The 55777-nt window shown below is 63.0% G+C and carries 56 protein-coding genes, 1 tRNA gene and 4 pseudogenes (2 of these 61 running past the window's edge); 23 read left to right on the top strand and 38 right to left on the bottom strand.

Going from position 1 to position 55777, the window contains the following annotated elements; translation table 11 throughout:
• The 10 genes in view from PVE73_RS11615 to PVE73_RS11570 are tightly spaced (at most 11 nt apart) and all read left to right on the top strand, a layout consistent with a single transcriptional unit that may run on beyond the window.
• Window positions 1–3, top strand: the 3' portion of a protein-coding gene (locus PVE73_RS11615; RefSeq protein WP_277367066.1) for a TrbC/VirB2 family protein. It extends 330 nt beyond the left edge of the window; only the last 3 of its 333 coding nucleotides appear in the window; the start codon falls outside the window, past its left edge; its stop codon occupies window positions 1–3.
• The gene (locus PVE73_RS11610) at window positions 3–281 is read left to right on the top strand and encodes a VirB3 family type IV secretion system protein (RefSeq protein WP_277367065.1); all 279 of its coding nucleotides are present in this window, start codon (window positions 3–5) and stop codon (window positions 279–281) included. The genes PVE73_RS11615 and PVE73_RS11610 overlap by 1 nt, the downstream gene beginning before the upstream one ends.
• Window positions 282–289: 8 nt before the next feature.
• Complete coding sequence (gene trbE / locus PVE73_RS11605; RefSeq protein WP_277367064.1) at window positions 290–2533, top strand: conjugal transfer protein TrbE; 2244 nt, start codon at window positions 290–292, stop codon at window positions 2531–2533.
• On the top strand, window positions 2530–3291 hold the full coding sequence (trbJ, locus tag PVE73_RS11600) for a P-type conjugative transfer protein TrbJ (RefSeq protein ID WP_277367063.1): 762 nt from the start codon (window positions 2530–2532) through the stop codon (window positions 3289–3291). The genes trbE and trbJ overlap by 4 nt, the downstream gene beginning before the upstream one ends.
• Before the next feature lie 11 nt (window positions 3292–3302).
• Window positions 3303–3677, top strand: coding sequence for a putative entry exclusion protein TrbK-alt (gene trbK-alt, locus PVE73_RS11595; RefSeq protein ID WP_277367062.1), 375 nt, complete (start codon window positions 3303–3305; stop codon window positions 3675–3677).
• 4 nt (window positions 3678–3681) lie between these two features.
• Window positions 3682–5034 carry a P-type conjugative transfer protein TrbL gene (trbL, locus tag PVE73_RS11590; protein WP_277367061.1) on the top strand — a complete coding sequence of 451 codons (1353 nt, stop codon included), beginning with the start codon at window positions 3682–3684 and terminating at the stop codon, window positions 5032–5034.
• Window positions 5034–5717: a conjugal transfer protein TrbF gene (gene trbF, locus PVE73_RS11585; protein ID WP_277367060.1), complete on the top strand. Its 684-nt coding sequence runs from the start codon at window positions 5034–5036 to the stop codon at window positions 5715–5717. Before trbL ends, trbF begins: the two co-directional genes overlap by 1 nt.
• The gene (gene trbG / locus PVE73_RS11580; RefSeq protein WP_277367059.1) at window positions 5714–6691 is read left to right on the top strand and encodes a P-type conjugative transfer protein TrbG; all 978 of its coding nucleotides are present in this window, start codon (window positions 5714–5716) and stop codon (window positions 6689–6691) included. The genes trbF and trbG overlap by 4 nt, the downstream gene beginning before the upstream one ends.
• Window positions 6688–7875 (top strand): TrbI/VirB10 family protein, encoded by a 1188-nt coding sequence (locus PVE73_RS11575; RefSeq protein ID WP_277367058.1) that lies wholly within the window; start codon window positions 6688–6690, stop codon window positions 7873–7875. Before trbG ends, PVE73_RS11575 begins: the two co-directional genes overlap by 4 nt.
• A 3-nt stretch (window positions 7876–7878) precedes the next feature.
• Window positions 7879–8118 (top strand): DUF2274 domain-containing protein, encoded by a 240-nt coding sequence (locus tag PVE73_RS11570; protein WP_277367057.1) that lies wholly within the window; start codon window positions 7879–7881, stop codon window positions 8116–8118.
• Here PVE73_RS11570 and PVE73_RS11565 read toward each other — a convergent pair.
• The 7 genes and pseudogenes from PVE73_RS11565 to PVE73_RS11535 all read right to left on the bottom strand — a co-directional run bounded on the left by PVE73_RS11565 (window position 8051) and on the right by PVE73_RS11535 (window position 14462).
• The gene (locus PVE73_RS11565) at window positions 8051–8752 is read right to left on the bottom strand and encodes a LysR family substrate-binding domain-containing protein (protein ID WP_277367427.1); all 702 of its coding nucleotides are present in this window, start codon (window positions 8750–8752) and stop codon (window positions 8051–8053) included. The two genes, PVE73_RS11570 and PVE73_RS11565, sit on opposite strands and share 68 nt — an antisense overlap.
• A gap of 168 nt (window positions 8753–8920) precedes the next feature.
• A pseudogene (locus PVE73_RS11560) lies at window positions 8921–9100 on the bottom strand (LysR family transcriptional regulator); the annotation flags it as partial.
• A gap of 106 nt (window positions 9101–9206) precedes the next feature.
• Window positions 9207–9860 carry a BON domain-containing protein gene (locus PVE73_RS11555; RefSeq protein WP_277367056.1) on the bottom strand — a complete coding sequence of 218 codons (654 nt, stop codon included), beginning with the start codon at window positions 9858–9860 and terminating at the stop codon, window positions 9207–9209.
• Window positions 9861–10142: 282 nt separating this feature from the next.
• The gene (locus PVE73_RS11550) at window positions 10143–10643 is read right to left on the bottom strand and encodes a nucleotide exchange factor GrpE (protein WP_277367055.1); all 501 of its coding nucleotides are present in this window, start codon (window positions 10641–10643) and stop codon (window positions 10143–10145) included.
• Between the two features lie 55 nt (window positions 10644–10698).
• Window positions 10699–12600: a molecular chaperone DnaK gene (dnaK, locus tag PVE73_RS11545; protein ID WP_277367054.1), complete on the bottom strand. Its 1902-nt coding sequence runs from the start codon at window positions 12598–12600 to the stop codon at window positions 10699–10701.
• Between the two features lie 296 nt (window positions 12601–12896).
• Window positions 12897–13409 carry a hypothetical protein gene (locus tag PVE73_RS11540; protein ID WP_277367053.1) on the bottom strand — a complete coding sequence of 171 codons (513 nt, stop codon included), beginning with the start codon at window positions 13407–13409 and terminating at the stop codon, window positions 12897–12899.
• Window positions 13410–13625: 216 nt separating this feature from the next.
• A complete protein-coding gene (locus tag PVE73_RS11535; protein WP_277367052.1) occupies window positions 13626–14462 on the bottom strand; it encodes a universal stress protein in 837 nt (278 codons plus the stop codon).
• A 515-nt stretch (window positions 14463–14977) separates the two neighbouring features.
• On the opposite strand from PVE73_RS11535, the gene PVE73_RS11530 reads away from it, so the two are divergent.
• Window positions 14978–16018: a zinc-dependent alcohol dehydrogenase family protein gene (locus PVE73_RS11530; protein ID WP_277367051.1), complete on the top strand. Its 1041-nt coding sequence runs from the start codon at window positions 14978–14980 to the stop codon at window positions 16016–16018.
• Between the two features lie 293 nt (window positions 16019–16311).
• Window positions 16312–17142 (top strand): aldo/keto reductase, encoded by an 831-nt coding sequence (locus tag PVE73_RS11525; RefSeq protein WP_161138489.1) that lies wholly within the window; start codon window positions 16312–16314, stop codon window positions 17140–17142.
• A 230-nt stretch (window positions 17143–17372) separates the two neighbouring features.
• Here PVE73_RS11525 and PVE73_RS11520 read toward each other — a convergent pair whose 3' ends face one another.
• The 4 genes from PVE73_RS11520 to PVE73_RS11505 all read right to left on the bottom strand — a co-directional run bounded on the left by PVE73_RS11520 (window position 17373) and on the right by PVE73_RS11505 (window position 19287).
• On the bottom strand, window positions 17373–17876 hold the full coding sequence (locus PVE73_RS11520; RefSeq protein ID WP_129608313.1) for an Hsp20/alpha crystallin family protein: 504 nt from the start codon (window positions 17874–17876) through the stop codon (window positions 17373–17375).
• Window positions 17877–17885: 9 nt separating this feature from the next.
• Entirely contained in the window at window positions 17886–18269 is a 384-nt protein-coding gene (locus tag PVE73_RS11515; protein ID WP_161138488.1) for an Hsp20/alpha crystallin family protein, read from the bottom strand.
• Between the two features lie 11 nt (window positions 18270–18280).
• The gene (locus PVE73_RS11510) at window positions 18281–18721 is read right to left on the bottom strand and encodes an Hsp20/alpha crystallin family protein (RefSeq protein WP_277367050.1); all 441 of its coding nucleotides are present in this window, start codon (window positions 18719–18721) and stop codon (window positions 18281–18283) included.
• 242 nt (window positions 18722–18963) lie between these two features.
• The gene (locus tag PVE73_RS11505; protein WP_205520530.1) at window positions 18964–19287 is read right to left on the bottom strand and encodes a hypothetical protein; all 324 of its coding nucleotides are present in this window, start codon (window positions 19285–19287) and stop codon (window positions 18964–18966) included.
• A gap of 221 nt (window positions 19288–19508) precedes the next feature.
• Here PVE73_RS11505 and PVE73_RS11500 point away from each other — a divergent pair, with 221 nt between their 5' ends.
• Window positions 19509–20600 carry a LuxR C-terminal-related transcriptional regulator gene (locus PVE73_RS11500; RefSeq protein ID WP_277367049.1) on the top strand — a complete coding sequence of 364 codons (1092 nt, stop codon included), beginning with the start codon at window positions 19509–19511 and terminating at the stop codon, window positions 20598–20600.
• Between the two features lie 321 nt (window positions 20601–20921).
• Complete coding sequence (locus tag PVE73_RS11495) at window positions 20922–21581, top strand: helix-turn-helix domain-containing protein (protein WP_277367048.1); 660 nt, start codon at window positions 20922–20924, stop codon at window positions 21579–21581.
• 37 nt (window positions 21582–21618) lie between these two features.
• Here PVE73_RS11495 and PVE73_RS11490 read toward each other — a convergent pair whose 3' ends face one another.
• The 10 genes from PVE73_RS11490 to trxC form a co-directional block, all read right to left on the bottom strand.
• Window positions 21619–23439: a cation:proton antiporter gene (locus tag PVE73_RS11490; RefSeq protein ID WP_277367047.1), complete on the bottom strand. Its 1821-nt coding sequence runs from the start codon at window positions 23437–23439 to the stop codon at window positions 21619–21621.
• 228 nt (window positions 23440–23667) lie between these two features.
• The gene (locus PVE73_RS11485) at window positions 23668–24474 is read right to left on the bottom strand and encodes an ATP-binding protein (RefSeq protein ID WP_277367046.1); all 807 of its coding nucleotides are present in this window, start codon (window positions 24472–24474) and stop codon (window positions 23668–23670) included.
• Window positions 24471–26306, bottom strand: a complete 1836-nt coding sequence (gene ftsH / locus PVE73_RS11480; RefSeq protein WP_277367045.1) for an ATP-dependent zinc metalloprotease FtsH — start codon at window positions 26304–26306, stop codon at window positions 24471–24473. The genes PVE73_RS11485 and ftsH overlap by 4 nt, the downstream gene beginning before the upstream one ends.
• A 15-nt stretch (window positions 26307–26321) precedes the next feature.
• A complete protein-coding gene (locus tag PVE73_RS11475) occupies window positions 26322–27707 on the bottom strand; it encodes a DegQ family serine endoprotease (protein ID WP_277367044.1) in 1386 nt (461 codons plus the stop codon).
• Between the two features lie 113 nt (window positions 27708–27820).
• On the bottom strand, window positions 27821–28186 hold the full coding sequence (locus PVE73_RS11470) for an SPW repeat protein (RefSeq protein ID WP_277367043.1): 366 nt from the start codon (window positions 28184–28186) through the stop codon (window positions 27821–27823).
• A complete protein-coding gene (locus PVE73_RS11465) occupies window positions 28161–28571 on the bottom strand; it encodes a DNA-directed RNA polymerase subunit omega (protein WP_161138480.1) in 411 nt (136 codons plus the stop codon). The genes PVE73_RS11470 and PVE73_RS11465 overlap by 26 nt, the downstream gene beginning before the upstream one ends.
• A 9-nt stretch (window positions 28572–28580) precedes the next feature.
• Entirely contained in the window at window positions 28581–29315 is a 735-nt protein-coding gene (locus PVE73_RS11460) for an ETC complex I subunit (protein ID WP_161138479.1), read from the bottom strand.
• A gap of 74 nt (window positions 29316–29389) precedes the next feature.
• The gene (locus PVE73_RS11455; RefSeq protein WP_161138478.1) at window positions 29390–29896 is read right to left on the bottom strand and encodes an Hsp20/alpha crystallin family protein; all 507 of its coding nucleotides are present in this window, start codon (window positions 29894–29896) and stop codon (window positions 29390–29392) included.
• A 95-nt stretch (window positions 29897–29991) separates the two neighbouring features.
• Complete coding sequence (locus PVE73_RS11450; protein WP_277367042.1) at window positions 29992–30474, bottom strand: Hsp20 family protein; 483 nt, start codon at window positions 30472–30474, stop codon at window positions 29992–29994.
• 154 nt (window positions 30475–30628) lie between these two features.
• A complete protein-coding gene (gene trxC / locus PVE73_RS11445; RefSeq protein WP_277367041.1) occupies window positions 30629–31078 on the bottom strand; it encodes a thioredoxin TrxC in 450 nt (149 codons plus the stop codon).
• Between the two features lie 289 nt (window positions 31079–31367).
• Between trxC and PVE73_RS11440 the strand changes: the two genes are divergently transcribed.
• The 4 genes and pseudogenes from PVE73_RS11440 to PVE73_RS11425 all read left to right on the top strand — a co-directional run.
• On the top strand, window positions 31368–31988 hold the full coding sequence (locus PVE73_RS11440) for a peroxiredoxin (protein WP_277367040.1): 621 nt from the start codon (window positions 31368–31370) through the stop codon (window positions 31986–31988).
• Window positions 31989–32000: 12 nt separating this feature from the next.
• Window positions 32001–32291: a glutaredoxin family protein gene (locus PVE73_RS11435; RefSeq protein ID WP_161138474.1), complete on the top strand. Its 291-nt coding sequence runs from the start codon at window positions 32001–32003 to the stop codon at window positions 32289–32291.
• Window positions 32292–32389: 98 nt separating this feature from the next.
• Window positions 32390–32608 carry a hypothetical protein gene (locus PVE73_RS11430; RefSeq protein ID WP_277367039.1) on the top strand — a complete coding sequence of 73 codons (219 nt, stop codon included), beginning with the start codon at window positions 32390–32392 and terminating at the stop codon, window positions 32606–32608.
• A 633-nt stretch (window positions 32609–33241) separates the two neighbouring features.
• Window positions 33242–33400: pseudogene (locus tag PVE73_RS11425) on the top strand (co-chaperone GroES); the annotation flags it as partial.
• A 511-nt stretch (window positions 33401–33911) separates the two neighbouring features.
• Here the strand turns inward: PVE73_RS11425 and PVE73_RS11420 are convergent.
• The 4 genes and pseudogenes from PVE73_RS11420 to PVE73_RS11405 all read right to left on the bottom strand — a co-directional run bounded on the left by PVE73_RS11420 (window position 33912) and on the right by PVE73_RS11405 (window position 36494).
• A complete protein-coding gene (locus PVE73_RS11420) occupies window positions 33912–34430 on the bottom strand; it encodes a nucleotide exchange factor GrpE (RefSeq protein ID WP_161138470.1) in 519 nt (172 codons plus the stop codon).
• 288 nt (window positions 34431–34718) lie between these two features.
• A pseudogene (locus PVE73_RS11415) lies at window positions 34719–35181 on the bottom strand (phosphate-starvation-inducible PsiE family protein).
• A gap of 50 nt (window positions 35182–35231) precedes the next feature.
• On the bottom strand, window positions 35232–35582 hold the full coding sequence (locus tag PVE73_RS11410; RefSeq protein ID WP_129608294.1) for a chaperone modulator CbpM: 351 nt from the start codon (window positions 35580–35582) through the stop codon (window positions 35232–35234).
• Window positions 35583–36494 carry a DnaJ C-terminal domain-containing protein gene (locus PVE73_RS11405; RefSeq protein WP_277367038.1) on the bottom strand — a complete coding sequence of 304 codons (912 nt, stop codon included), beginning with the start codon at window positions 36492–36494 and terminating at the stop codon, window positions 35583–35585.
• A gap of 296 nt (window positions 36495–36790) precedes the next feature.
• Here PVE73_RS11405 and PVE73_RS11400 point away from each other — a divergent pair, with 296 nt between their 5' ends.
• On the top strand, window positions 36791–37132 hold the full coding sequence (locus tag PVE73_RS11400; RefSeq protein WP_161138468.1) for a DUF5335 domain-containing protein: 342 nt from the start codon (window positions 36791–36793) through the stop codon (window positions 37130–37132).
• A 56-nt stretch (window positions 37133–37188) separates the two neighbouring features.
• On the opposite strand, the gene PVE73_RS11395 is transcribed toward PVE73_RS11400, so the two are convergent.
• The 4 genes from PVE73_RS11395 to PVE73_RS11380 all read right to left on the bottom strand — a co-directional run bounded on the left by PVE73_RS11395 (window position 37189) and on the right by PVE73_RS11380 (window position 42878).
• Window positions 37189–39399, bottom strand: a complete 2211-nt coding sequence (locus PVE73_RS11395) for an amylo-alpha-1,6-glucosidase (RefSeq protein ID WP_277367037.1) — start codon at window positions 39397–39399, stop codon at window positions 37189–37191.
• A 13-nt stretch (window positions 39400–39412) separates the two neighbouring features.
• Window positions 39413–40525 (bottom strand): glycosyltransferase family 4 protein, encoded by a 1113-nt coding sequence (locus PVE73_RS11390; protein WP_277367036.1) that lies wholly within the window; start codon window positions 40523–40525, stop codon window positions 39413–39415.
• 428 nt (window positions 40526–40953) lie between these two features.
• Window positions 40954–42177: a hypothetical protein gene (locus PVE73_RS11385; RefSeq protein ID WP_277367035.1), complete on the bottom strand. Its 1224-nt coding sequence runs from the start codon at window positions 42175–42177 to the stop codon at window positions 40954–40956.
• Window positions 42174–42878: a hypothetical protein gene (locus PVE73_RS11380; RefSeq protein WP_207211413.1), complete on the bottom strand. Its 705-nt coding sequence runs from the start codon at window positions 42876–42878 to the stop codon at window positions 42174–42176. The genes PVE73_RS11385 and PVE73_RS11380 overlap by 4 nt, the downstream gene beginning before the upstream one ends.
• Window positions 42879–43365: 487 nt before the next feature.
• On the opposite strand from PVE73_RS11380, the gene PVE73_RS11375 reads away from it, so the two are divergent.
• A complete protein-coding gene (locus tag PVE73_RS11375; RefSeq protein ID WP_277367034.1) occupies window positions 43366–44010 on the top strand; it encodes an exopolysaccharide biosynthesis protein in 645 nt (214 codons plus the stop codon).
• Between the two features lie 22 nt (window positions 44011–44032).
• Here the strand turns inward: PVE73_RS11375 and PVE73_RS11370 are convergent.
• Window positions 44033–44108: transfer RNA gene (locus PVE73_RS11370), tRNA-Arg, on the bottom strand.
• 240 nt (window positions 44109–44348) lie between these two features.
• Between PVE73_RS11370 and PVE73_RS11365 the strand changes: the two genes are divergently transcribed.
• Both PVE73_RS11365 and PVE73_RS28245 read left to right on the top strand, forming a co-directional pair.
• Complete coding sequence (locus PVE73_RS11365; protein WP_129608287.1) at window positions 44349–44573, top strand: helix-turn-helix domain-containing protein; 225 nt, start codon at window positions 44349–44351, stop codon at window positions 44571–44573.
• Entirely contained in the window at window positions 44536–44847 is a 312-nt protein-coding gene (locus PVE73_RS28245) for a JAB domain-containing protein (RefSeq protein WP_346772412.1), read from the top strand. The genes PVE73_RS11365 and PVE73_RS28245 overlap by 38 nt, the downstream gene beginning before the upstream one ends.
• A 71-nt stretch (window positions 44848–44918) precedes the next feature.
• On the opposite strand, the gene PVE73_RS11355 is transcribed toward PVE73_RS28245, so the two are convergent.
• The 7 genes from PVE73_RS11355 to PVE73_RS11325 form a co-directional block, all read right to left on the bottom strand.
• Window positions 44919–47618, bottom strand: coding sequence for a nitrate reductase (locus PVE73_RS11355; RefSeq protein WP_277367033.1), 2700 nt, complete (start codon window positions 47616–47618; stop codon window positions 44919–44921).
• Window positions 47619–47721: 103 nt separating this feature from the next.
• Window positions 47722–48051, bottom strand: a complete 330-nt coding sequence (gene nirD / locus PVE73_RS11350) for a nitrite reductase small subunit NirD (RefSeq protein ID WP_277367426.1) — start codon at window positions 48049–48051, stop codon at window positions 47722–47724.
• 5 nt (window positions 48052–48056) lie between these two features.
• Entirely contained in the window at window positions 48057–50504 is a 2448-nt protein-coding gene (nirB, locus tag PVE73_RS11345) for a nitrite reductase large subunit NirB (protein ID WP_277367032.1), read from the bottom strand.
• 35 nt (window positions 50505–50539) lie between these two features.
• Window positions 50540–51820, bottom strand: a complete 1281-nt coding sequence (locus PVE73_RS11340) for a nitrate/nitrite transporter (RefSeq protein WP_277367031.1) — start codon at window positions 51818–51820, stop codon at window positions 50540–50542.
• 433 nt (window positions 51821–52253) lie between these two features.
• Complete coding sequence (locus tag PVE73_RS11335; RefSeq protein WP_277367030.1) at window positions 52254–53474, bottom strand: CmpA/NrtA family ABC transporter substrate-binding protein; 1221 nt, start codon at window positions 53472–53474, stop codon at window positions 52254–52256.
• Window positions 53475–53479: 5 nt separating this feature from the next.
• Window positions 53480–54070 (bottom strand): ANTAR domain-containing protein, encoded by a 591-nt coding sequence (locus PVE73_RS11330; protein WP_277367029.1) that lies wholly within the window; start codon window positions 54068–54070, stop codon window positions 53480–53482.
• A 63-nt stretch (window positions 54071–54133) separates the two neighbouring features.
• Complete coding sequence (locus tag PVE73_RS11325; RefSeq protein WP_277367028.1) at window positions 54134–54712, bottom strand: sigma-70 family RNA polymerase sigma factor; 579 nt, start codon at window positions 54710–54712, stop codon at window positions 54134–54136.
• Window positions 54713–54881: 169 nt separating this feature from the next.
• Here PVE73_RS11325 and PVE73_RS11320 point away from each other — a divergent pair.
• Window positions 54882–55577: pseudogene (locus tag PVE73_RS11320) on the top strand (fumarylacetoacetate hydrolase family protein).
• A gap of 34 nt (window positions 55578–55611) precedes the next feature.
• Here the strand turns inward: PVE73_RS11320 and PVE73_RS11315 are convergent.
• Window positions 55612–55777, bottom strand: the final stretch of a protein-coding gene (locus PVE73_RS11315; RefSeq protein WP_277367027.1) for a GNAT family N-acetyltransferase. The gene runs 392 nt beyond the window's last position; the window shows 166 of its 558 coding nt (coding positions 393–558); its start codon lies off the right edge, out of view — the gene reads right to left on this strand; it ends in the stop codon at window positions 55612–55614.

The raw sequence follows: 55777 nt of genomic DNA, 5'->3' as shown, positions 1-55777 counted from the left end.
TGATGGTGGGCATCGCCGACAGCACCGAGGTCCCGGGCTTCTCAGTGCCCGTCCACCGCGCGCTGACGGAGCACATCCTGCTCGGCGGCGCGCCAAGGTCGATCGCGATCCTCAACGGGACGCTGGCGGCCGCTCTCGGCCTCGGCCTACGGCTTTGGATCGTCGGCCTCGGGCTCTGGGCGCTCGGCCATTTCGCGGCGGTATGGGCTGCGAAGCGCGACCCGATGTTCGTCGAGGTCACGCGTCGGCATCTCCGCGTCCCCTCCTTTCTAGCGGTCTGAGCCGGACCATGATGAACCTCGCCGAATATCGCCGAACCGCCGCTCGCCTCGCGGATTTCCTGCCCTGGGCTGCTCTCGTCGGAGAAGGCGTCGTTCTCAACAAGGACGGCAGTTTCCAGCGGACGGCACGTTTCCGCGGGCCAGATCTCGACTCTGCCGTTCCAGCCGAGCTGGTCGCGGTCGCCGGCCGTTTGAACAACGCATTCCGCCGCCTTGGATCGGGCTGGGCGATCTTCGTCGAGGCGCAGCGCTACGGCGTCGGCGCCTATCCGGCGAGCCGGTTTCCCGATCCCGCGTCCGCTCTGGTCGATGCGGAGCGCAAGGCCGATTTCGAAGAAGAGACGGCGCATTTCGAGTCGAGCTATTTCCTGACCTTCGCCTATCTCCCACCAGCCGAAGAGGCCGCGCGCGCGGAGAACTGGCTCTACGAAGGCAAGGCCGACCGAAGCGTCGATCCGCGCGAAATCCTGCGCGCGTTCGTCGATCGCACCGACCGCGTGCTTCAGCTCATCGAGAACTTCATGCCAGAGTGCTTCTGGCTCGATGACGCCGCGACGCTGACTTACCTGCACTCATGCATCTCGGCGAAGCGGCACCGCGTCCGCGTCCCCGAGACCCCGATGTATCTGGACGCGTTGCTGGCGGACCAGCCCCTCACCGGAGGCCTCGAGCCGAAGCTCGGCGATGCGCACCTTCGCGTCCTGACGATCGTCGGCTTTCCAAGCGCCACGACGCCCGGACTCCTCGACGAACTCAACAGGCTTGCCTTTCCCTACCGCTGGTCGACCCGCGCGATCCTGCTCGACAAGACCGACGCGACCAAGCTCCTTACGCGCATCAGACGGCAGTGGTTCGCAAAGAGGAAAAGCATAGCCGCCATCCTCAAAGAGGTCATGACCAACGAGGCTTCGGCACTCGTCGACACGGATGCCGCGAACAAGGCGGCCGATGCCGATCTCGCGCTTCAAGAACTTGGCGCCGACTATGCGGGCCAGGCCTACGTCACAGCGACGGTGACCGTGTGGGATGCCGACCCACGCATCGCTGCTGAAAAGCTCCGTCTCGTCGAAAAGGTCGTTCAGGGCCGCGACTTCACGGCAATGGCCGAGACGATCAACGCGGTGGACGCATGGCTCGGCTCATTGCCGGGCCATGTCTATGCCAACGTCCGTCAGCCGCCGATCTCGACCCTTAACCTCGCACACATGATCCCGCTGTCGGCTGTCTGGGCCGGCCCGGAACGGGATGAGCACCTTGGCGCGCCCCCCTTGCTGTTCGGCAAGACCGAGGGCTCGACGCCGTTCCGACTTTCTCTTCACGTCGGCGACGTCGGTCACACGCTCGTGGTCGGCCCGACGGGGGCCGGAAAATCGGTACTGCTCGCGCTGATGGCGCTCCAGTTCCGCCGCTATCGGAACTCGCAGGTCTTCGCCTTCGATTTCGGAGGATCGATCCGCGCCGCGGCGCTCGCCATGGGCGGCGACTGGCACGATCTCGGCGGCGGGCTGACGGAAGGATCGACGGAGAGCGTTGCCCTGCAGCCGCTCGCCGGCATCCAACATGTGCCAGAGCGCGCGTGGGCGGCCGACTGGATCGTCGCGATCCTCGCGCGCGAGGGAGTCGCGATCACGCCGGAGGTCAAGGAGCTTCTCTGGGCTGCGCTGACCTCGCTCGCCAGCGCGCCGGTCGCGGAGCGGACGATCACGGGCCTCGCGGTCCTGCTCCAGTCCAACGACCTCAAGCAGGCGCTCCGGCCATTCTGCGTCGGCGGCCCCTACGGTCGCCTCCTTGATGCCGAGCACGAACATCTCGGCGAAGCATCGGTGCAGGCCTTCGAGACGGAGGGCTTGATTGGCACCGGTGCGGCTCCGGCCGTGCTCGCCTATCTCTTCCACCGCATCGGGGATCGGCTCGATGGCCGGCCGACACTCCTTATCATCGACGAGGGCTGGCTTGCCCTCGACGATGAGGGCTTTGCGACGCAATTGCGGGAATGGCTGAAGACGCTGCGCAAGAAGAATGCGTCCGTCGTCTTCGCCACGCAGTCGCTCTCCGATATCGACAATTCCCCCATCTCGCCGGCCATCATCGCGCTGACGGCCGCGTCATCGAAGTCCGACCAACAGGACATCGCGCGCATTTACGCGGAGGCAGGCCGCGAAGGCTTTCTCACGGCCTGGCTGCGCCACCGCGGCGTCGACTGGGCCGCCGATCTTGTTCCCGATCTCACCAATCTGGAGACCACCCCATGATCATTCGTCGCTCGCGCGCGGCACTTGTCGCCGCGTCTCTCCTGTCGCTCCCGATCGCGATTGCTCCCCTCGTGACCCCGCCTGCATCGGCACAGTGGATTGTCTACGACCCCACAAACTACGTGCAGAACGTGCTGCAGGCGGCGCGCGCCTTGGAGCAGATCAATAATCAGATCACGTCGCTTCAGAACGAAGCCGAGATGCTGATCAACCAGGCAAGAAATCTCGCCAGCCTGCCATATTCCTCGCTGCAGCGCCTAGAACAGTCGATCCAGCGCACGCAGCAGCTTCTCGCCCAGGCGCAGGGCGTCGCCTTCGACGTTCAACAGATCGACCAGGCATTTCAGACGACTTACGGCAATGCCTCGCTGTCTGCGTCCGACCAGCGGCTCATCGCCGACGCGCGAACACGGTGGCAGCATACCGTGGGCGGCTTGCAGGACGCCATGCGCGTGCAGGCAACGGTCGTCGGCAATCTCGATACCAACCGCGCTGAGATGTCGGCGCTCCTCGGCCAGAGCCAAGGTGCGACCGGCGCCCTGCAAGCCGCGCAGGCCGGTAACCAGATCCTCGCCCTTCAGGCGCAACAGCTCGCAGACCTGACCGCGGTCGTCGCCGCCGATGGCCGCGCGCGTGCGCTCGCCGAAGCGGAACGCGCGGCGGCAGCCGAGCAAGGCCGCGAGCAGCGCCGACGCTTCCTTACACCCGGCGCCGGTTACCAACCTGGCAACGCGAGCATGTTCCCGGACGGCAACTGAGAGGCCTCGTCATGGACGGAAAAATGCTCGCCCGGCTCGGCGCCGTCGCCTTCGTCGCGATCGCGATCACCGCGACGGTCATCGAACTGAGCCGGAAGGAGGAGCGGTCGGAGATGGCCCCCGCGCACCCAGTGCAGGCGAATGCGGAGGACACGCTGCAGGCAGAGCTCTTCCGCTGTCAGAGCCTCGGTGAGGCGGGTCCGCGCGATCCCGCTTGCCTGCGCGCCTGGGCGGAGAGCCGCCGGCGTTTCCTGACCGCTGGGAGCCCGAACAGGGCAGCGGATCGGGAGCAGTCGCGAACGCGCGGCGGGGCGCCCGCCCAAGGCTCGTCAGCGCACGAAGCGCATCGTCGTGAGGCGACGCCGCACACCGAAGACGCCGAGTAGCGCCATGGGGGACACCGGCGTCATCGACCACTTCCTGGAGGTCTTCACCCGCTACATCGACAGCGGGTTCGGACTGCTGGGCGGCGAAGTCGCGTTCATCGCGACGACGCTGATCGTGATCGACGTCACGCTCGCCGCGCTGTTCTGGAGCTGGGGCACGGATGACGACATCATCGCCAGGCTGGTCAAGAAGACTCTGTTCGTCGGCGTCTTCGCCTACATCATCGGCAACTGGAACAATCTCGCCCGCATTGTCTTCGAGTCCTTCGCCGGGCTGGGCCTCAAGGCGTCCGGCACCGGCTTCACCACAGCCGATCTCCTGCGTCCCGGCCGTGTCGCGCAGACCGGTCTCGACGCCGGCCGGCCGCTTCTCGAGTCGATCTCCGGTCTCATGGGCTACTGGTCGTTTTTCGAGAACTTCATCCAGATCGCCTGCCTCTTTCTCGCCTGGGCGCTGGTGCTGCTCGCCTTCTTCATCCTGGCGGTGCAGCTCTTCGTGACGCTCATCGAGTTCAAGCTGACTACGCTCGCGGGCTTTGTGCTCATTCCCTTCGGCCTGTTCGGCCAGTCCGCGTTCATGGCGGAGCGCGTGCTTGGCAACGTGATCAGCTCCGGCATCAAGGTTCTGGTGCTGGCCGTCATCATCGGCATCGGCTCGACCCTCTTTGGCGAGTTCACCACGGGCTTCGGCGGCGCCAGCCCGACCATCGACCAGGCCATGGCGATCGTTCTGGCGGCGCTGTCGCTGCTTGGCCTCGGCATTTTCGGTCCCGGGATCGCCAGCGGCATCGTCTCCGGAGGCCCACAGCTCAGCGCCGGCGCCGCGGTCGGCACAGGGATCGCCGCGGGTGGCGCCGCCGTCGCCGCGGGCGCGGCAGGCGGGCTTGCAGTGCGTGGCGGCGCTGCGGCGCTTTCAGGCACGGCCGCTGCCGCGCGCGGCGGAGCCGCCGTCGCAGGAGGCGCGACAACAGCCTACAGCCTTGGTGCGGCCGGGCAATCCGGCGCTGCCGGCGTGGCTTCGGGCCTCGGCGGTGTTGCGCGCGCCGCAGGCAGCGCCGCCGTCTCGCCGCTGCGCCGGGTTGCCACCGGTGCTGCCGGCAGCGTGCGAGCCAGCTACGCACAGGGCGCTCAGTCGGCTTTCGAAGCGACGGGTGGTGCATCGACCATGAGGAGCGTCGGCGGCAGTGCTGCCGAGGCGCCGGCCGCGCCGGCGTCTGACGGTCCGCCGGCCTGGGCCCGCCGCATGAAGCGCTCTCAACACATGACCCACGGCGTCATGGCCGCCGCTCACGCGATCCGCGGCGGCGACAGTCACGGCGGCGGCGCCTCCGTCCACCTCTCCCAGCGAGACCAATAATGTTCAAACGGCCATCGACACACTACGGGAAGACGCCCGAACCAGAAACACCCTACCAGCGCGCCGCTCAGGTCTGGGACGAGCGGATAGGCTCGGCGCGCGTGCAGGCGAAGAACTGGCGCCTCATGGCGTTCGGCTGCCTGTTCCTGTCCGCTGGATTCGCCGCGGCGCTCGTCTGGCAGTCGGCCCGTGGCACCGTTGTGCCTTGGGTGGTTCAGGTTGACAACCTCGGCCAGGCGCAGGCCGTGGCGCCCGCGATCGCGGACTATCGCCCCACCGATCCGCAGATCTCCTACCACCTCGCCCGCTTCATCGAGCAGGTCCGTGGACTACCCGCCGACCCGATCGTCGTACGCCAGAATTGGCTGCGCGCGTATGAATTCACCACTGATCGCGGTGCGGCGGCGTTGAACGACTACGCCAGGGCGAACGATCCGTTCACACGCGTTGGCCGCCAGCAGGTCGCCGTTGAGGTGTCCAGCGTGATCAGGGCGTCCCCCGACAGCTTCCGCGTGGCGTGGACCGAACGCCGATACGAAAACGGCCAGCTCGCAGCGACGGAGCGCTGGACCGCCATCATCACCGTCGTTCTGCAGCCTCCGCGCGATGCCGAAAGGCTCCGCGCCAATCCGCTCGGCATCTACGTCAATGCGATCAACTGGTCGCGGGAGATGGGGCAATGAGTCCGATAGGCGCACCGGCCAGGCCGGCTTTCCTTAAACCCGCCTTTCTGTGCCTCGTGCTCGCAGCACTGGCGCTTGGCGGATGCGCGACCAACAAGCCGCCGCAAATCAGCTACGACTCCGACGTGCCGCCGCTCCCTCCCGTGCCTGCCGCGCTCATCGATGAGCGACCGCGGCCATTGCACATACCACCGGCCTGGACTCCTACCCGCGGAGGAGCCGCGTCGAATTCGCCGACCGGCCGGGTCGAGAACGCCAACGCCGCTGCCCGCGTTGAACCCCGTCGCGAGGGCTATTTCAACGCGATCCAGATCTATCCCTGGAGCGAAGGCGCGTTGTATCAAGTCTATGCCGCACCCGGTCAGATCACCAACATCGCGCTCGAGCCGGGCGAGAGCCTGACCGGCGCCGGACCGATCGCCGCTGGCGATACCGCGCGCTGGATCATCGGCGACACCGAGAGCGGGTCGGGCGCCACCCGGCGCGTCCATGTGCTCGTGAAGCCGACGCGCGCGGACATCTCCACCAATCTCGTCATCACCACCGACCGACGCATCTACATGATCGAGCTCCGCTCCGGCACGAGCCCGTACATGCCGGCGGTGGCGTGGGCTTACCCGCAGCCGCCCGCTTCGCAGCGTCAGGCCATGCCGGCAGCACCGATCATTCCGGCCCGCGCGGCCCGCAACTACCGCTATGCCTTGACAGGCGACAATCCGCCCTGGCGGCCGGTCGCCGTTTATGACGACGGGCGACGTGTCTATGTCGAATTCCCGCGCGGTATCGTCCAGGGGGAAATGCCGCCGCTCTTCGTCATCGGCTCGGAAGGCGAGCTGCAGATCGTCAACAGCCGTATCCACCACAACATCCTGATCGTCGATCGTCTTTTCGGCGCCGCAGAGCTTCGCCTTGGCAGTGGCGATCGCCAGCAGACGGTCAGAATCGTGCGATCCGATGGAAGGCCATCGTCATGAGCGACATTGACAATCCCGGCCGCGATTCGGGGACGGAGGGAGAACTGAATTCCGCAGCTCCCATGAGGCTGCGCGGAGAGCCGCCACGTGTCACCCGGCTGTCGCGGAAGGCGTTGACAGCGCTCGGCCTGATCGCGTCCCTTTGCCTGGGAGGCGCGCTGATCTACGCGCTTCAGACCCGTAGCGCCGGTACCAGCAGCGAGGAACTCTACTCGACGACAAACCGCCCCACGGCGGACGGCCTCGCCGGCCTTCCGCGCGACTATACTGGCCCGCGGCTTGGACCACCGCTGCCCGGCGATCTCGGCCGCCCGATACTCGACGCCCAGAATCGTGGCCAACCGGTCGTGCCTCCGCCAATCCGCCCGACGATCGACCCCAATGAGCAGCGCCGCCTTGCCGAGGAGGAAGCGGCACGCACCAGCCGCGTGTTCTTCCAAACCGAGGCACGCGCACTTGCGGTGCCGACCCGGCCGGGCGACGCGGCAACTACCGTGAATCCGACCGGCCTCGGCCTTCCGGGTCAAATCAGCCTACCCACCGCCCAGGACCGACAAGTCGCCTTCCTGAACGCCGCAATCGATCGCCGCACCATGGCGCCCGATCGTGTGCTGGCGCCGGCATCGCCTTACGTACTTCAGGCCGGCGCCGTGATCTCGGCTGCTCTGATTACCGGCATCCGCTCAGATCTGCCGGGGCAGATCACCGCGCAGGTGACAGAGCACGTCTACGACAGCCCGACCGGCCGCATCCTTCTCGTCCCACAGGGCACTCGCATCATCGGCCAGTACGACAACGCGGTGCAGTTCGGCCAGCGCCGTGTGCTCCTCGTGTGGAATCGTCTCATCTTCCCAAATGGCCGCTCAATCGTGCTCGAGCGCCAGCCGGGAGCCGATACGCAGGGCTATGCCGGCCTCGAGGATGGCGTGGATTATCACTGGTGGGATCTCGCGAAGGCGGCCGGTCTCTCCACACTTCTCAGTGTGGGAGCGGAGTTGGCGATCGATGACGAGGACCGATTGCTCCGCGCAATCCGCAACGGCGGACAGGACACGATCAACGACGCCGGCCAGCAGATCATCCGGCGTCAGCTTAATGTGCCGCCGACGTTGACGGTCCGACCTGGTTTTCCGGTCCGCGTGATCGTCACACGCGATCTCGTCCTCGAGCCGTACGGAGGATGATCAGTGACAAAGCTGAAGCTGGGGGCCCTGGAAGACGACAAGCCGGTTAAAGTGACGGTAGAACTACCTGCCGCCGTCCATCGGCAGTTGGTAGCTTATGCCGATGTCCTCGCACGGGAGACCGGTAAGCCCGTCCCCGATCCTGCCAAGCTCATCGCGCCAATGATTGAGCGATTCATGGCGACTGATCGGGCATTTGGGAAGGCTCGCCGCGGCCCGGGATCGCGGCCCCCCCAGCCTTGACCTGCCGCCTCTCACCATCCGCTTTACCGGTCCTGCCGTTGGCGTCGGGCCGCTGGCGCGACATTGCTTTGGCAAGACTGAGCAGCCGCCTCAGGGCCGGATTGTCATTCTGGCGCGACCAGATTGCGCAGAATGGTAGCAAATGCCCGCTGAGCGGCCTATACGCGATGCCAGGAAAGCGGTCCGCTGTCGTGGCCTCGCTTGTCAGGGTTAGCCCCTGACTCATCGCCACCAGATGCATGAGATTGTCCCGTCCGACCGCGTGGCGCTCTACACTCGGGTGGTGGCCAAGGTCGGCCAAGTGCTTGACAAGGTAATCTTCGATCTCAGGTCCGGGATCACACTCGCTTACAATAAAGCGATACGCGCGGAGGTCATTCCATGTGAGCTTTCGCCGTCCCGCGAGTTCATGCGCCACGGGCAGAACGACGAATATCCGTTCTGTCCAAAGGTGCTCCCGATCGCAGTCGTCTGCGGTCGGTGTGCCTGTCAGAAAGGCGATATCGATCTGAAGACGTCGAACCGCTGACAAATGCGCGGCAGGCGCCCCTTCCACCAGGTCGAGCCGGACAGCCGAATGTCGTTGACCGTAGGTGCGCAGCAAGTCCGCCAGAAAGCCACCGGCCAATGACATAAATATTCCCACGCGAATACTGCCGACTTCCCCACGACCACCTAAGGCTGCGTCCGATGCAGCATGTCTTATGTGGTTCAGTGCGCGGCGGGCCCGGCCTACGAAGGACTGTCCGGCGTTTGTAAGGCAAACGCCGCTGTGGCCGCGTACAAACAGCGAGACGCCGAGTCGATCCTCCAGGTCGCGAATTCTTCGGCTGATTGCCGATTGCTCGACATTGAGTGTGCTTGCAGCACCGCGAAAGCTGCCCGCTTGTGCGGCAGCTATCACATAGCATAGCTGTCGCACTTCAATGCGGAGGCTCGCATGCCCGGCGAGCGGCAGCCGCGATCTAGGTCCATATGGCATGCTCTTCACCGATACAGAACCGCGTTAAATCTGAGCCGGCTTTTTCTCAAAGCCCGCGTGAAAGGGCGGACGTCGGTCCGCCCCTCCGCTTTTGGGTGACGAGCGCCTACACGGCAATCGTGATGCGATTGTCGACCTTGGTGACCCCCGGCGCTCGCCACGCGGCCCGCTCGGCCTCCTGACGTTCTGCCCAGGAGCGCACCGAACCGGTGAGCGTCACTTCGCCGCCATTTGTCGTCACGATGATGCGGTTAGCATCGATCTCGGCGCTGCGCTTGAACGCGTCTTCGATCTTCGCCTTGATCTCGGATGGAGCAACGCGAGGCTTCAAAGTGATCAGGTTGGAGATTCCCTTCAGGCCTTTCAGGCCGCGCACCGCCCGTTCCGCACGTGAGCGCTGGTAATCCCACTCCACGTTGCCTTCCAGCGTCGCCCAGCCGCTCTTCACCACCACCTTGATGTTCTCGTGCGCATACGGAAGCTCGGTCTTGATCGCGGCCACGGCCTCGCGCGCCAGTTCCGGGTCAGGGCGCTGGTTTTCCGAGGGCAGCCGCACCTCGATATCGTTCGCCACGCCGAGCACGCCCGACACGCGCTTTGCCGCCCGCTCGGCCTCATATTTCTGCGCATAGCTGCGCACGAAGCCGGTGAGCGTCACGACGCCCGACTTGACGGCCACGCCGATGTCGGTGGCGTCGATGTCAGGGTCCCACTTCAGTTCGGTTTCCACATCGCGCTTGATGTCGCTGTCGGATCTCATTGTCGTGCTTCCTTTCGCTGTTAGGGCATGGCCGCACTGCGAGGGCCGGCGCCCGGTCCTCCACAACTTGCAGCCAGACGAGGCTACTGCCGGCCAGGTGGAGCGCGCTGACGTGTGTCAGTTTCGGGCGAGGAGCAGCAGATTCACCTAAAGCGACAGTCGTTCGAACAATGCGAATGGCACTGTCAATCAGCGGCTGAGCGACGCTGAGGTTTCGAAGTTAGTGAAGCGACCGGCGATGACCGTCAGGCTGGCACCCGCAGATCGAGAAAGCCGGAGCAACTACGTCTTGGGGTGATCGGAAGACCGATTATCAGCAGCCGCGACAGCAACAATAGCTGGACGTACCAATCTGCCGTGGAGCAGATAGCCTGGCTGCAAAACCTCGACGACCGTGCCTTCCGAGACAGTCGTTTCGATTCGTAGATACACCGCCTGCTGCTCGCGCGGGTCAAACCGTTGTCCTATCGGATCAATCCTGCGCACGCCATGACGGGCGAGAGCCGACAGTAATGAATATTCACTCGCCCGAACACCGGCGATGAGTGATGCCGCCGAGGCCTTACCCGCATCCATGCACGCGTCCTCGATCGAGGTGTTCAATCTCTCAAACGTGTCGAGCAGTTCCCCCGCGAAGCATCCGACTGCCCGCTTCACGGCCTCATCCCGCTCGCGTCGCATCCTCTTGCGAATGTTCTCCTGTTCGGCGAGAGCGCTCATGAGTTCGCGCTCGAGTTCAGCGAGCCTCGCCTTGTGCTCGACGGCAGGCGCTGTCGGCGCCATCGATCGAAGATCCGGCCCAGTCCCCCGATCGATCCGCGTCCTGGTAGCGCGAGGATCAGACATCGCGTTTGTCGTCCTTGTCGTCCAACTCCTCGAAGTCCGCATCGACGACATCCTCGCCGGTCGATCTCTGTCCGCTCGCACCACCGGCGGAGCTGTCGTTCAGCTTCGCTTTGAAGTTCAACAGGGCGATCTGCAGCATTTGCGCCTTGGCTTCGATCTCTGCGGTCGAGTCGGTACCAACCACCGACTTCAAATCCTCGATTGCCTTCTCGACCGCTTCCTTCTCTGCGGCCGGCGCGTTGTCCTTTGACTCGTCGAGCGCTTTCTGGCTTGCCGCAATCTCGGAGTCTGCCCTGTTCCTCGCCTCGACCAGCGCCCGCCGCTTCTTGTCGGCTTGGGCGTTTGCCTCAGCCTCCTTGATCATTCGCTCGATATCTGCCTGCGACAGGCCCCCCGAGGCCTGAATGCGAATCTGTTGCTCTTTCCCTGTTGCCTTGTCCTTCGCCGAGACATTCACGATGCCGTTCGCGTCGATGTCGAAGGTCACCTCGATCTGGGGAACGCCACGAGGCGCGGGGGGAATACCAACGAGATCGAACTGGCCGAGCAGCTTGTTGTCGGCCGCCATCTCGCGCTCGCCTTGAAAGACGCGGATCGTGACCCCGGCCTGGTTGTCTTCCGCTGTCGAGAAGACCTGACTCTTCTTGGCCGGAATGGTCGTATTGCGCTCGATGAGGCGGGTAAACACCCCACCAAGAGTCTCAATGCCGAGCGACAGTGGTGTCACATCGAGCAGCAGCACATCCTTGACGTCGCCTTGGAGCACGCCGGCTTGGATCGCCGCGCCAATCGCCACCACCTCATCGGGATTGACGCCCTTGTGCGGCTCTCGGCCGAAGAGGTCGGTGACAGTTTGGTGGACCTTCGGCATTCGCGTCATGCCGCCAACGAGAACAACCTCGTCGATTTTCTCCGGCTTGATCTTCGCATCCTTCATTGCGTCCCGGCAGGGCTTTTCCGTGCGATGGACTAGGTCGTCGACCAGTTCCTCGAGCTTGGCGCGCCTGAGCTTGATCTCAAGATGCTTCGGGCCATTCTGATCGGCCGTGATGAAGGGCAGGCTGATGGTGGTTTCCAGCGCCGAGGAGAGCTCGATTTTGGCCTTCTCCGCCGCTTCCCGGAGCCGCTGTAACGCAAGCCGGTCATTGCGCAGGTCGATGCCCTGGTCTTTCTTGAACTCGCTTGCGAGCCAGTCGATGATCCGCTTGTCGAAATCTTCGCCGCCCAGGAATGTATCGCCATTGGTGGCCTTCACCTCGAACACGCCGTCACCGATCTCGAGCAGCGAAATGTCGAAGGTTCCGCCACCGAGGTCGTACACCGCGATCATCCCGGCCTTCTTTTTGTCGAGGCCATAGGCAAGAGCGGCGGACGTCGGCTCGTTGATAATCCGCAGCACCTCGAGGCCGGCAATCTTGCCGGCATCCTTCGTCGCCTGCCTTTGGCTGTCATTGAAGTATGCAGGAACGGTGATCACCGCCTTCTCGACCTTCTCGCCGAGATAGGCTTCAGCGGTCTCCTTCATCTTCACTAGTATGTACGAGCTGATCTGGCTCGGACTGTACTTTTTGCCCTGCACCTCAACCCATGCATCGCCATTGTCGGCCCTGACAATCTTGTAGGGCACAAGAGCCTTGTCTTTTTCCACCATGGGGTCGTCATAACGCCGGCCGATCAGACGTTTGATGGCGAAGATGGTGTTCTCGGGATTTGTTACCGCCTGTCGCTTCGCAGGCTGGCCAACGAGAATTTCACCGTCGCTCGCGAAGGCCACAATGGATGGTGTCGTGCGTCCACCCTCCGCGTTTTCGATGACTTTGGTCTGGGAGCCTTCCATGATCGCGACGCAGGAATTCGTCGTACCCAGGTCGATGCCGATCACCTTGCCTGTCATGCTGTGTCTCCGTCAGTCGGGAATTTCGATGCAACACCTGCCCCGCAGTATGGCCGAGGGGCAGGTCATCGACGTTGACGGACGTCAGTCCGACGGCAATGCAATCGGCTGGACAGGACAGTCAAGCTTGCCAATCGCCGGCCGCCAAGCGACGAGGTCGGCGGACTCGCGCCAACCGTGCAGCGGTGTACGCGCCGCGCTCCAGCACGGGCGGTTTTCAGTCGGCTGGTTGTGCGGACCCGAAACTAAAGCCACCTTGCCGCAAGCCCCGTAGAGAGGCCCGATCTCTTGCGGCCTTAACTTCCGGTGTGCGCGTCTCTTTCCAGCCACGGGTCCGGCTGAACGTTCGCAAGAGGCACGTCTTCCAACCGCTTCACGATATCAATCTCATGTACCCGGATCGCTTCGGCGCCGAATTTTGCCAGAATCTCCTGTGCTTCCGCTTCCTTCTCCGCGGTACGGGCACGCACCCAGAGCACAATGCCGCCAGACATGAGCTGAAGCTCGAGCTCCTCCGCCTGCTTGTTGCCAAGCAGTCGAACTGCAGCAGTGCCGATGCCCGCTCCGACCGTCCCGGCTGCCATTGCGGCTGCGGCGATCACTGCGAGACTTCCGCCGGAAGCGACGACGGACATCACGGCCGCCGTGGCGCCAACATAGAAGAGGATTCCCGCCACGCCGGCGGTCGCCGTTGCGAGATCGTCTCGGGCGACAAACGCCCGACGCGGGGTCCCCGGCACATCGGCGATCTCCTCCGGCGGAATGTAGAGCATGCCCAGACAGCGCCTGACCGCTTCGAGCTCACCCATGATGTCAATATCCGCTCGGTCGAAACCTGCATGCAAGAGGGCTTCGATTGCATCCTCGAGAGTGTCTTTCCTATGAAATACGCCGGCCACTTCACGGACCTTCCGCGTCTCAAGAATCCCCTCGTCGTCTGGATTCGTCATAATCATCGATCCTTCGCAGCGGCCGGCAGAGACCGCTACGCGCCGGCTCATCCCCAGAAACCAATGGACAGCATTTCAATGCGCCATGACGAGCGACACTGGCGACTTGCGAAGGAGCTGGTACGTCGCTCCCCCGAGCAACCATTCCCGCAACCGGGAATGGCCGTAGCCGCCCATGATAAGCAGGTCACCCTTGCGCGCAACCACTTCGTCCGCCAGCGCCGTCGCGACGTTGCCAAGCCCCTGCCTCGCAACCCGCTCCAGCGCGGCGCTGATGCCGTGTCGTCGAAGATAAGCAACGAGTCTATCATCCTGCGTCGCGGTCAGAATTGACTCGCCTTCCCCGCCGATGCGGAGCACAGTGACTGCTTTCGATTTCTCAAGATACGGCAATGCCTCGGCTACCGCCCGTGTTGCTTCGCGGCTGCCGTTCCAGGCAATCACCGCATGCTGAAAACCCTCGTCGAAGCTCCTCTGATCTGCCACGAGGAAGATGTGCCTTCCCGCCTCGAACAGGGTTTCCTCCACCACGTCGTGCAGTTCAATCGCATCATCCTCATCGCTGAGGCGAAGACCGACGAGGGCGTCTGCCGTCCGGCATTCCCGTGCCGTGAGACGCGCCTGCTCATGGGCGTACGCATCGATTCGACGCACTTCGGATGACGACGCTAGGCCTTTCAGGCGGTTCTTGATCTTGTCCTCGAACTCTCTTCCTGCCGTCTGTGCCTGATCGAGAAGTCGGGACCACTCGTTCACGTTGACCACGCTGTCGACGATGGTTGGGTCTGGCAAAACGTTAATTATCAATCCAATCACATGGGCATTGAACAATTTCGCCAGACTTTCCGTGGCCGCGAGCCTGAAATCGTCTCCGCCCGTTCCGTCGAGTCTGACCACCAACACCTTAATCATGCTCTCCTCCTAAGGCGCGACCACGACCGACCTCTTGAATTCAAGGTCCGGATCATCCTGGTAGGATGAGGGCCCGCGGCTGGCCGTTCACTGACGTTCGTCAGCGTTGCTCAACATTTGTGATTGCCAGGGTGCGACGCAGTCGTCAGGAAGCGAACGGCACCGGCTTCGAACAACCGGCTCACCGGTTAAGCATCTTGTCCTTAGGCCACCGTCGAAAAGCGGCTCTCAATCCGACACAAAAAGTCACCGGAAGTGGCGCGGTACCGGAGCTCTCGAACGAGCCGTATCTGCGTCAGAGCCAGCTTTGAGGCGTGGCCCAGCGTGACGATCGTGAATTGCACCCTGATCACAGAGGCTGACGCGCCCCGGCAGTGCCGGGCGCAATTATCACGCTCATTTGGCGCGTACGCAGGCGCGTCCTCGCGACACTGACAAACGTCAGTGCAGGGCCAATCGTGGTGCTGATCTAGTGATTACTGCACGCCCCACCGATCGTCAGCGACGGAGAAACAATGAAAGCTCTCATCTTTGAAGGGCCCGGCAAGAAATCGCTCCAGGAGCGTGATATTCCGGCCGTCCAGAATCCGACCGACGCCATCGTCAGGGTGGCGAAAACCACCATCTGCGGCACTGACCTCCATATCCTCAAAGGTGACGTTCCCCCCTGCGCGCCTGGGCGCGTCCTCGGGCATGAGGGCGTAGGCGTCGTCGAGCAAGCGGGCGCAGGAGTGACGCAATTCAAGAAGGGCGACCATGTCCTGATTTCCTGCATCTCCTCCTGCGGCAAGTGCGAATATTGCCGGCGCGGCATGTATTCCCACTGCACAACCGGTGGCTGGATTCTCGGCAACACCATTGATGGCACGCAGGCCGAGTACGTCCGCATTCCTCACGCTGACACCAGCCTCTATCCTATCCCGGACGGCACCGATGAAGATGCACTGGTAATGCTAAGCGATATCTTGCCGACCGGCTTTGAATGCGGCGTGCTCAATGGCAAAGTCCAGCCGGGTGCTTCCGTGGCGATCGTCGGCGCGGGGCCTGTCGGCCTGGCAGCTCTGCTGACGGCGCAGTTCTACTCACCTGCAGAACTGATCGTGATCGATCTCGACGAGAACCGGCTCGAGGCCGCGAAGCGTTTCGGTGCGACAAAGACGGTCAAGGCCACCGGAGAGGAGGCAAAGCGGCAGCTTCTCCAACTGACAGAGAACAAGGGGGTGGATACAGCCATCGAGGCCGTCGGCATCCCCGCAACATTCGAGCTGTGCCAGGAGATCGTCGCCGCGGGCGGCGTCATCGCCAACATCGGCGTTCATGGTGTTAAGGCTGACCTTCATCTTGAAAAGCTTTGGTCGCACAATATCGCCATCACTACGCGCCTGGTCGACACGGTCACCACACCGATGCTGCTGAAGACCGTGCGATCCGGGAAAATCGATCCGAAAAAGCTGATCACTCACCGCTTCAAGCTCGATGCCATTCTCGACGCTTACGAGACCTTCTCGAAAGCATCAGATACGCGAGCGCTCAAGGTCATCATCGAGGCGGACTAGCGGGCGCCATCATTCAGGGCGGCCCCATCGCGGATCCTCGGCTGCCGGTGGGCGCTGGCAAAGCGGCGAGCTTTCGGCGGTTGGTGCCGGATAGGGCTGCCTACCTGCTTGGTCTCGCCGGGGTCGACAGGACGATCGGTCGGCCGGGCTTTCAGGCGGGACCACCCCAACGGCCCATACGGGATTTTACGATAAGGGATTCCCACAAACTCGCGTGGTCCGCACGATCAATCAGCCCGCCTCCGAGAACCTGTTCCGAAGGTTCAGCGCGGCCAAGCCCAATAGGAACCCTCATGCCTGCCACGATGAGGACGATACTTTTACCCGCCGGAGAGACGATACCACTGCTCGGACAGGGCACATGCGGGATGGGTGAGCACCGCGAATCGCACAAAGCAGAGGTGGCCGCACTGCGAACCGGCATCGACCTCGATATGACGCTCATCGACACGGCAGAAACCTATGGAGACGGAGGCGCTGAGGAGGTTGTGGGAGAGGCTGCTGCGGGTCAGCGCGATAAAGTCTTCATCGTTAGCAAGGTGCATCCGCATCGCTCCTCCCGTCTCGGCGTCCTGACGTCTTGTGACCGGAGCCTAAAGCGTCTCCGCACGGACTGGATTGATCTTTATCTGCTTCATTGGCGGGGTAACGTCGCGCTGAGCGAAACCATCGAGGCCTTCGAAACCCTAAAAGCCGCGGGAAAAATACGGTACTGGGGGGTCAGTAACTTCGGTATTGACGACTTGCGAGACTTAGCGGCCGTTCCGATGGGAAAATCCGTTCAGACCAACCAGGTCGCCTACAATCTCATGAGACGCGGCATTGAGCGCAATCTCCTGCCTTGGTGCCGGGAGAGGGGAATTCCACTCATAGCCCATTCACCCATCGAGCGAGGTCAACTCGCTCGCGAGGGAAGGCTGGCGCGCATAGCCGACCGATACGGGGTGAGCCGCGCCCGCCTGGCGCTCGCTTGGATCTTGAGCCAAGAGGGTGTCGTTGCCATTCCGAAGGCTGCAACCGCAGAGCATGTCAAAGATAATCGGGAAGCACTCGAGTTGCGGCTTGCTCCAGCCGATCTGGCTGAACTCAACCGGCTCTTTAGTCTGCAGATTGGGAATCGATAATCCCGAAGACGGTGGGCCGACGTCGTAGGCCGACCCGGCGGGCACGGGTGGGGATCGAGCAGCTGCACCCTCGATCACGAACCACTGCACGGATAGCGGACACTTCCGGCGATCTGGACACGCGGATGATCATCATACCGAGATGTTGGCTTGCTGCCCAAAGGAATGCCCGCCATCCGGGGGGCAGGATGGCGGGCAGGCAAGGCGGGTGGGGCTAAGAAGCGGCGATGTCAACCCGCCTGCACAGGGATACGCTTGACGTTGGCAAGGGCCTCGGCTGTCTTTGGAAGCACCACCGTCAGTAGACCGTTCTTGAATGTCGCGCTGGCCGCGTCGGGATCCACTCCCTCGGGTAGCGGCAAGGTGCGTTCGAAGGCGCCATAGGCTCGCTCGTGGACTATGAGCCCGTTGTCCTCTGATTGCCGGTCGGTCCTCTTTTCACCGCGGATCGTCAATTCTCCATCAACGATGGAGATGTTGACATCGTCTTCGGTGAGACCCGGCAATTCGGCCGTGACGGTTACTTCTTTGCCGCTATCGCTGACATCAACGCGAACGACATCGGCAAACTCAGACTGACCGAGCGCCGGAAATGAAGACGGTATTATCCGCCAGAAATTCTCAAATGCGCGATCGATGTCCTGCCGAAATGCGCGGATCGGGTCCGCCGGCTCCGTTCGCACGGCCACGTCCCGACGGGAGGTACGCCAAGGAATAAGATCGGTGATCCTCATTGTCTTTCCTCACGCGGCCTTGACAGGGATCTTGGCGGCGGGCGCAGGCGTCGCCTTCGGTAGCGTCAACCGCAGAACGCCGTCTTTGAACACAGCTTCGATTTTTGCCGCGTCGACAGGTTCGGAGATGACGAAGCTCCGCTCGTAGTTCCCATCCCGGTACTCCGCGTGCTGCAACGTACAGCCCTCGGGATGGCTTGACGCCGAGCGGGCTGCGATCCGCAGTACCCGCTTGTCGAGCGTCACATCGAGGCTGTCCGGATCGGCGCCGGGGACGTCGAGGACCATAAGCAGACTGGACTCGGTCTCGATGATATCTGTGGGGGGTACGAAGACCGGAACATCTCGTGTGGTCTCTGCAGCCACGCTTCCGTTGGTTTCCTGATCGGCCATGACTATTCTCCCTAAGAGCGGCTGACGGTGATCTTGCGGGGGCGATCGGCCTCCGGGCGAGGCAAGTCGAGGCGAAGAAGCCCGTTCCGAAACATTGCCGCTGCCTTGTCCCCGTCCACCCGAAACGGCAGCACCAGGCTGCGCGCGAAGGCACCGGCAACGCGCTCGCGACGATGCAGAATGTCGCCTTCGCCGACCGGCTCGGCCACGCGCTGACCACGAAGCGTCACTGTGTTCTGGTGGACGGTGATTTCGAGGTCGTCCGGCGAGACGCCGGGAATCTCCGCGGTGATGACGGCTCCGTCGGGACCCGTCCAGATGTTTATCAGCGGGAACTCGGGCGGCGCCGGCGCCCGGAGGCTGTCCATCAGGCGATTCATATCCTGTTGCATGAGCCGGATTTGGCGGAGCGGATCGAACCAGCGCCCCGCATTTCCCTGATAAGCGAGCATCACCGAACTCCCTTGCTGATGTTGCAGGTATGATGGCAGCTCAGCTCCGGGGTCAGCACTGATGACCGTCAGTTTCAGAGAAAAAGACGGACTCTTCGGTCCAGCAGTCCAGCGTGCTGCCCGAGACCTACGTGGGCGGGATTCCCATGCTCGCCAACGGCGCCGAGCCGTCGGGCGCAGCAACCCACATGCTGGTCTAGCGCATCCAGCTCTGGCGACCGTCCTGGATCGTCGATACGGCCTCAGCGACGCACGAGTTCGCCCCAAGCCGGATCCCAAAGGTCTTCATGCTCGAGCACGATCACGATCCTCCGGAACCCATAGCGCCGCTGAAGGTGTCGGGCCCGAGCCAGTGCGAGACCGACTTCGACCTCGTCACTCTCGTCCGGCCCAACTTCGGCCTCCTTCCGGGCATGCGCTATCCATCCGAGGGTGGCCCGCACAGGGGCCTTTCCCTGCCAGTCGAAGATGGTCACGATAATCTCGTTCCCGGCAGCTAGCCCGGGGTCATCGAGAACGGTGTAGATCGGTCGCTCCTTCGTAGTCACGTTCGTGTCCAACCTCATGACCTCAATTTCCGGTTCGTACTATCGCCGCTCCGTCTGGACAGAACATAGCCACCGCTGCAAATTTAGATTGTCCATCGATCCTGACAACTGCCCATGGCGGCTGATTGGGCTGGCCGCCACGAACACAAATCGAATTGTAGCCGAAATCCGATCCTGGTTGTAGCAGGCAAGACCCGATCCGCAGGATCTGTCGAACAACCCGATCGGCGGAGACGCGAATGCCTGAAGCGGAAAAACAGAACCTGGTCCGTGCGCTTGACGATCTCTTCCGCCTCTCCGCCCTTCAGGCGGACTGGAAGGATCTCGACGAGGATGCCGTCGCCGAAAGCCTCGCCTCGGTGCTCGTGAAGACCCTCCGTGCCGACTTTGCGTATGTGTCGATAGCAACACTGCACGTCGTGGTGGAACTCGCTTACGGGTCCAGCGGGCGCCTTCCGCCGGCATTCGTTCCCACAGTCCGCAATTCGCTCCTTAGTGCCGTCACCGATGGCGGGAAGATCCTTAGTCCCGTCAGCGGCAATCAGGTCACGGTCTACGCCACACCCATCGGCAATCACGGAGAGGCAACCCTTATCGTCGCATCGGAACGACCGGACTTCCCGACGGACGTCGAGGCGCTACTCCAGCGGATGGCCGCAAGCCAGGCCATGCTGGAGTTGCGCCGGCGCGAGAAGACCGCTCCCAATGCATATCTCGCTAGGCTCATCGAGGCTTCCTCCGACTTCATTGGAATCATGAACCTCCAGGGCCGGCCGCTGTTCGTGAATCCCGCCGGCTTACAGCACGTCGGCTTGGCCGACATGCGCGAGGCCTCGGAACTTCATATCGCCGATTTTCTGGCGATCGGCGACCGTGATCAGCTTCGCTACGGCGTGTGGCATCGACTTCTCTCCGAGGGGCACTGGACCGGCATGCTCCGGCTTCTCAATACCAAGTCCAAGGAAGCAAGGCCTTTCCTCTTCGATTGCTATCGCCTCGATCTGCCACCAACCGGCCCGGTCGCGATCGGCATCATTGGCAAGGAGGTCTCCAGCACCTCGAAGACATCGATCGAACTGAAGGACGGAACGTCTCCAGCGATCTCCGATGAACGGGAGGAAGCGGCTGCGCGCCTGCAGAGCCTCAGCGAGCGCGAACGGCAGGTGCTCGTCAGGCTAGCGGATGGCCAGGCGCACAAGGAAATTGCCCACGACCTTGGCATTAGTGTCCGTACCGTCGAAGTCCATCGCTCGCGGATGTTGCGGCGACTCGGGGTGAAGACCGTCGCTGAGGCGATCAAGCTTGCAGTTCTCGCGGGTCTGAAGGAATAGCGCCGCCCGTGGCGACGTTCACCGCCGACCTTATGGCCATGCCATCGGGTTGGGCGGTCGCAGCGCGCGCCAGCGCAAGCGGCCCGTCGAGATGAGAAACAGCATGCCTTGGCGTTGTTCGGGTAATGGCTCAGCATATGCCTTGCGGTCGTGTCGGCGAAACGCTCCAAGCTCCAATTCTACTACGAACAAGCCACTTTTGTCCGTTGAGAGAAGGCCCATAAGGGGATTCCACAAATAGTCCCTTACACGTGCCATTTCATATCCTCACCCCGACCGTCCCCCTTTCCTTGGGCGGTGCCGTTCTCGAAAGGGGTGTCAATGTTTCGTTCCTCAGGATGTGCCGACCCAGATTTTGGACCGCATAATAGTAGAAACGGGAAGGACATCCACTCGATCAGCATTCTGCGTACCTTTCATCGCGATCAAGACGTTTTTGAATGCGATCATCGTTGTGATTGGTGGTATCGTATTGTCTCGGGTGCTACGCGCAAATATCGAATTCGAAGCGATGGGCGCCGGCAGATCGCGGATATCCACCTGCCCGGAGACTTCTTTGGCTTCTCGTCAAATGAAAAGCACGGGTTTTCGGTTCAGGCGATAGTGGAAGGAACAACGATCGCCTGCTATCCGCGAAGGATGACGGAGGCTCTTGCGGATTCAGACCCATCGGTCGCCCGACTCATTCGGATGGGCACGTTTGCAGCAATCGAGAGGCTCGAACAGCAGATGCTAGTTGTCAGCACAATGTCGGCCCCTGAGCGCGTGAAGGCGTTCCTAGTGCATTTCCGGGACAGAGTTGGGCGGTCTGGCGAAGATGGTCTGGCCCTTCCCATCACGCGCTACGATATCGCCGACCTGCTGGGTCTCTCCACTGAAACCGTTTGCCGGGCGTTCACCGATCTTCGCGAGCGCGGCGCAATATCGTTGGAAGGCCCTCGACAGGTCACCATAATTCGGCCGGGGAGCGGTAAAGATTGATTTGTGCACGCCTCGACCCCGTGAGCAAGAGGCTGTCCTACTCCTGGTGAGGGCGCAACTCTGGCGCACCGTGCATCTCCTCGGAAGAGCCAGAAGCATCAGCCGTTTTCGCCTGCTCCTGCTGTAGCGCATCCACGGTAGCCGTTGCCTTCGCACGCGCTAGACCAAGCCCGCTGAGGGTCGCCTCGGCTATCGCCAGACCCGCATTGTGCTCTCCCAAGATCGCCCGCGTCGCGCCATGCGACAAGAGATACAAGCGATCTGAATCATTGTGCGCGCGTACCAGAATCTCGACGCGCGCGTTTATTTCTCGGGCGCGTTCCAGCACACGCCTGGCCTCATAGCCGTCTGGAACTGCAATAGCGATAAGCCGAGCGCGTTCTGCCCCCGCAGCTTCAAAGACGCCCGGCGCTGCGGCATCACCCTGTATCACCGGGGCACCCTCGTCTCGGAATATTTCCGCACGTCGGCGATTGCGCTCGATCACAATGTGCGACACCCCTGCTTGTCGTAGCGCCGCAGCGACCGTTCGCCCCACCCGACCGGCACCAACAACAATAACGTGGTCCGCCCATTTCCTCTCATGCTCTTCAATATCCAAACCGGATAAGCGGTCCGCGCGCGCACTCGTTCCGGCTCCAGCTCTCAGTTTCGCCAGGCGTGGTTCGGCGAGTTTCGCCACGGCAAATACAAACGGGTTGAGGGAAATCGAGAGCAAGGCTCCGGCAATGATAAGATCACGGCCTTCCGTTGGCATCAGCCTCAATGACACACCGAACTCAGCGAGTATGAAGGAGAACTCGCCAATCTGCGCCAAGGCGGCCGAGACGATCACAGCGGTTGGAAGCGGATAGCCGAGTGCGACCACAATCGCCGCGGCCGCAAGAGCCTTGCCTACAACGATCACCAAGACCACAGCGATCACTGCCAATGGATCCCGGATGAGGACAGAGGGGTCGAACAGCATGCCGACCGAGACGAAAAACAGCACCGCGAAGGCATCCTGCAGCGGCAGAGACTCGGTGGCTGCCCGATGGCTCAATTCGGATTCACTGAGCACCACACCTGCGAAGAAGGCGCCAAGTGCGAAGGACACCCCGAACAACTCCGCCGATCCACAGGCAATGCCGAGTGCTATCGCCAGGACGGCCAGCGTGAAGAGCTCCCGAGAACCGGCGCGCGCTGCCTGTTTGAGCAGCCAGGGTACGACGCGCCGGCCGACCACCAGCACGAGCGCCGTGAACGCGCCCACCTTAGCCAGCGTCAGCCCGATCGCGAACCCGAGATTCGTTGCTCCCGCCTGGCCTACCGCGCCTGGATCATTCGTCCCGGCCGGCACAGCGAAAGCCGGCAGCACCACCAGCGCCAGGACCATGGCAATGTCCTCGACAACCAGCCAACCGACTGCAATGCGTCCGTTGGCAGAGTCGAGCAGGTTCATCTCATCGAGCGCGCGCAGCAGCACAACAGTGCTTGCAACCGAAAGCGCAAGTCCGAACACCAACCCAGCGCTCAGGTCCCATCCCCACGCCTTTGTCAGGACAGTACCCATGGCCGTGGCGCCAGCGATTTGGATGATTGCGCCTGGAACTGCGATCCGACGAACGACGAGGAGATCGTTAAGGGAGAAATGCAGCCCAACCCCGAACATCAGAAGGATGACACCAAGTTCGGAGATTTGGCCCGCCAACCCCACATCGCCGATAAACCCGGGCGTGTTCGGACCGATTGCAATCCCGGCCAGCAAATAGCCAATCAGAGGCGGCAGGCGCAGGAATCGTGCAATCAGTCCCAGCCCGAAGGCAAGCACCACCCCGAGGGCCACCATTGCGATAAGCTCGGTTTGGTGATGCGGCATGGTGTTGTGCGATCAGTTGGCCATCACGAAAGAAAGGTAAGCATTCCAACACGAAAATCGAATTGATGAACGACAGAATCCTCCTGACTTGCAATGGACGCTGCCTCGTCGCGGCCCCTTCGCGTGGGTAGCGGAGGTGAAAGAGGCAGGCCCGACCAGCGCCGGCTGCGGTTCATCGCGCTCTACGATGTGATCTGGCGGGCCGTCTTGACCGGCCCCCAGCCTCCCTTACACGGTCACGCTTCGATCTGCGTCGTGGCCTCGCGCGCGCCGTGGTAAGTACAAATGCACCTGGGTCCCAGTTCCCAATTCGCTATCGATGCGGACTTGGCCACCCGACTGTACGACGAAGCCATACACCTGGCTCAATCCGAGACCTGTGCCGTTGACGTCGCCTTTGCGGGTAAAGAAAGGTTCGAACGCTCTGGCCTTCGTCTCGGCGTCCATGCCGATCCCTGTGTCCTTGACCGTGACGCGGATGAAACCCGGCTGGTCCTCGGGCTCGCTCCCGTCCGCTGCCACGCTCGTCTCGATCGTCAGCGTGCCGCACCCATTCATGGCATCCCGCCCGTTGACCGCGAGGTTCAGCAACGCGACATCGAGCTGATCGGCATCGACCTCCACGAGTCCGACATCCTCATTCAATACGGTCCGAATGCCGATACCCCTGCCTAACGTCTGGCCGAGAATGGATGCTATCGACGCAATTCGTTCGTTGACGTTCACGATCTTTGGCGCCAGGACCTGATTGCGCGAGAATGCCAACAGATGTCCGGTGAGCGCCTGGGCATTCTGCGTGCGCTGCATGATCTCGTGAATGAGCGCGTCCACATCGGCCGCTGGCGCTCCCTCCCGCAGCTTTGTGCCGATCAGCCGAAGGCCGGCCTGGACGACCATGATGAGATTTCTAAAGTCATGAGCGATGCCGGCCGTAAGTCTGCCCAGCGCCTCCAGCTTTTGTAGTTCGCGCAGACGCTGTTCGTCTGCGCACTCAGCAGATGCGTCTCCCAAGTTGGTAAAGAGGCCTTCGGTCATGCGTTGGCCGCTGCTACTGGTTTCATGCTGGCCAGCGCGGCGAGCTCCTTTTCGTCGAGCGTCTCCTTTTCCAGGAGCTTTCGGGCGATCCGCTCCAATGCATCCCTGCGCTCGCGCAGAAGTGCGACGGTCCTCTCGAAAGTGTCGTCCACGATGCGCTTCACCTCTTCATCGATCGCTGAGGCGGTCTCCTCGGAATAGGCACGCTCCTGCGGACCGTAGTAGGGCTGGTCCGTAGCAAGGTACGAGCGGCGGTCCTTCTCCAGCGCGACGTGGCCGAGCCGGTCCGTCATGCCATATCGCGTGACAATGGCGCGTGCGATATCGGTAACCTTGGCGAGATCGTCTGCGGCTCCCGTCGAAAGATGCCCGAATATGATCCGTTCCGCAGCGCGTCCGCCGAGCAACACCGCCATCTTGTTTTCCAGTTCCTCCCGGGTCATCAGAAAGCGATCCTCCGTCGGCCGCTGGATCGTGTAGCCGAGCGCGCCGACGCCGCGCGGGATGATGGAGACCTTGTGGACCGGATCAACGCCGGGCAGCGCCATGGCCACCAGCGCATGGCCCGTCTCGTGAAAGGCGACGATCTCGCGCTCCTTCGGGTTGAGCAGACGGTTACGCTTTTCCAGCCCCGCCACGATGCGCTCGACCGCGTTGTTGAAGTCCTCCATCGTGACGGCGTCGGCCTTGCGGCGCGTCGCCAGCAGCGTCGCCTCGTTGACGAGGTTCGCGAGGTCGGCGCCCGTGAAGCCCGGGGTGAGCGCAGCAATTTTCTCCGCGTCCACCTCTGGCGCGAGCTTCGCCTTCTTCAGATGAACGTTCAGGATCTGGATGCGACCAGTCTTGTCGGGCCGGTCGACCAGGACCTGACGGTCGAAGCGGCCGGCTCGCAGCAGCGCCGGGTCGAGAATCTCGGGGCGGTTGGTCGCGGCCAGCAGTACGAGGCCTGTCGACGAATCGAACCCGTCCAGCTCGACGAGGAGCTGATTGAGCGTCTGCTCCTTCTCATCGTGACCGCCTACAAGCGGCCCGATGCCGCGAGCTCGGCCGAGCGCATCAAGTTCGTCAATGAAGATAATCGCTGGCGCCTTGGCGCGGGCCTGCTCGAACAGGTCGCGCACGCGGGCTGCGCCAACGCCGACGAACATCTCGACGAACTCGGACCCTGAGATCGAGAAGAAGGGGACGCCGGCCTCACCGGCGACGGCCTTGGCCAGCAGCGTCTTTCCGGTGCCGGGTGGGCCGACGAGGAGGACGCCCTTGGGCATACGGCCGCCGAGCCGGCCATAACCCTGCGGGTCCTTGAGGAAGTCGACGATCTCCTTCAGCTCGTCCTTTGCCTCGTCGACGCCAGCGACATCATCGAATGTCACGCCCGTATCTTTTTCGACATAGACCTTCGCCTTCGACTTACCGATTTGCATCAGTCCGCCGCCGATGCCCCCGCCCATTCTCTTGAGCATGAACATCCAGATGCCGATGAAGAGCACCACGGGGATGACCCAAGACAGGAGGTCGCGCAGGAAGGTACTTTCGATCTGGCCGCTGACGACGACGCCGTGCTGCTGCAAATCGCGGGCAAGGTCCGGCTCAACCCGCGTCGTGATGAACATCGACCGGCCCTCGACGGGCTCTTTGAACCGCCCTTGAATGAAGCGGTCCGACACGGCCACCTCGGCGATCCTCCCGTCCCGCAGATAGCTCTCGAATTGACTGTAAGGAATCTGCGCCACCTGCGTGGCCGTCGTGAACACATACTGAAACGCCATCAGGAAGAAGAATGCCGCGATCCAGTACCAGATGTTGAACTGAGTTTTCTTGTCCATTTCCATCGCCGCCTTCTCCAGTTACCTGATGATCAGCAGCAGGCGGCCGCCGTTCCGCAGCAACTCTACGGCGAGTGTGGCCAGACGGTCGGAGGTCTGGCGGCGGATATCATCGACCGATATCACGGGCATCCGATTGATCGCCAAGATCATGTCGCCCGGGCGAAGGCCAGCACGAGCGGCGCGACTTCCAGGAGTTACGCTATCGACAATCACGCCGTCCGATCCGGCCTCTCGCGCTTCCTGGCGAGAAGCGTTCCGCAGACTTGCGCCTTCGAAAGCCGTTCTGGCCAACTGCGAGGACGCGGGGCGCCCGCCGGCCTCGATCCGGACCTTGACCTCTCGCACGCCGTCGCTGCGCGCCACCGTCAGCCTGACATCGGTTCCAGCGGGCGTGAGGCCGATCCGGTTGCGCAAGTCGGCCGATCCGAGAACAGCCCGTCCGTCAACGGCAGTGACGACATCGCCAACCCGCAAACCGGCCCGCTCAGCCGGTGAGCCTGACTCGACATTGGCGATCACGGCACCCCTCAGGTCGCCAAGCCCCAGCGCCTCGGCGAGGTCCGGAGTGACGTCCTGGATGCCAATGCCGACCCGGCCGCGCCGCACCTCGCCATGAGCAACAAGTTGGTTCATGACGGTGACGGCCATATTGCTGGGCACCGCGAAGCCTATGCCGATATTGCCGCCGGCCGGGCTGAGGATCGCTGTGTTGATACCGACGAGCTTGCCGTCCAGCGTGACCAATGCGCCGCCCGAATTCCCGGGGTTGATCGAGGCGTCCGTCTGGATGAAATCCTCATAGCCCTCGTTGTTGATCCCGCTGCGCCCAAGCGCGCTGACGATACCGGAGGTCACCGTTTGACCAAGACCGAACGGATTACCTATCGCAACCACATAGTCCCCGACCTTGAGACGATCGGAGTCGCCGATCTCCAAAGCGACGAGATTGCGGCTCTCGACCTTGAGCAAGGCGATATCCGTCGCCTGGTCCGAGCCGATAAGCTCGGCAGGCAGGCGCCGCCCATCCTTCAGAGTCACCGTGATTTCCCGGGCGTTCGCCACAACGTGGTGATTGGTGAGCACATGGCCTCTCGCCGCGTCGACGATCACACCGGAACCGGCGCTCATACGCTGCTGAGGCGGCGGGGTGTCCGGCAGGTCGAAGAAGCGCCGGAAAAACGGGTCGTTGTAGAGCGGGTTGGACACTGCGGGCGTTTCCGAAATGACAGAGATGTTGACGACTGCGGGAGTGACCCGTTCAAGCACGGGCGCGAGCGTCGGAAGTTGCCCGGCTATGCCCGGAACCGCCTGCCCGACAGCGTAAGAGGGCAGTCCCACTACAATTGCAGCCGCCACCCAGAAAGCGATGATGGCTCGATGGACGACGGTATCCTTTCTGATCATGAGCAAATCTCCGTTTGACCCGACGGTTTGGCCTCCTCCTTTCCGTCTGAGGTCAGACGGAAGACACAATGACCGGCCCGGCGTTCGGGCCGGGCCGGTCCTGCCGAAATACATCACGCGGTTGAGAGCGGGCGGCCACGGACGAACCAGATGCAAGCGCCGGCCACTACAGCCACCACGATGCCGGCAATCACATGCGCCCACATCGCGACCGTAACTGCTGAGAAGCCGAGCACCCAGGGCGCGAGCACGGCCCAGAGGCCAGCCACCAGATTGACCCACTCTTCAGCTTCATGGAATGCAAAAAGAGCGGCAGCCGCGATCACGGCGACGGCAGCACCTACAATCCAGGCATTCCACGCGGCATAGGCTTCGTTCGTGAAGCCCATATACCAAGGTGAGAGCAGAAGACCGAGACCGGCAACGATGTTGACGACATCGAAGGCCGTCCGGTTATTGGAAGACAGTGAGTTTGCCATTGTTCATTCCTCCTTGTCGGTTGGATGCGTCACCAGCAGGCGTCTGCATGCCCCACCCGCAAGCGGTCCCGCGATGACAATCATCAGTAAAAGATCTGGCTTCGAGAGAGAGCGGCGCAGCCGCGTCGGCCCGACGCGCGGGGCCTGCCGGAGGCGGAAGCAGCCTCGCGCCGTCCTGGCTCGGCAGGAAGGGGGCGAGTTCCTCCTCCGTGAAGGCGTTTGCAGCGATCTCGTGCAGCGCGAGGTCGACCGTGCTGGCCGCCGGCCGGGCGATCCGCGGAGAATGTCCCCTGTTAAGCGCCCGGCTACGCGCGGCCGCTGCCAAGGTCAGCGCGAAGCGGTTCGGCAGAACCCTTTCGCAATCAAAGACGACGGACGGGTCCATGGTCGCACCTCACGCCGCCTTTCGTGTGCTGCGGGCGCCGCCGGCCGCGACCTCGCGTTCAAGCGCCAGCAAGGCCTGCTCCACCTCGTCCAGACGAGAGGGGCGATCGTTTTCCGGCATACCCTCGTTCGTCGCCTGATCGATCAGGTACTCCGTATAGGCCCAGTTCATCAGGATCGATCGCTTGGCGTCGTGCGACAAAGTCGCGTCAGCCAGAAGCTGCATTGGCGAATCCCAGTGTTCCGCGCCTACAGGATCGTTTCGGTTGGCCGCGTCCTCCAGAGCCTTTCCGTAAGTTCCCTGAAGATGCGTCAGGCCGAGCTTCTTCAGGGTAGCGTCGGAGAACGAATGCATCATACGCCCCGCGCGAGCTGCTATCGGAGCGCGGTGCACGTCGCCCTCCACGACATAGTTCAGACCTTGCCGTTCAGCGTAGCGAACCGCCGAATCGAGCGTCGGAAAGCTGAGCTCGACCTGAGTCAGCGTGTCATCGCTGCCGGTCCAACCCATCAGCGGCTCGATGAAGGGTGCGCGGCGCGGCTCAAAACGGAGCTTCCAGCCCCTCGTGCGCGCCTTTCCCGAAGTCATCACCGAGCGGGACGGCTTGTAGATGTGGGCGACGGCATCCTCCGGGAAAACCGAGCGCCCCATCGAAAGCGGCTGAACCCGATTGTCGTTGAAGGGCCATGTCCGCGCCACCGTGGCTGATCTGCTATTCTCCGTCTGTCTGATGTTCTCCATCATTGCCTATCCCTCCCATTCTGGCGAAGGATGCTGCTGACGGCAGCCAGTCGGCCCGCCGTCAGCAGTCAGGCCTGTCAGCTTTTGATCGCTATGCGCTTCACCTGCGACTGCGCCTTCGCGCTCTTTGGCAGTACGATGCTCAGCACGCCGTTCTTGAAGCGCGCGTCGATCTTGTCTTCCTCGACCTCGACGCCGAGCGGGATGCGGCGCTCGAAGCGGCCATAGAATCGTTCCGAGAACTGCTTGTCCTTGTCCTCAGTTTCCGAGCGCTTCTCGCCCTTCAGCGTCAGCACGCCGTCATCGAGCAGAACCTCGATGTCCTTTTCCTCGAGGCCGGGCACTTCCGCGTTCACCTTGATCTCCTTGTCGGTGTCGGAGATCTCGACATTCGGCCAAGCCGCGCTGAACGACGACAGCGAGCCGAAGGCCGGCAGGCGGCTGTCGAACGAGCGGAAGACGTCGTCGAAAAGCCGATTCACTTCGCGGTGCAGCGAGAGAAACGGGTTGCGATCGTCGTCGCGAAACACAATGGGGGCCTGGTTGCTGGAGCGACCCCACGGAATCAGATCACGCACACTCATACTGCTTCTCCTTTCTGTTCGTTGTTTGGCAAAGCTTTCCCGGGGCGCCGGGCACGCTGCCCGGCACCTTGCAGAAACCGCGTTGACGGAAAGCCTCAGGCGGCGAGCTTCTCGGGCTCGGCCTGTCTGGCCTCGACCCTCGGCAGCGTCTCGCCAGTCCCGATCGCGATCCGGCGCGGCTTCATTTCCTCGGGAATTTCGCGCTTCAGCTCGACCGTCAGCAGGCCGTTGACAAGGCTGGCGCCGACGACCTTCACGTGGTCGGCAAGTTCGAAGCGGCGCTGGAAGGCACGGCCCGCAATACCGCGATGCAGATATTGCCCGTTCTCTTCAGATTCGCCGGACTTGTGGCCCGCCACCATGAGCATGTTCTGCTCCTGCGTGATGGTCAGTTCGTCCTCGGTGAAACCGGCCACCGCCATGGTGATGCGGTACTCGTCCTCACCCGTCTTGACGATGTCGTAGGGCGGCCAATTGTCGATGGACGCGACGCGCCTCGCATTCTCGAGCGCGTTCAACATTCGGTCGAAGCCGACGCTCGACCGGAACAAGGGAGAGAAATCCAAAACGGTGCTCATAGCCACATCCTCCTTTGAGCAACATGGATACAAGACTTCATGGCGAACGCCGGGCGCCGTTGGCGCCCAACCGATCGCCGCCGGCCCCGGAGTGGCAGCCGGCGTTTTTTGATTTAGTTCAGCGCTTTAGCGGTTCAAGAGGCGAAGCCCCCGATCAGCCTGGATTCGAACAGACCACCAGGCGCTCGACCCACCCGCGCAGCGTGTTCGCGTCCGTCAAGCCGGCTTGCCGGGCTGCCACCTTGCCTTCTGAAAAGGCCAAAAGAGCCGGGATCCCCTGGACCCCATATCGGCGCGCCGCCTCAGGATTTTCATCGACATTCACCTTCGCGAACCGGGCTCTCGGCTCAATCGTTTTCGCGGCTTGGGCGAAGATCGGCGCCATCGCCCGGCAAGGGCCGCACCAGGGCGCCCAGAAATCCACGACCACCGGAATGTCGGAATTGGCGATGTGCCTCTCCAGTCGGGCGGCATCAAGTTCGGCCGGCGTTCCTTGGAACAGCTTCGCGTGGCATCGGCCACACTTTGCCGCCTCGGCCGGCCGATTCACCGGCACGGCATTGATACTGTCACAGTTCGGGCAAACGACGCGACGTTTCTCCATCGACGTGATTCCTTATGCAAACACTTTCCCTTCATTTGGGGAGCGTTCGCACCGGCTACCACGAGTGGCATCTCTCAAATGCCGTCCTTATATCACCACTGCTCGTGGCGTCGTCCGGCGTTCACGGCACATCACTCAAAGGAACGAAAGGATACAGGTTGAAGAAGGAGGTTTAGCCATGGACAGCCATGCAGGCCCTTTAAATGTCCGGCCGAGCCGAATTGAGCAGCTTGAGGCTGATTTTGCTTCACTTGCGCCGCAGCTTTCCGACAGTGCCGAAAGGAAGGCTTTGTCCGTTCTTCATGGCATGGTGCAGGAGCTCTGGCGCATCCAGGTGTCCGGCAATGCGAGGCAGGTCCGGTCCGGCCCCACCATCGATGACATCGTCGATCTCCATGAACACGCGCCCCCGATGGAGGGCGATGCTGTCAACACGCCGCTTGCCGCCGGAGAACCCGCGCCCGACTTCGCGCTTCCCGACGCGAATGGCCGCACGATTCGCCTGTCCGACTATCGCGGCCGGCGTGTCGTCCTCGCCTTCTATCCGCTCGACTGGAGTCCGGGGTGCAGCCGCCAGCTCGATCTTTATCAGCACGAGCTCGATGAGTTCCGCAAGCGCGGCGCCGAGGTGATGGGCATCTCCGTCGATAGCCTTTACAGCCATGGGGCGTGGGCGGCCGTGCGCGGGCTGACCTTCCCGCTGCTCGCCGACTTCAATCCGAAGGGCGACGTCGCGCGCCGCTACAAGGTCTGGCGCGAGGCCGACGGCTTCTCGGAAAGGGCGCTCTATATCGTCGACGAGAACGGCATCATCCGCCACGCGCAGGTCTCGCCGAAGCTCCAGCACGTCCCCGACATCTACGACTTGTTCAGCGCACTGGACCAATTGGCAACCCCTAAGGCGGCTTGAGGAGATTGGACCATGTATGCGTCAACCTACTCCCCCTTTGCGTACCGTCCGCAGGTCGCGGACGTGGCCGTCTATGGCAGCCGCTGGTGCGGCATCACCATGATGGTGCGCCGTCATCTGGACCGGGCCGGCATCCCCTATCGGTTCATCGACTGGGACCTCCATCCCGAAGCGCGCGACCAGCTCGAATGGCTGGCGGGTGGGCGGATCGGAAGCCCGACTGTGACGATCGGCGGCCAGGTGCTCGTCCAGCCGTCGCTGCGGGAGCTCGACTGGGCTCTCAGCCGAGCGGGATATCGTTGAAGCACGCAATTTGACCGCGACGGCCGGCGACCGAGATCACAACGTCTCGGCCGCGCGGTCGTCGCCCACCACGACAAGGACACGACGGAGGACAGACAATGACCGAGGAGGAAATCACCGTCATTCTCGGGCCCGTCGACGAGATCTTGATCGCGGAGATCAACCAGACGGGAGCGACGTCCGAAGAGCTGGCGGAAGCGTGGGCGTGGCTCAACGCCGATGAGGCGCTGATCAACGAGGGGCGGCCCCATCCCTCCGGACGCGTCGGCGCGCTTGTTGAAATTCTTGAATCGAGCGAGCCCGATCCGGACGCGTAACGCTCTCGCGTCTGGCCGAGCACATGGGCCTCCAGGGCTCGTCATCCACCGCTCTATGCCATGCCGGCCTTGCGTCAAGGAGGCAGACTGAAACCGTTCCCACGTTCACGGGCTTCGCGCTCGCGAATCTCCTGTGCAATCTCGAGACAGGCGAGCAATTCGACATAGCTAGGAGCGCTCCCCAGTGAGCTGAGGTGCAGGCAGCGCGTGCGATCCGCCGGCGAGAACTTAGGCCACGAAGCCTTCAATTGGTCGCTCGCCTCCCGCTCCCTGTCTAGACATATTTGTAGGTATTCCGGCTCTCGGAGAAGCTCGGCGATCCCGCGGCAGAAGGGTTCGGCACTAAAGTTCGGCACGGGTCCTCCCGCCAGCACGAGAAGCACCATGGCCGCTCCTTGCAAAGCAGACGGCATGCTACTTCATCACCTCTATGGGCGAAGCCCTTTGACGCCGCGCGAAGAGATCAGGCGGGGTTCGTCCCCCCGCTCCACTTGCGGATTTTCTTGGGGCAGCTCGTGAAGGCGGCGCTGCTCCGATCCGCTCGACGGTGACGCTTGAAATTCGTTTAGCCGTACCTAGCTCCAAAGCGACGGCGGATCGCCATCCGCCGTCGCTTTGGCACAATATGGTTTGGTGGTCCGGAGGACGAGGAAGCGTTTCCGGCCGTTGCGTGGATTCGTTGTCAAGCGCATCGAGGCCGAAGAGCGGATAACGGACGACTTCATCATTCCGGTCACCGCGAAGGAGAAGCCGCAACAGGATGAGGTCGTGGCGTGGGTCAGCCCTTCCGGCCCTTTGCCAATAATCCGGGAGGCTAGTAAAATGTTCACAGAGGCGGTTCTCTCCATGGTATTCGTCTCGCATATGAGCGTTGCCGCAGCATTTCCGTGGCTCGCGTTGCAGAGCATCGCGCTCAGAAGCCTGCAAACTGCCCCAGTTGAAGGTCCGTCCAATCCCGCGCTGCGCGTTCCGAATTGGGAGCGACCGGTGTCGGCAACGGAAGTCGGATCTGATCCCGACGCGCTGATCAGGGAGCCGGAAAGCAGGAAGGCTGCGTAGGCGGCGCCAACGTTTCCCAGCCGCGCTCCGCGTCTTGCGATTATGGCAACGCGCCCGTGTCGTCATGCTGCTGGCTTTTCTGCGACTACCACCCGAAGCAACTCTGACGCGGCATGGTGAGCCTCGGCCCATCCCGACCTCTGTTTGCACGACCTCCAGATCGATCCCGCTGCTCACTCGTTGCATGACCCTCGCGAAGCCTCACGTGGCTGCCGTTGGGCATTCCTCAACTGGTTTGGCGATGTTAGCCATCAGATCGCATCGGCTTCGCTACCACCACTCTCGCTGGTCTCAGAAGGCGTCCATGGATAGTGAAGCCTTCTTCCAGGACCTGCGTGACAGTTCCTGGCGGGTGAGATTGGTCCGCAGATTCCATCAGCGCCTCATGCAGGGTTGGATCAAAGCGCTCTCCCAGGGCAGCGATCTTCTTGATTCCAAAGCGCTCGAGGGTCTGAAGAAAAAGGCGCAACGTTGTCGTGACGCCTTCTACCAACGCGTCACTCACCTGGTTCTCCGTCCGCCTTTTCGCGTCGAGAACGCGCTGCAGATTGTCGAGAATCGGTAAGAGCTCGCGCGAGAATTCCGCTACGGCAAATTTGCGCGTCTCTTCCATGTCACGATCCGCCCGTCGCCGAACGTTCTCAGCTTCAGCCAACGCACGCAGCAGGCGATCTTGGAGCGACGCATTCTCCGCGAGCAACGTTCCAATATCTACGGCCTCGGTTGCGACTACCTCATCTTCTTTGTTGTGTGGCGACGACATGCTCGCTCCTGACCCATCTCATGAATCCCGATCCTCGGCGGCGTTCGTCAGCCGGCCTGAACAGACTGCCTTCGGCCGACCATTCGCACAGGCTAGGAACAGCCGCCCTGACAACCGTCAGTTCAGCTGTAGGGGGGCGCCTGGCCGAAGTGACGCACCGCGGATCGGCCGGCGGGTCCCATTACTCGTCCGAAGGCCCTGCAGACCCAGCCCGCGCGCTGTAAAAGGTCGGGACGAACCATCGAGACCGTGGCCAAGTTCGCGCTGGATATTCGATCTACGCGTGAATCATGCGCCGTCGCGGATTTCGCGCGTGCCCCTTTCCAGAACGTCGATCTGGTCCTTGCGGTCTTGTTCGCGAACCAGCCAGTAAACGGCGCCTAAGGCAATAATGGCTGCAGCCAGCGATAAACTTTCGGATCACTGCCAGCATTGCGATCAGAACAACTGTGCGACCTGTACAACGCTCTGCTGACGTCTGACCATTATCAAGATCGAATGCTTGAACTCCAGAGCGATAATAAGGGTCAGAATCATCCCGAAGACGGTTTGGAACACCGCCGGATCTGTCGGGTCGAAACTTGACAGAATGAGGCTGGACAAGATTTTGGCAGCCAAATGCCGGACAGCAGAAGCGATGACGACGATGATCAGCCCAGTCAGCCAGCACGACCACCTGCTCGAACTTCTCGTAGGTGCTCGCGAGATGCCATTGCGCTGTGTTGATATCCAACCGTTCGAGCAACTTCATACCTGCTCCCTTCGCACTTACGCAGCACGACCTTCAGGTCGGCAAGCAGGTCACGGCTCGTCGTTCCCCTTCAGCAGAATGGGGCGCCGACTACGGACTTCCGCCAATATTCGATGCTGCAGCTCAGTCGGCTGTACGCCGATCGCATCGCACAATTCGCGCAACGTCTTTCGTAGACCGTGCATCTGATCAATGAGGTCCAGGATGATTGCAACGCCCTCTTCATTGACGCCCAGGTCGTTGCGCAGGTCTTGGATCAGTTGCACGCGTGAGACGTCCATCTCCGAAAAGGCCGGTCCCTGCTCCGTTCGCCGCGGGCGCAACCAACCCTCAGCAACCCATGCCTCAATGATCTCCTGACTGAGCCTCACGCGCAGAACAAACTCATTGAACTCGAGCATTCATTCCCCCATGCCGCGGCGCGGATTGTGGCTCTTGCCTGCGGCCCATCCTTGTACGAACCGCTCCAGTTCCGGGTCGGGCTTGTCCGGCAGAACGATCTTCAGCCTGACGTATTCATCGCCACGCGTTCCGTTTGCCCGCGGGAGGCCCTTGCCGCGCAGGCGCAGAACGGTCCCGGAATTGGAGCTTTTGGGAACCCTCATCGTCACCGGCCCACCAGGCGTTGGAACTAAAATCTTGCCCCCCATGACGGCTTCGGTAAGCGAAATAGGAAGCTCCAGGTGGATGTCGTCCCCCTTGCGGGTGAAGATCGGATGGGGTTTGACGGTGATCTCGATAAAGGCATCGCCGGGCGGGCCGCCGCCGACGCCGGCGCTTCCCTTGCCGGTGAGCCGCAGTACCTGCCCGTCGCGCGCGCCCGGCGGAACCGTCACGTCCACCGTCGAGCCGTCGGCGAGGGTGACACGGCGCACCGCTCCGTTGACGGCCTCCAGGAATTCCACCGGCAGGCGGTAATGCGCATCCTGCCCCCGCATTCTCAGGTTAAAACGTCCGCCGCGACCGAAAATGCTGGAGAACAGGTCACCTTCATCGCTGAAGTCTGAGAAACCCTCCGCCGTGGCATAGGGATGCTCCCCGGCGGTCGCTCCGGCGAAATCCCGGTAGTAGCGCTGGCGCGGGCGCTCATGACCCTCGGCGTCAATCTCTCCGCGATCGAAGCGCGCGCGCTTTTCGGGATCGCTCAGCAGGTCATACGCCGCCGAGGCCGCCTTGAACTGCTCCTCGGCCTGCTTGTTGCCGGGATTGAGATCGGGGTGCAGCTTCTTTGCCAGCTTGCGGTAGGCCTTCTGGATCTCCTCCTGACTGGCCTCCTTCCTCACACCCAGCACCCTGTAGGGATCTTCGCTCAATCAACACTCCGTCGCGGTTCGATAGAGATCTATATTCTTGCCCTGGGTATGAGGATGCTACCGGAAAGCGCAAAACCTGATCATGGGCGAGGCGAAGCCCGCCCTCATGATGAATCGCTTCGCCTATTCAGGCGGCCACGACAATGACGGTCGTCAATTCACGACCGATCTGCATCAGGCACAATGTGGTCAGGCCACAAATGACCGCGCGGCGTTTTCGGATTCCGCACGGAGGTGACACGTCGTGTCCTAGCCTCCTGGAGCACCACTAGCCATAACCACACAGGAGATTCCACATGTCCGTCCGACAACTCTCCAAGAGCGAATGGCAGTCGTACTGCGATCGCGTATCCAAGGGATTGCAGGGAAAGCGTGCTCAGATCGAGGTCGCTGCACTGCCCTTGGGGGATCAAATCGCCACCAAGTGGGTTCCGGTCCTCGGCATCACCTATGATCCCAAGAACGATATCGTCGACATCGCCCTCGAGGGCCTCGATCACCTGATACATCGTCCGCGCAGCATGGCCGTAGACGAAGGCGCCACCGGCCTCTCGAGCATGGAAATCATCGACGGCGAGGGGCGGAAGCAAATCGTCAAGCTCGCGGAGCCGCTCATGCTTCCGCCCCCCGGCCGGTAATGTCGGCCCGACACCCGGTCCGCAACCGATCGGCGCTCGGGCGCGGCCCGTCACGTTCACGTCGTCGTCACCACGCGGACCGGCCCCTGGCGCTGCAGCACATCGACGACCACCTGCGAGCGGGACCGGCGCAGCGTGACGTCCGCCGAACCTCCATCGAGCACCAGATTGCGGATGGTGACCTCCTCGAGGAACGCCGGCAGGACCGGCTCATCGAACCTGATGTGAATCCGCTCCGCATCGAAACCGAGCCCCAGGCAAGACTGGAGCATTAACAGCGGCGCTCCCGCGGCCCAGGCCTGCGGGGCGCAGGCCACGGGATAGAAGGTCGGGCCCCTGGTGTGCTGGCGCGCGAAGCCGCAGAACAGCTCGGGCAGGCGCCGAAGATCGATATAGGTCGATGCCGCGAACAGGCCTTCGAAAATCCGAGCCGCTTCACGCTTGAAGCCGTAGCGTGCAAAGCCGGCGGCGATCAGGGCGTTGTCGTGAGGCCAGACCGAGCCATTGTGATAGCTCATCGGATTGTATCGCGCCTCGGTGGCGGCCACGGTGCGCACGCCCCAGCCGGAGAAAGACGCCGATCCCATCAGGCTCCGCACCACCGCTTCCGCTCGCTCCGGAAGCGCCAGGCCCGTCAGCAGGACATGCCCTGCATTGGAGCCGCGCACCCGGCAGGGCCGCTTGTCTCCGTCCAGCGCCATCACATAGGTGCCGAGTGACTCATCGAAGAAGCTTGCGTCGAAAGCAATCCTGATCGCTTCCGCCCGTCGCTCAAAGCCCTCGGCCTGCTCCGGACGCCCGGCAGCTCGCGCGATAGTGGCTGCCGCGCGCCAAGCCCCGTAGGCATAAGCCTGCACTTCCGCGAGCGCGATCGGCCCCCGGGCAAGGGAACCATCGGCATGGAAGACGGAATCGTGGCTGTCCTTCCAGCCCTGGTTGACCAGGCCGTCGGGATTGCGCCGGCCGTACTCGATGAAGCCGTCGCCGTCGCGGTCGCCATGCCGGTCCATCCAGGACAGGGCCGCCTCGATACTCGGCCACAGCCGGTGAAGCGTGACGGCATCGCCGGTCCGCTCCAGATAGGCGCCGGCCAGCATGACGAAGAGCGGCGTCGAATCGATGCTGCCGTGATAGCGGCGGAACGGCACCTCCTTCAGTTCGGCCATCTCGCCGTAACGGACCTCGTGCAAGATCTTGCCAGGCTCGGCATCAGCCGTCGAATCGAAATCGGCCGCCTGGTTCGCCGCGAGATGAAGCAGGACGCCTCGTGCGATCGCCGGGTCCAGCCAAAGGGTCTGCAGCCCCGTGATCAGGGCGTCGCGGCCGAAAACTGTGCTGAACCAGGGAATGCCAGCATAGGGAAAAGGTCCCTCCGGCGTATCCGTGACCAGCATATTGAGGTCGGACACCGAGCGGCGCACCGCTTCGTTGAAGATTTCGTTCGAGGTTTCGACGGCCGCGGCCCGGGCCGACGACCGCCGCAGCGCAGCCCGCGCATCCCGCAGCGCCACGCCGAAGCCGCGCCGCAGCGGCCCGCCGCCGACGCCGTCGCAGGCGATCTCGATCACCATCGTCCTGACCTGGCGCGGCGCGAGGTCGAGCACGAATGAAGCATGGCCGGCGCTGATCTCCTGCGGCGCGGGATCGAACCGGAGCGTCGTCGTCCGCCGACGGCCGTCGAGGCCGAGATAGGCGAGAGTCACTCGATCGCCTTTCACCTCCGGAGGTTGCATGTCACCCCGGCGCTCACGCCGCGCCCCGCGCACCTCGAACAAGTCCGCGAAGTCTGCGGAGAAGGCGAGCTTCAGGGTGATCTGGTGCGGGCGCTCGTCGAAATTGCGAATTGCCAGGCGCTCGTAGCACACCCCCTTCCACAGAAACCGGGATCGCCGCAGGTGCACGAGGTCATGCTCGAGAACGAGCCGGCCGTCCGCGTCGAGGATGTCGGGATTGGTGAGATCGCAGGTCAGCGTTGCATTGTCGTCGCGCAGCGTCGAGGAGAGCAGGAGAGGATGCTGGCCCTCGATCGTCAAATAGAGATGCGACAGATACCGCGTGTCGCGATGAAACAGGCCCTCCGGGCTTCCCGGCCATGAGACCGCGTCGCCGTTGTGATCGAACACGGCGAAGGTATCACCATGCTTGAGCGTTCGCGGCCGGCGATCCTGCAGCGACGTGGCGACCGGAACAAGAAACTGCGCGGTCATGTCATCAGCACCACTTGTCACAAGGGCACGAGCGACCGCATCGATGTTGACGTGCTTCATTGCCTTTCCCCGTTCAAGCGACCGCGCTTAGATCCATCTGCCCGGAGGTGCTCACGCCCGGTGCCGAAAGCCCCGCGCTGCGCAAGATCGCACGCCGCACGGAGGGCAGATTCCGATAGATCTCGACATACTCCCTGGCCATCCGCTCAACCGTGAATCGATCTTCAAAAGTCGCCCGCACCCTGGCTCGATCCAGGCTGTCCACCCGTCGAACCGCATCGACAGCCTCGTCGATATCGCGAACGACGAAGCCGCTCACGCCGTCGTCGATGACCTCCGGCACCGACCCGCAGCGGAAGGCGATGGTCGGCGTGCCGCAGGCCATGGCTTCGATCATCACCAGCCCAAACGGCTCCGGCCAGTCGATCGGGAACAGCAGCGCGCGGGCATTGCCGAGGAAATCCGCCTTCTGGTGCTCGTTGATCTCACCGATGAAGTCTACGTTGGGATGGTTCGCCACCAGCGGGCTGATGAAATCGTCCCAATAACCCTGGTCGGCCTTGTCGATCTTGGCCGCGATCTTGAGCGGCAGGCCGCTGCGCGCCGCAATCTCAATCGCCCGGTCCGGCCGCTTCTCCGGCGAAATCCGGCCGAGGAAGGCAAGATAGTCTCCCTTCGGCTTGGCCGTGAAGGGCAGAAGGTCTTGGGGCAGACCGTGATACACTGTGCCGGCCCAATTCACCGGCGGCATCGGGCGACGCTGCTCGTTGGAGATCGAGACCAAAGGATAGCGCCAGAACATCGAATAGAATGGCTTCAGATCCGCAAGGTCCAGCCGCCCGTGCAGCGTCGTGACGACCTTGTCGGAGAAACTGGCGAGCATGGGATAGTGCAGGAGATCGATATGGAAATGCAGCACGTCGAAGTCATCGGCGCGCCGCCGGACCTCCTCCAGCATCATCATGTGGTAGGGAAGAGGATCGCTGACCGCAGGGTTGAGCCTTAGTGCGACATCACAGCATGGCACCAGCCGTGCGCTGGTCTTGGAGTCGCCGCTGGCAAACAGCGTAACGTCGTGTCCCTGCCGCACCAATTCCTCGGTCAAGTAGGCTACGATCCGTTCCGTCCCCCCATAGAGGCGGGGTGGGCAGCGTTCCGCGAGCGGGGCGATCTGGGCGATCTTCATCGACAATACCTCCTCGATTGAGCAAAGCGTTGACAATGAGCCGCATCGGGAGTGGCCCGGTGCCACCCCGCAAGGCGTGGCTAGCCTCTACGATGTCCGAAGCCGTCCGTCGCTTCCCAAGGACCGGCATGTCCGCATCATCGGTTCGCGCGACTTGCAGACGGCGGCCGTCTGGCAGGACCCTCCTTCAGCAGTTGGTTGCGCGCGCAGTTTGGACCTGTGCGACGTACGAATTAGGAAGCGGTCGCGCCATGTTCAAGAAATCGCTCAACTTTTGCCGCGGGCAGGCTGAACGCAATCATCGGGCGTGACGCACCGCTGCTTCCGTCGCGATCCAACCCGGCGCCAGACGCATACCCTTGGGAGACACTTTTTTCGACAGTATCTTTGCAGGTTCAAAGTCCCGCCTTCCGGCCCGCGCGGGGCGGTCAATACCGCAGGAGCGCGCTCATCGGAGCGAATTTGCCAAGCCGGGCCTGTGTCTCCGGATGACGCATGAACGCGACGCGCGCGGCGCTGTCGAGGGCCCGCTGGGCAGCGGCATCCACGAGATCATCCACGTTTTGGAGCTCCCGGCTTTTGCAGACCGGACAGCCGTCGCCGGGCGCCTCTTGGAAGAGCGCCTTGCACTCGGCGCATTGTTCGCCGGGTGCGGCAAAGCGGTCATCGACCACCAGCGCTGCGACGCGGCCTTCGCGCAGGCAATCCAAAGTCTCCTGCACCCCGATCGCTACCTTCCCGAAGGCGGCCTCTTCGAGCTCCTGCAGGACGGCCGCCTCCCGATCGCGCCGCAGTTTTTCGCGCAGCGCGCCGAGAGCCTCTCCGATAGCATGCGGGGACGCATGGATATCCGCTGCGAATTCCTGCACGTTCTCGACAATCGCCTTGGGCAGATGCTCCATAAAAGCCGCGCGCATGTCCGGCGGCGCGGCCACCAGCAGATACGAGGTCTCAAGCTCGCGCATGATGATCTCCGCCATCTGCGCAAGCGCTCTCGCTTCGTCCTTGAGCACCTGGGTGGCAAGGACATCGCGGCGGTCACGGGGAACGCGGTCGGTCAGCATCCCGCGGATTCTCTGCCCCTTGACCCGGTAGATCTCTTCGACCTGCCCCAGGTGCTCGACGAAGAACCGGCTCCGTTCCTGCGAGAGAAGAGCGACCAGATTGCGGTCCCCTTCGCCCCAGCAGCGCAGAAGCGGGCGGATATAGGGGCGCGGCCCGACATGGATCCTGTCCGCCAGCGCGATTGGCAGCGTGATCTGCCGCCATATCCCCAGCCTCTCGCAGACAAGGAAGACCACGCTCCGCCCCAGCTCGGGGAGCTGTTCGTTCAACGCGGTCTCGATGCGGTCGAGCTGCCTTCGAATGCTGTCGGAGGCGGCACTGTCGGACTTCAGCAGCGTCCGGTGGGCAAGGCTCGATAGCACCGGTTTCCATCCGCCGGTCGCCCGTCTTTCGGGCGTCAGACGGAGATAGACGCTGATGATCGGATCGTCCCTCGATTCAAGCCGCACGAGCCCGCGCAGATGCTCGGGTGACAGGAGCCTGTAGGCAGGCTCCTCCATTCGCGCGCGGGTCGTCTCGAGAATGCGATCCCGCAATTCGGGCGTCAGCGGGCTATGGACACCCAGCGAGACCGTGAGCGAGTTCATGTCGCCTCCTTCTTTTTGGTGCCGACCAGCACGGCGTGGCCTTCCTGCCAAAGCTCCACGATCCGGCGAACGGGCAGGCCGAGGCCGGATGCGATCTCTCTGACGGAGAACCGATGCACATGGCGGAAGATGAGCACTTGCCGCGCGAGCGGCGACAGTCCGGGCACCTCCTGCTCGAAGAATGCGGGCTCCGCCACTTCAGCCGCAACGTCCGCCGCGACGACATCCTCCCACCGCAGCATCTCGTCCGGCTGATGCCATTCCCAGAACGATTCATCGTCGTCGTAGATCGGCTCGGCGGGAACCGGCGCTTCGAGCGAGACGGCGACCAGCTTACGCAAGAGTTGCTCCTGCCGGACGATGCGGGTCAGAACCCGGAACTGGAGACCCAGCAGCCACGGGCGAATATCGAGCCCCTGCGGCCGCCGGTAGCGATCGCGCCACGCGCGCAACAGCGTTTCGCCGACAAGCTCCTCGGGGGAAATCTCATCCTCCCGCAGGTCGCCAACCGCCGAATGATAGCGGATGTCTCGCCTGGCTGCTGCAAACAGCTCATCAAGGTGAGGACTGATCAGGCGCTGGAACGCGTTTCGATCACCTCGAAGCGTGGCCTGCCATAGCTCTTCGGCCGACGCATCGCGCGGCATCGAGCGGTTCGGGGCAGCAGAGCTAACAGGTGTGGAATCCTCGACGGTAGACATGGCGACCTCACCTTTGCACTCTAGCTGTCCTCGCTCTCCCTTTCGGCGTCAGAAACGGGGGTTTTCAAAGACATAGTCGGGCTTTTCTCGGCTTCAAGTGCCAGTTCCGCAAGCCCGAACCTGAGGGATTGACCGTCCAGATCGCGCGTCAGAGCCACGGCGCCGGCACGACGGCTATCCTCACCCCAAAGGTTCGCGCCGGGCGCTGAGACTGAGATCGCACCGCGCTGGTAGGGTCTGCACGCCGACGTCAGCGAGCCTGAAGCTCGACTGAACCGAAGGGGCCGGCTCGAACCGATATGTGTCGCCCCGTCGGACGGCCCGCTGTGCTTCCGGTTTTCTCGGTCTCGCGGCGGTGAGCGATGTTTCACATCTGGCTGACCGAAACCGGTAGAGCGATCGTTCTGAAACTTGCGCTGCTGATGCGCGGAACCATATTGATCCCACACAAACTTCGAGAAGCTCACCGACCTCTTTATGCCCAGGAATGCCTTACGGAGATTCATCGAGTTCAATCGTCTGCGCCCAGCTGGATGCTTACCGCAAGCGCGGACGCAAAATCTCTGAAATCCTGCGGTCCCTCGCGGATGATACCTCACGCGAGCGTATTTCGATCGGAGATCTGCTCGTCGCCATGGGTGACCGGGCCTTCGGCCCGCTGATGCTCTTTTTCGCGCTCCCGAACATCCTCCCGATGCCGCCCGGCGCCTCCGGCATTCTCGGGCTCCCGCTGATAATCCTGGCCACTCAGTTGATGCTCGGTCGCAAACCGTGGCTTCCACGGATCATTGCCAGGCGCTCCATATCGAGAACGGATCTCATTCTGATGCTCGACCGTGCAGGGAATTGGCTGACAACAGCGGAGAAGCTGCTCAAGCCGCGGCTCACGATCCTTGTCGGTCCGCCGGCTGAACGTGTAATCGGTGCGCTTTGCCTGATTCTCGCGATCATTCTCGCCCTGCCCATCCCCTTCGGCAATATTCCGCCCGCCTTTGCCAGTCGCCTGATCGATTTGGACGAGGGGCCGCCCACCACGGCAGAACTGGCTCGGCGGCCCGCAGTGGTCGTGCCGATCCACATGAGGCGCATGGCTACTCCGCCTCGTCGCCGTTGGTCGGGACTCTGGTACTGAGATGCAAACAGTTTATGGGGGATGGCGCACCCGCCGCGATTCGAACGCGGGGCGTCCACCTTCGGAGCGCAACACTCGGTATCCACCCTGAGTTTCGCGTTCCTTGCGGCTTTCGGTCCGACCGATTTGCCGCCGCCGGTATCCATCTCTACGACCGAGATCGGCGACCACTTCCACCGACATCGAAAGCGAGGCATCTCATCTCATGAACGAGCGTGCGTAATCGTTCGCGGCTGGGCCAGCCGGTGACGCGAACGCGACACCCCCCGCTCGTAGTGCGCCCCTCACGAACAACGAGCGAGGGGCGGCGCCTTGCCTGCATAGGAACGGAGTAGCTTATGGATGCCGTCAAATTCCTAACCCCCGAAGAAGTTGCGGAGCGTTACCGTGGCGAAGTTTCCGTTGGTACGCTAAGAAACTGGCGTTCGATGCGAGTCGGTCCCGGCTTTGTAAAGATTGGAAAGGCCGTGCTTTACCCACTCGCTGAGCTCGACGCGTGGGACGAACAGAATCGGGTCTCCTGTCGTGCGTCAAACCGACTCATGGAGAGCTCACGTGATTGACCGTGACGCTCACGGTGGCGCACTCAATACCACCCCCAGTTATCGGCACCAGTTTGGTCGGTCAGCGCCAAATTGCGCCTCAAATCAAATACTTATTCTTTGGCCTTGCCTGCTGCACAACCATCCCTCGGGTGACCCGACGCCGTCCCGCGCCGATATCGAGATGACGAAGACGATCATTGCCACGGCCGCGCCGCTCGGCATCACCATTCATGACCACATCATCATCGGCAAGAACGGCCATGCCAGCATGAAGGGCATGCAGTTGATTTGAGTGAATGGCAGCGACGAAGATGCCGCCACAAAAAAACGATCAGCTATTCACCATCTACCGTTCACCATTCACTACTCCGCCGCAACCGCCCGATTGGCTTCTACAATTCCCCTGATCTCCGCGCGGCAGGAGCCGCAATTCGTGCCGGCCGAGAGCGTCTTGCCGATCGCGTCCACCGTGCGGCACCCCTGCCTTGCCGCCGCCGCGATCTGGTCGGCGCCGACGCCGAAGCAGGAGCAGACGATCGCCCCGATGTCGGGACGCGCCGAGCCCGTTCGGCCCGCCACCACGCGATAGCGTGAGCGCGGGTCCGGATGGGCGGCGTCCAGTTGCTCGGCTGCAAAGCCCCGCGATACGGAAACCGGCCCCGGCGACAGGTAGAGCGCTGCGACGAGCCGCTCGCCGTTGAACATTGCAAGCCGATGGTCTCCCCTTTGCTCGTCACGATAGGCGATCACCTCGGCGCCCGCCGGAAACCCCACGAGCTTGCTCAGCAGCGCATCGGGGCTTTCCGGAAGCGCTCCGTGCGCCAGTTCCATGCGCCAGCCGCCGGTCGTGCGCGCCAGCGCCCAATAGTCGAGGCCTTCGGCTTCCGGACGCTCCCGCGAGACGGCGAAGCCGTAGAAGGCCGCCTTGAAGGAGCTCATGCGCACCGCGACATTCTTGAGCGCGGGCTGGCCCGAGACAGGGTCGGTGACGGGCGCGACCAGCGCATCCACACGGCCCCTTGCGGCAACCTGGTCCGTCCAATGCATCGGCAGGAAGACAGAGCCCCGGCGCTGCCGGTTCGAGACCAGCGCGCGGACGACCGCCGTGCCATGTCGGCTTTCGACGCGCACCAGCTCCGCCCCGCGGATGCCGAAGCGGAGCGCGTCTTCCGGGTGGATCTCGGCATACGGCTCCGCCAGATGGGCCGAAAGGCGCACGCTTTTTCCCGTGCGGGTCATGGTGTGCCAATGGTCTCGGACGCGACCCGTATTGAGCACCATGGGATAGGCAGCTTCCGTCACATTGCGCATTGTTGGCGAAATCGCAACAAAGCGTGCGCGGCGATCAGGCGTGTAGAAACCGCCATCGGCGAAGAAGCGAAGATCGCCCCCCTCCGCCCTGCCGGGCATCGCCCCCTCGAAAGCACTTTCGCGCAGCGCCGGCGCCGGCCACTGGAAGGGCTCGAGCCCTTGATAGGCGGGGGCGGTCACCCCTGCGTAGGCCCCGATGTCGAAATCGCGCGCGCCGTCATTCTCCAGCGCGGAGAGCGCGGCGTGCTCGCGGAAGATCTCAGCGGGGCTCGAATAGGCGAAGGCTTCGTTGAAGCCCATGCGCCGCGCCACCTCCGCGATCTGCCACCAGTCCGGCCGCGCCTCGCCGGGAGGGAAGAGGAAGGCGCGCTGGCGGGAGATGCGGCGCTCGGAATTGGTCACCGTGCCGTCCTTCTCGCCCCAGCCTGTCGACGGCAGCCTCACGTGGGCGTGGCGCAGCGTGTCCGTGGCGCTCGAAATGTCGGAAACGACGACGAAGGGGCAGGCCTTCAACGCCGCCACCACCGCGTCGGCATCGGGCATGCTGTCGGCCGGGTTGGTGGCCATGATCCAGAGCGCCTTGATGCGCCCATCGGCCACCGCGTTGAACATCTCGACCGCCTTCAGGCCGGGCTTTTCCGCCAGGCGCGGGGCGCGCCAGAAGCGCCGGACCAGATCGCGGTGCCAGGAATTCTCCAGATCCATATGGGCGGCGAGCATGTTGGCAAGCCCGCCCACCTCGCGCCCGCCCATGGCGTTGGGCTGGCCGGTGACGGAGAACGGCCCCACACCCGGCCGGCCGATCCGGCCTGTCGCCAGATGGCAGTTGATGATGGCGTTGACCTTGTCGGTACCCACTGCCGACTGGTTCACGCCCTGACTGTAGACGGTGACCGTGCGCTCATTGCGCGCGAAGAGGTCATAGAAGGCCTGCAGATCGCGGATGGAAAGGCCGGCCTCCTCCGCCACCTTTTCCACATCGTAGGAGCGGACCGAGGCCAAAGCCTCGTTGATTCCGTTTGTATGCTTCTCGACGTAATCCCTTGAGATGATTCCCGATTCTCCCAGATGGCGAAGCAGCCCGGCAAAAAGCGCCGTGTCCCCGTCGGGCGCGATGGCGAGGTGCAGGTCGGCGATATCGGCCGTCATCGTGCGCCGAGGGTCGATGAGAACGACCTTCATCTCCGGCCGCCGCTCCTTCGCAGCCGCCAGCCGCTGGTAGAGCACCGGATGGCACCAGGCGAGATTGGATCCGGTGAGGACGACGAGGTCGGCAAGCTCCAGGTCCTCATAGGTGCCGGGTACCGTATCGGAGCCGAAAGCGCGACGATGGCCGGCCACCGACGATGCCATGCACAGCCGCGAGTTGGTGTCGATATTGGCCGAGCCGATAAAGCCCTTCATCAGCTTGTTGGCGACGTAATAATCCTCCGTAAGCAACTGCCCGGAGACATAGAAGGCGACCGAATCCGGTCCGTGCTCTGCGATTGCGTCCGAGAATTTTTGCGCCACGAGGTCGAGCGCCTCGTCCCACCCGGCGCGATTTCCGTCGATCTCCGGAGAAAGCAGCCGCTCTTCCAGCCCGATGGTCTCGGCAAGGGCCAAGCCTTTCGAGCAGAGCCGGCCGAAATTGGCCGGGTGGTCTGGGTCGCCCTTGATGGAGACGGAGCCGTCCGGCTGCGGCGCGGCGATCACGCCGCAGCCGACGCCGCAATAGGGACAGGTCGTGCGAACCTCGCGCGCGACGCTCACCGTCCGCCTCCTGCGGGCCAATGACCGAGGGAAGGCGCCCCTTCACGCCCCGCTCTGCCCTGCCGGGCACCGCCGAGGTCCATCGAGATCGAATGCACTTGTCTCACGCCGCCTTCTCCGCCACCGCGTCGAGCCCAAGCAGCACCCGATCCCCCTCGATCCGCACGGGATAGGCTGCCGTCCTCCCTTCGTCCGCTCCTTGTGCAAGGCCGGTTTCCAATGAAATCACCCAATTGTGCAATGGGCAGGTGACGCAGCCATCGTGCACGATGCCCTGGCTCAGCGGGCCGCCGCGATGCGGGCATTTGTCTTCCAGAGCGAAGACGCGGTCATCCGCCGTGCGGAAGACGGCGATGGTGGCATCGCCGACATGCACGCAGCGCGCGCCGCGGGCGGGGATGTCTTCGAGTTTGCCGATCGCAAACCAGTTGATGATGCTCATTCGGCCGCCTCCAGGGAAAGCGTGGCCATGGGCTTGAACTCGTGCTTGTCCTTGCCCGAGACCCGCTCGGACCAGGGGTCGACCTGGGCGAATTTTTGGCTGAAGACGAAGCGATCATAGTAAGCCCTGCGCTTCCCGGTGTCCTCCAGGATTTGGCGGCGGATCTCGTCATAGCCGATGCGCTTCGCCCACTTGTAGATCCGCTCCAGATAGCGGGCCTGCTCGCGGTACATCTGGACGAGCGCGACGATCACCTCCAGCGCCTCGTCCTCCGTCTTCACGAGACCGAGCTTCTCCGTGCCCTTGATGTCGAGGCCGGCGGCACCGGCGAAATGGATCTCGAAGCCGGAATCCACGCAGATGACGCCGACATCCTTGCAAGTGGCTTCCGCACAGTTCCGCGGGCAGCCGGAGACGGCCATCTTCACCTTGGCCGGCGTCCAGGAGCCCCACATGAACTTCTCGATGCGGATGCCGAGACCCGTCGAGTCCTGCGTGCCGAAGCGGCACCAGTCGGACCCGACGCAGGTCTTCACCGTGCGCAAGCCCTTGGCATAGGCATGGCCGGAGACGAAGCCGGCCTTGCCGAGATCGGCCCAGACCGCCGGCAGGTCCTCTTTCCTGATGCCCAGCATGTCGATGCGCTGGCCGCCCGTCACCTTCACCGTAGGGATATCGAACTTGTCCACCACGTCGGCAATGGCGCGCAGTTCCTTGGAACTGGTCACGCCGCCCCACATGCGCGGGACGACCGAATACGTGCCATCCTTCTGGATGTTGGCGTGCACCCGCTCGTTGATGAAGCGCGACTGGTAATCGTCGGCGTATTCGTCCGGCCAGTCGGCGACGAGATAATAATTGAGCGCGGGCCGGCATTTCGCGCAGCCGCAGGAGGTCTTCCATTCAAGCTCCTGCATGACGGCGGGGATGGTCTTGAGCCTCGACGCCTTGATCAGCCGGCGCACGTCGTCATGGCCGAGATCGGTGCAGCCGCACATGGGTTGTACGGCAGCCGGGTTATAGCTGTCGCCCAGCGCAAGCTTCATAAGCTGTTCGACGAGGCCGGTGCAGGTGCCGCAGGAATTGGAGGCCTTGGTGTGGGCGCGCACGGCGTCGAGCGTCGTCAGTCCCTTTTCGGTGATCGTGCCGACGATCTTGCCCTTGCACACGCCGTTGCAGCCGCAGATTTCCGCATCATCCGGCAAGGCTGCAACGGCCGCCATAGGGTCCAGTTGCCCTCCTCCCTGATAGGACTGCCCGAAAATGAGCGTGTCGCGCATCTCGGCGACGTCGGTGCCCTTCCTCAGCATGTCGAAGAACCAGGCGCCGTCGGAGGTCTCGCCATACAGCACCGCGCCCAGAATGCGATTCTCCTTCAGCACCAGGCGCTTGTAGACGCCGGCGCTCGCATCGCGCAGAACGATCTCCTCGCGATCCTCCGCATCGGCGAAATCGCCGGCTGAATAAAGGGTTACGCCGGTCACCTTGAGCTGCGTCGCAGTCTCGACCGGCCGGAATGCCGCGTCCTGCTTGAGAAGCGTCTTCGCAGCCACCGTCGCCATGTCGTAGAGGGGGGCGACCAGACCGTAGCAGATCTTCTCGTGCTCCACGCATTCACCGACGGCCAGGATGTCGGGGTCCGAGGAGACCATCTGGTCGTTGACGACGATGCCGCGCTCCACATGGAGCCCTGCGTCGACGGCAATGCGGGTCTCGGGCCGGATGCCAACGGCCATGACGACGAGGTCGGCGGGGTAGATGGTGCCGTCCTCGAGCAACACCGCCTCCGCCCGCGCCTCGCCGAGGATCGCCTTAGTCTGTGCCTTGCAGTGGATCTTGATGCCCCTGCCCTCGAGTTCCTTCTGGAGGAGATAGCCCGCAGCGGGGTCGAGCTGGCGCTCCATGAGGTGGCCCATGAGATGGAGCACCACGACGTCCATGCCGCGCGATCTCAGCGCCGCTGCCGCTTCAAGCCCCAGGAGGCCGCCGCCGATCACCACCGCCTTGGCGCCGGGTCTGTTGGCGGCCACCACCATGGCGTCGACGTCGTCGAGGTCGCGGAAGGCGCGAACGCCGGGCAGTTCCTTGCCCGCGATGGGGATGATGAAGGGTGCCGAACCCGTGGCGACGACGAGCTTGTCGTAGGGGATCTCCTCGCCCTTGGAAAAGACGACCTTCGCCTTACGGTCGATCTTCGTCACCGTCTCGCCGAAGCGGCAGGTGACCCCGTTTTCGGCATACCATTCCGCGTCATGGGTGACGATCTGATCGAAGGTCTTCTCGCCGGCAAGGACGGGCGAGAGCATGATGCGGTTGTAGTTTCCGCGCGGCTCGGCGCCGAAGAGCGTCACGTCGAAGGCGTCCGGGGCGGCTTCGAAGAGATGCTCGAGCATGCGCCCCGAGGCCATGCCGGCGCCGACGACGACGAGTTTCTGAGTGGTCATGTGCGCAAGAGTCCTTCTCGTTTCCCTGGCTTCTTTCAGGCCGGCTGCAAATCCGCCTGGCGGCGCTCCATCTTGCGGATGGCCATATGCATCCAGGCGAGCGAGGCGGCGATGATGACGAAAAGCGCCATGAAGCAACTCGTCCACAGGCCTGTCAGATCGTTGAGCACGCCGAAGAGGAGCGGCAGGACGAAGCCTCCAAGACCGCCGATCATGCCGACGAGGCCGCCGACGGCACCGACGTTCTCGGGGTAGTAGACGGGGATGTGCTTGTAGACCGCCGCCTTGCCGAGGCTCATGAAGAAGCCGAGCACGAAGATGACGGCGACGAAGGCCCACGGCCCGATCTCGAAATGAAAGGTCTTGGCGCCGTTGATCCCGTGCACCACGTAGTCGGCCGCAGGCACCGACAAAATCAGCGTGCAGACCGCCGAGACGGCGAATGTCCAGTACATCACGGTGCGTGCGCCCGCCTTGTCCGAGAGGGCGCCGCCATAGGCGCGGAAGATGGATGCGGGGATGGAATAGGCAGCGCCGACCATACCGGCGGTCTCGATGTCGAAGCCGTAGACGCCAATCAGGTAGCGCGGCAGCCAGAGCGCCAGTGCCACGAAACCGCCGAAGACGAAGAAATAGTAGAGGGCGAAGCGCCAGACCTGGACATTCTTCAGTGGCTCGAAATCTGACGCGAAGCTATGCGGCTTGCCCTGGCCCGTCTGCCGGGCGCGGATCACCGGATCGTCGCCGGTGGTGAACCAGAAAACGACGGCCGTGATGACGAGCGCCACCGCCCAGACCTGCGCCACCGCTTCCCAGCCCCAGGCGACAAGCACGAAGGGGGCGACGAACTTCGTCACCGCGGCCCCCACATTGCCCGCGCCGAAGATGCCGAGCGCGGTGCCTTGCTTCTCGGGGGGATAGAACCTGGAGACATAGGCGACGCCCACGGCGAAGGAGCCGCCCGCAATGCCCACGCCGAGGGCAGCGAGGAGCATGTGCGTATAGGTGTGGGCGAAGGACAGCAGGAAGGTGGCGGCGGCCGAGGCCAGCATAGTCGCCATATAGACGATGCGGCCGCCGTAGCGGTCGGTCCAGATGCCGAGCGCCAACCGCACGAGCGAGCCGGTCAGGATCGGCGTGCCGACCAGAAGGCCGAAGGCCGTGTCGCTCAAGCCGAGTTCCTGCTTTATGCGAACGCCGATGATCGAGAAGATCGTCCAGACGGCGAAGCAGACGGTGAAGGCGACGGTGGACATGGTTAGCGCGCGGGCCGGCGTCGTGGCTGGCGCGATATCGGCTGGCTGAGGTGCAATCATTGTCGGTTCCAATCCAACTGTTCTCGCCCGAATTGCCGAGGAGCGCTCCAAAACAGAAAAGCTGCCGGCCAGACCTCGCGTGGCCCGCGCTCATCGCGCGGATGCGAGCCTGATCGGCAGCTTTGCCTCGAGCGCCCTTCGTTGGACGCTTCTTTGGTGTCCCCTCTGGGTTCCGTTATTAGCTATGCAGGTTGCGTGCCAGTTTTCCTGCGTCGCGATAAATCCAGGGAAATCAACAAACTGCCATGAAATGATGTCGTGGCTGCTTCGTTCACGCAGCGAAAAGCGCTGCCGAATGTTGCAGCGCGATGATTGTTTTATAGGCAAGTAACATGAATGCCTAAATTGAAGGCAGTCTTTCTGTAATCCGGCCGTTTCGACCGCTGGCGACATGCCTGAACGACCCGACCGGCAAGACGATGAAAGGCCGTTGTTACCGTCGTCTTTGGCCGGCAATATAGGCGCCGAGCCTTTCAGGGTCGAAAGTGGCGCCGTCGAAGAAGCCATCCGGGCCGAGCGCAAGTTCGCCTGTGCCTGCCATCGGCAAAACTCCTGAAAGCGCGCCCTCCACTTTCATGTCTACCGCCGGCACGGAAACACCGAGCGGCTGGAGCGCAGTGCGATAGAGGTCGGGCCGGAAAGAGGTTTGCGCCGTCTCTGCGTTGGCCGCGCTGTGGGCCACCTGCCCCCACCGCACCATTTGTGCGTAAAACCAGAGCGCGTGGCTTCGCCAGGGGAATGTGGCCGCCCGTTCGAACGGGAGGAAGAAGTCAGGAAAGGCCTGCGGCCCGTGGCCGGTATCGAGCCGCCCGTCGAGCGCTCCGAGGAGGAGTTCGGCGGGCCGGCCGAGATAGCGCTCCCCGGCAAGGATCTCGGCCAGTTCCGCGCGGTTGCCGGCCATTCCGCACCATTCCGCCGCCTGGTAGAGCGCGCGCATCAAGCGAAAAAGTGTATCCTGGTGCGCCACGGCCCAATCGGCGCGCACGCCCAGCACCTTCTCGGGGCTCGACCTCCAGATGGCGGCCTTGACGGTGGCGATGTGGGCGTGGCCTTCCGCCACGGCGACGCTGCTCCAGGGCTCGCCGACGCAGAATCCGTCGATGCGGCCCGCGGCGATCGCATCCGGCATCAGAGGCGGCGACAGGATGACGATGTCGAGATCCGCCTCCGCATCGATGCCGCTCGCCGCCAGCCAGTAGCGCAGCTCGAAATTGTGCCCCGAATGCGGATGGACCACCGCGAATTGCAGCCGCCCGAGCCCGGCGTTACGCCGCGTTTCAATAACGATCCTCAACGCCCGTCCCGCCGCTGCGGGATCGCCGGCGCTCCCCGCCCCCTCTCCGGCCATGGCCGCCCAGAGACCGTTGCTCACGCTGATGGCGTTGCCGCCCAATCCCAGCACCATCGGCGCCACGAGATCGAGGCGGATGGGCGTGAGACCGAGATTTGCCGCGATGGGCATGGGAGCGAGCATGTGCGCCACCTCGAAATGGCCGACTGCGATCCGGTCGCGGACGCTGGCCCAGGAGGTTTCGCGCACCAGGGCAAGGTCGATGCCCTCGTCTTCCGCAAATCCCTTCTCCTTCGCCGCGACCAGCACGGCACTGTCGAGGAGCGGCAGGAACCCGGCGGCGATTGCGTGCGTGTCGGCCATGGCCGTCATTCCTCGATAAGCCCGGAGGCCAGGATCAGGCTCTGGGCGATTTCCGAAATCTTCCTGTTCTGGTTCATGGCCGCGCGTCTCAGAAGGGCATAGGCTTCCTCCTCCGAGACCCCGCGCGAGCGCATGAGGATGCCCTTGGCGCGCTCGATCAGCTTGCGGTTTTCGAGTTCGCTCCGCGCCTCCTCCAGTTCGCGGGCCATGCGCGAATAGGCGTTGAAGCGGCTGATGGCCATGTCGACGATCGGTTTCACCCGCTCCTGCCTGAGGCCGTCCACGACATAGGCGGAGACGCCGGCATCAACCGCCGCCTCGATGGCACCCGCATCCGACTGGTCGACGAACATGGCGATGGGGCGCCTTACCGCCCGCGACAGGTTGAACATGCTTTCGAGCATGTCGCGGTTGGGGTTCTCCAGATCGATGACGATGACGTCCGGCTCGATTTCCGCGATCCGCTGGGCGATGCCGTTCACGTCCTGCACCACATGAACCTTTCCATAGCCGGCCTCGCGCAAGCCCGCCTCGATGATGGCGGAGCGCACGGTGTTTTCGTCGATGACCAGGACAGAAAGCGATCGAGGCGGCATGCCTCTATTTTGCGCATGCACAATCATTGTGCAATGCGAAAAATCTCTTCGTCAGAAAGAAACTCATGCGTAGAAGATGCCGCTGTCGCTTCCCGGGCTGGCATCTTCACGCTCGACGGCCGACACGCCGGATTTCTCGCCGAGTTCAGCCAGGAGCCTGAGGCGGGCGCGATTGAGACGGCTCTTTATGGTGCCGATGGCGCAGTTGCAGATGGTGGCCGCCTCCTCGTAGCTCATGCCGAGCACACCGATCAGCATCATCACCTCGCGCTGCTGCTCGGGCAGCCGCTGGATGGCGTTGTGGATCTCCAGGCCGCGCGCGGACCATTCCTGGGTGGCACCCACCACCGGGCGCGCCGAGACGCAGTCGGCCGAACCCGGCGCTTCCCGCTTGGCGACCTTGATCTTGGTGTAGAAGGTGTTGCGCATGATGGTGAAGAGCCAGGATTTCATACTGGTTCCGGCCTCGAACTGGTGCAGGTGGGAAAGGCCTTTTGTCAATGTTTCCTGTACGAGATCATCGGCATCGTTCGGGTCGCGGTAGAAGGTTCTCGCAAAGGCGCGCAACGCAGGAATAAGGTCGACGATCTCGGAGCCGGGATGCCTCGGGGCGCTGTCTCTCAGCTGTGGGGACGAGACCATTCCAAATCCCTTCTTTGACGGCAGATATGTTCGGCTGTTTGCGGGTTAATGCGCGATTGCGTTGGGAGTTCCAAAACCCGTGAAACTCCGCCTGCAGGACGGCGGAGACCTCGCCGTCTTGCCTCTCCGGGCCGATTCGGCCATGTCTTCGGGGCTCCTGGAGGATTTGATGATCGAATTCGTGCTTCCGCCCCCTGCCCGCCCGTCCGTCGCTGTCACCGGCAGGGTCGAGCGCTTTCCCGCGCGGCGCATTTTCTGCGTCGGACGCAACTACGCCGACCATGCACGCGAGATGGGCCACGATCCCGACCGCGAGGATCCCTTCTTCTTCACCAAACCCGCGGATGCCGTGGCCGACGGCGGGACGGCGCTTCCCTATCCTTCTCTCACCGAGGACCTCCACCACGAAATCGAGCTGGTGGTCGCCATCGGCCGCGGCGGAAGCGAAATCGCGCCCGACGGCGCGCTTTCGCATGTGTAGGGATATGGCGTCGGGATCGACCTCACCCGCCGCGACCTGCAGGCGCAGGCCAAGAAGGCCGGCCGGCCCTGGGACTGGGCGAAGGGCTTCGACAGGTCCGCCCCCTGCGCGCCGCTCCACCCGGTTGAAAGGGCAGGCCATCCCGGGAGAGGCCGCATCTGGCTCGCGGTGGAGGAGGAAATCCGCCAGGATGCGGATCTCACGGACATGATCTGGCCGGTGGCCGACATCATTGCCTTCTGCAGCCGCGCCGTCCGCCTGGAACCCGGCGATCTGATCTTCACCGGAACGCCGGAAGGCGTGGGGAGGGTGGAGCCCGGTGAGCGCATCACCGGCGGCATCGAGGGGCTGGGCGAGATCTCGATCGCGATCGGTAACCGGTAGGCAGAAGGAGAAGCGCCGGTCTCCCTGCCGGATCTCAGGCCGCGACCGCCCTGCGCGCGGCGGGAGTGAGATAGGCAGCAATGTCGGCATCCAGCGGATGTGCCGACTCGAGATCGATCACGCCGACGGTCTCACCCTCCTCGAAGGTCAGCCTTGCGGAGAATTTGCGCGCCAGAGCCCGCATTGCGTCGTTGTTCGCA

Source organism: Chelativorans sp. AA-79, assembly GCF_029457495.1.
Lineage (GTDB): Bacteria > Pseudomonadota > Alphaproteobacteria > Rhizobiales > Rhizobiaceae > Chelativorans.
This window is presented reverse-complemented; position numbering and strand designations above follow the sequence as displayed.

Coding starts and splice junctions, on each gene's coding strand:
- PVE73_RS11490 (WP_277367047.1), bottom strand. CDS start 23,439: ATGCCGCATCACCAAACCGAGCTTATCGCAATGGTGGCCCTCGGGGTG.
- trbG (WP_277367059.1), top strand. CDS start 5,714: ATGAGTCCGATAGGCGCACCGGCCAGGCCGGCTTTCCTTAAACCCGCC.
- PVE73_RS11455 (WP_161138478.1), bottom strand. CDS start 29,896: ATGAGTGTGCGTGATCTGATTCCGTGGGGTCGCTCCAGCAACCAGGCC.
- PVE73_RS11550 (WP_277367055.1), bottom strand. CDS start 10,643: ATGGCGCCGACAGCGCCTGCCGTCGAGCACAAGGCGAGGCTCGCTGAA.
- PVE73_RS11430 (WP_277367039.1), top strand. CDS start 32,390: ATGACCGAGGAGGAAATCACCGTCATTCTCGGGCCCGTCGACGAGATC.
- PVE73_RS11375 (WP_277367034.1), top strand. CDS start 43,366: ATGCCTTACGGAGATTCATCGAGTTCAATCGTCTGCGCCCAGCTGGAT.
- PVE73_RS11435 (WP_161138474.1), top strand. CDS start 32,001: ATGTATGCGTCAACCTACTCCCCCTTTGCGTACCGTCCGCAGGTCGCG.
- PVE73_RS11325 (WP_277367028.1), bottom strand. CDS start 54,712: ATGGTCTCGTCCCCACAGCTGAGAGACAGCGCCCCGAGGCATCCCGGC.
- PVE73_RS11500 (WP_277367049.1), top strand. CDS start 19,509: ATGCCTGAAGCGGAAAAACAGAACCTGGTCCGTGCGCTTGACGATCTC.
- PVE73_RS11335 (WP_277367030.1), bottom strand. CDS start 53,474: ATGGCCGACACGCACGCAATCGCCGCCGGGTTCCTGCCGCTCCTCGAC.
- PVE73_RS11460 (WP_161138479.1), bottom strand. CDS start 29,315: ATGATGGAGAACATCAGACAGACGGAGAATAGCAGATCAGCCACGGTG.
- PVE73_RS11495 (WP_277367048.1), top strand. CDS start 20,922: ATGTTTCGTTCCTCAGGATGTGCCGACCCAGATTTTGGACCGCATAAT.
- trbJ (WP_277367063.1), top strand. CDS start 2,530: ATGATCATTCGTCGCTCGCGCGCGGCACTTGTCGCCGCGTCTCTCCTG.
- PVE73_RS11330 (WP_277367029.1), bottom strand. CDS start 54,070: ATGCCGCCTCGATCGCTTTCTGTCCTGGTCATCGACGAAAACACCGTG.
- PVE73_RS11400 (WP_161138468.1), top strand. CDS start 36,791: ATGTCCGTCCGACAACTCTCCAAGAGCGAATGGCAGTCGTACTGCGAT.
- PVE73_RS11515 (WP_161138488.1), bottom strand. CDS start 18,269: ATGGCCGATCAGGAAACCAACGGAAGCGTGGCTGCAGAGACCACACGA.
- PVE73_RS11555 (WP_277367056.1), bottom strand. CDS start 9,860: ATGAGATCCGACAGCGACATCAAGCGCGATGTGGAAACCGAACTGAAG.
- PVE73_RS11380 (WP_207211413.1), bottom strand. CDS start 42,878: ATGTCTACCGTCGAGGATTCCACACCTGTTAGCTCTGCTGCCCCGAAC.
- PVE73_RS11525 (WP_161138489.1), top strand. CDS start 16,312: ATGCCTGCCACGATGAGGACGATACTTTTACCCGCCGGAGAGACGATA.
- PVE73_RS11565 (WP_277367427.1), bottom strand. CDS start 8,752: ATGTCATTGGCCGGTGGCTTTCTGGCGGACTTGCTGCGCACCTACGGT.
- PVE73_RS11510 (WP_277367050.1), bottom strand. CDS start 18,721: ATGCTCGCTTATCAGGGAAATGCGGGGCGCTGGTTCGATCCGCTCCGC.
- dnaK (WP_277367054.1), bottom strand. CDS start 12,600: ATGACAGGCAAGGTGATCGGCATCGACCTGGGTACGACGAATTCCTGC.
- PVE73_RS11535 (WP_277367052.1), bottom strand. CDS start 14,462: ATGATTAAGGTGTTGGTGGTCAGACTCGACGGAACGGGCGGAGACGAT.
- PVE73_RS11390 (WP_277367036.1), bottom strand. CDS start 40,525: ATGAAGATCGCCCAGATCGCCCCGCTCGCGGAACGCTGCCCACCCCGC.
- PVE73_RS11485 (WP_277367046.1), bottom strand. CDS start 24,474: ATGACCGAAGGCCTCTTTACCAACTTGGGAGACGCATCTGCTGAGTGC.
- PVE73_RS11395 (WP_277367037.1), bottom strand. CDS start 39,399: ATGAAGCACGTCAACATCGATGCGGTCGCTCGTGCCCTTGTGACAAGT.
- PVE73_RS11450 (WP_277367042.1), bottom strand. CDS start 30,474: ATGAGCACCGTTTTGGATTTCTCTCCCTTGTTCCGGTCGAGCGTCGGC.
- PVE73_RS11365 (WP_129608287.1), top strand. CDS start 44,349: ATGGATGCCGTCAAATTCCTAACCCCCGAAGAAGTTGCGGAGCGTTAC.
- PVE73_RS11610 (WP_277367065.1), top strand. CDS start 3: ATGGTGGGCATCGCCGACAGCACCGAGGTCCCGGGCTTCTCAGTGCCC.
- PVE73_RS11520 (WP_129608313.1), bottom strand. CDS start 17,876: ATGAGGATCACCGATCTTATTCCTTGGCGTACCTCCCGTCGGGACGTG.
- PVE73_RS11465 (WP_161138480.1), bottom strand. CDS start 28,571: ATGGACCCGTCCGTCGTCTTTGATTGCGAAAGGGTTCTGCCGAACCGC.
- trbF (WP_277367060.1), top strand. CDS start 5,034: ATGTTCAAACGGCCATCGACACACTACGGGAAGACGCCCGAACCAGAA.
- PVE73_RS11340 (WP_277367031.1), bottom strand. CDS start 51,820: ATGATTGCACCTCAGCCAGCCGATATCGCGCCAGCCACGACGCCGGCC.
- PVE73_RS11505 (WP_205520530.1), bottom strand. CDS start 19,287: ATGAGGTTGGACACGAACGTGACTACGAAGGAGCGACCGATCTACACC.
- trbK-alt (WP_277367062.1), top strand. CDS start 3,303: ATGGACGGAAAAATGCTCGCCCGGCTCGGCGCCGTCGCCTTCGTCGCG.
- ftsH (WP_277367045.1), bottom strand. CDS start 26,306: ATGGAAATGGACAAGAAAACTCAGTTCAACATCTGGTACTGGATCGCG.
- PVE73_RS11475 (WP_277367044.1), bottom strand. CDS start 27,707: ATGATCAGAAAGGATACCGTCGTCCATCGAGCCATCATCGCTTTCTGG.
- PVE73_RS11410 (WP_129608294.1), bottom strand. CDS start 35,582: ATGCTCGAGTTCAATGAGTTTGTTCTGCGCGTGAGGCTCAGTCAGGAG.
- PVE73_RS11575 (WP_277367058.1), top strand. CDS start 6,688: ATGAGCGACATTGACAATCCCGGCCGCGATTCGGGGACGGAGGGAGAA.
- PVE73_RS11530 (WP_277367051.1), top strand. CDS start 14,978: ATGAAAGCTCTCATCTTTGAAGGGCCCGGCAAGAAATCGCTCCAGGAG.
- trbE (WP_277367064.1), top strand. CDS start 290: ATGATGAACCTCGCCGAATATCGCCGAACCGCCGCTCGCCTCGCGGAT.
- trxC (WP_277367041.1), bottom strand. CDS start 31,078: ATGGAGAAACGTCGCGTCGTTTGCCCGAACTGTGACAGTATCAATGCC.
- trbL (WP_277367061.1), top strand. CDS start 3,682: ATGGGGGACACCGGCGTCATCGACCACTTCCTGGAGGTCTTCACCCGC.
- PVE73_RS11470 (WP_277367043.1), bottom strand. CDS start 28,186: ATGGCAAACTCACTGTCTTCCAATAACCGGACGGCCTTCGATGTCGTC.
- PVE73_RS11540 (WP_277367053.1), bottom strand. CDS start 13,409: ATGGGTGAGCTCGAAGCGGTCAGGCGCTGTCTGGGCATGCTCTACATT.
- PVE73_RS11420 (WP_161138470.1), bottom strand. CDS start 34,430: ATGTCGTCGCCACACAACAAAGAAGATGAGGTAGTCGCAACCGAGGCC.
- nirB (WP_277367032.1), bottom strand. CDS start 50,504: ATGACCACTCAGAAACTCGTCGTCGTCGGCGCCGGCATGGCCTCGGGG.
- PVE73_RS11385 (WP_277367035.1), bottom strand. CDS start 42,177: ATGAACTCGCTCACGGTCTCGCTGGGTGTCCATAGCCCGCTGACGCCC.